We start from the raw sequence: 57671 nt of genomic DNA on the forward strand, positions 1-57671 counted from the left end.
CCGAGATGGTTCAGAATCTGGATTTTGCCCAGACCTTTTTGGATGCTGCTGGAATTCCTGCCCCAGAATCCATGCAAGGCGAAAGTTTGGTTCCATTGCTCACGGGGAATACTGAAAAATGGACTCGGGATGCGGTGTACTACCACTATTATGAATATCCTTCTGTTCACATGGTCAAACGTCATTATGCTGTGGTTACCGAGGAGTTCAAACTCACCCATTATTATTTTGATACCGATGAATGGGAACTGATCGACCGAATCAATGATCCCATGGAGCTCAAAAATGTATATGAAGATCCTGCTTATGCCGCAGTCAGGGAGGAATTGCACGAAAAGCTGGATGGTTTACGCAAGAAATACGGGGATAGTGAGGAGCTTTCCCAACAGTATTTGGATGACTATTTGGACCGGCTCGAAGAAACGCAGCGGTTTGGTGCGGCCAATAAAGAGGTGACAAAGCAAATTTTGGAGGATCGAAAAAAATCAAATTGATTCGATTTTCTTCCAGATTTAACCCCCAATAAGAACGTATGAAGAATATCCTTTCCATTCCCCTCTGGTGTGTCGCAATTGGAGTTCTGTTTTCCTGTCAGCCTCAGGATGAGAAAACCTTTAAACGACCCAACATCATTTTTATCATGTCCGATGACCATGCTTACCAGGCGATTTCGGCTTATGATAATTCCCTGATCGAGACGCCCAATATTGACCGAATTGCAAAAATGGGAATGCTTTTCACCCAAGCCTCGGTCACCAACTCGATTTGTGCACCCAGTCGCGCCACGATCTTGACCGGAAAGCATAGTCATCTCAATGGCAAAGTGGATAATCATTTCCCTTTTGATACGACCAATGTGACCTTTCCCCAGCTTTTCCAAGAAGCCGGCTATCAGACGGCCATGTTTGGAAAGTTGCACTTTGGAAATAATCCCAAAGGCTTTGATCAATTTAAGATACTGCCGGGTCAAGGAGCCTATTACAATCCGGATTTTATCACCAAAAATGAGGGTGAAATTCAAGTGGAGGGCTATGTAACCGACATTATTACTGATATGACCTTGGATTGGTTGCAGAACGAACGGAAAGAAGAAGATCCATTTTTGTTGTTCTATTTACATAAAGCCCCACACCGGGAATGGTTGATGGCAGAGCGACATTTAGAAGAGTTTACTAACCGAACTTTCAAAGAACCGGCCACGCTTTTTGATGACTATAGCGGACGGACTTTTGCAGCAGAGGAGGCAGAGATGAATATTTTTGAGCACATGGCTTGGGCGGGAGATAACAAACTTTTCCCCGAAACCATGGATGAGCTGGGCCTCCAGGAAATTGGTTATGATAAAATCCGCTTTGATTATCAGGTAAGCCGACTTAACGATTCTCAGCGAGAAAACTTTATGAAGGCATATGGCAAAGTCAATGAAGAGTTCAAAAAAGCCTTTCCAACCCTATCCGAGAAAGATATCATGCGCTGGAAATATCAGCGCTACATGCAGGATTATTTAGGAACTATTCAGTCAGTGGATGAAAATATCGGACGGGTCCTAGATTATTTGGAAGAAAATGGCCTAATGGAAAACACCCTTATTGTGTACACTTCGGATCAGGGATTTTATTTGGGAGAGCATGGATGGTACGATAAGCGATTCGTTTATGACGAAAGCTTTAAAACACCACTTTTGGTGGCTTGGCCAGGAAAAGTAGAAGCAGGGAGCACTTCGAATGAGTTGGTTCAGAATTTAGACTTCGCCCAGACTTTTTTGGATGCGGCGGGAATTGATCAACCTTCAGACATGCAAGGGGAAAGCTTTATGCCATTGCTCACTGGAGCGGTTGAAAAATGGGATCGGGATGCGGTGTATTACCATTATTATGAATACCCCGCTGAGCACATGGTTAATCGTCACTATGCTATCGTGACTAAAGAATACAAACTGATTCATTACTATTATGTGGAGGATAGTTGGGAGCTAATCGATCGGATAAAGGATCCAATGGAGCTCAAAAATGTGTATGACGATCCGGCTTATTCAGAAGTTCGGAAGGATTTACATCGTCGGTTAGCGGAGCTGAGAGTGAAATACAACGATAGTTCTGAGCTCAGTCAGGATTACATCAACCGATTTATGGATGATGCAAGAGCTGGGAAAGTCTGGGGGGTAAGCAAAGAAAAAGTGGAAGAAATCGAAAGACGTAGAGGCGAAATCGAATAAAGGAAAAGCTCAAGCCGAAAACTTTTGCTTTTACTTGGGTGATAACATTCGGAACGGAAAAAGCAGGATGTTTCGAATCAAATCAAAGGATAATTCTACTGCAAAACCCAAAAGCCGGAAAGGCAACAGCAATAACCAAATAAATGGATAAAGAATAATCGCTAGGATGGCAATTGGCCAGCAAAGTATGAGCAGAATCAGCCAAAGAAGAAATGTAAGCATGCTGAACTTAGGTCAAGATGTGTACCAGTTGAGTTAAGTGTTTGAAAATTAATTATTTGTTAGAAATTTAATTCCACCTACTGTTCAGTTTTATAACAGAATTGGTGAAAAATGGACAATCTCAAGTCCAGTCATTGTCCCTTTCTTTTCGATAGCTTCAAATCACGACATGGCTTTTGGGAGTTTGTAAAAAGAAATGATTCAAAATGTTACCTTAGCCAAATGAATTAAGAGTTTCTATGATAAAATTAAAATACTGGTTTTTAGGTGTTGTTTTTGGAATGATTTCCTGCCAAACACCATCTGAGAAAGAAAATCAAATTACCGAATCAAAAGAAACGAAAAGTCAGGAGCGCGTTTCTATTGCGGAGATCGAGGAGGGAATCAAGCAGTTTATTGCGGAAAAAACCGCAGAGAATGAAGGAGTATTTCCGGTCAAAGACGAGAATCATGACCTTCGCATGAAGTTGGTCCGCGTGCACACCGAATACCTTTCTAACTTGGGACCTCAGTCACATTTTGCCTGTGTGGATTTGGTGGATGAAAGCGGCGATGTTTATGATGTGGATTTTTTCATGGAAGGAACTCCGGGAGCTATGGACGTTACCCGCACCTCGGTTCACAAATTGAATGGAAAACCTTTTTACAGTTGGAAGCAAAATAAAGAAGATAAAACCTGGTATCGCGTGGCATTAGAAGAATCAAATAATACACTTTTGGGAGTGATTGAAGGGGAAGATTCCTTTGAATTTTACTATACTGCCTCAGTTCCTCCATTAGATGGTCCGGCTAAAATGTGGGTGCCTCTGGCTGAGACGGATGATTTTCAGGAAGTTAAAATTGAATCCATTACTGTTCCCGGCAAACAGCAAAATCTAAAAGACCAGGTTTTCGATAATAAGTTATTATTTATGGAATTAGGACCGGAGGATAGTGGTAAAGAACTTGAAATCGTCTATTCGGTCAAACGAAAGGAAAAAGGACCTTACGAAGCGAGCGCTCCCGACCCTGATGTGTATTTGGCTTCCAATATTTTGATGCCCAAAGGAGGACGATTTGAGGAGATCGCCAAGGAGGCTTTGGGCGAAAAAATCAACGACAGTCATTTGGTCCAGGCACGCGCACTATACGATTACATTATCGATAATATGCGTTACATGAAATTTGGGGATTTTGGGAAAGGAGATTCCAACTATGCTTGTGATTCGAAGACAGGAAATTGTACTGAATTTCACAGCTTCTTTATTTCCCTGGCTCGTTCGGTCGGGATTCCTGCCAAATTTTCCATTGGGGCTTCCATTCCTTCTGACCGAAACGAAGGAGGAATTGATGGATATCATTGCTGGGCGGAGTTTTATGCCGATGGGAAATGGTGGCCGGTAGATATTTCCGAGGCGAATAAATACACAGCTTTAGCCACGTATTATTTTGGACGGCATCCTGCCAATCGGATAGAGTTAAGTAGGGGAAGGGACCTTCAAGTCAGCCCCGGGCCTGCTTCAGGACCGATTAATTTTATTGCGTATCCGTATTTGGAGATCGATGGGGAAGAGGTAAAAGTAAATTCCAGGTTTTCATTTATGAGAAAAGCGAATAGTTAAAGTTGGGTGATTTTCCAATTCTGAAATGTGTTTACCGAATAAAACAAAGGCCGCAAATTTAATTTTGCGGCCTTTAATTTTTAATTAGTTGCTTGGATGCTCTCCACCTTCTGTTGGATGTTCGCTGCTGTCTCCTTCAGTGGGATGTTCTCCTGCTTCTTTAGGGTGCTCAGAAGATTCTTCTGCTGGAGCCTCTGTTGCTTCTTCGGTAGAATCCGCTTTTTTGCCTCCGCAAGAAGAAAGGCCTGTTCCTAAAATGAAGCTAGCCAAAGCAAGCATCATAAAGATTGATTTTAGTTTTTTCATGGTCGATGGTATATTAAATTATCGATGTAAAGATAGAAGATGTTTTACTCAATCAAAACAAGGGGAAATTCAATTGTTTCAAATCAGCTTAATTCTCTGATTTTAAGTTTTTTGGCATTCGGAACTGAATAAGGACTGCTGAAAGCACAGTCAATACCCCGATAAGCGCTATGGCCCAATTAATCCCTAAGGAATCCGCAACTACACCGGAAAGTATTGCCCCTATTGCATAGCCCAAATCTCTCCAAAGTCGAAAGGTGCCGATACTTTCGGCTCGCTGTACAGGACTGGTCGCATCGGCAATGGCCGCCATAAAAGTGGGGTAAACTAGTGCAGTGCCAAGACCAAGTACAACTGAGATTGCAATAAATCCGAAGTTACTTCCTTGAGAAGGAATCAATAAAATCGCGAGTCCCTGCGCCAACATTCCAATGAATAGCAGATTTTTTTTGGAATAGAGATCGGCCATTTTCCCGGTGAATAATTGGCCAAAACCCCATACAGCAGGGTAAATTGCAGTGATGATACCGACCATTTCCAGATTAATTTCTTTACTCATCAAAAGTATGGGCAGTAATCCCCAAATCATCCCGTCGTTGAGGTTATTGATCAACCCGGCTTGAGTGATGGAACTTAAGGTTTTGTTGAAAAACGTGGTCTGCATAAAAACCCCCTTTAATTCGGGCTGTTTGGTGTTTTCTCGTTCTTTTTGGACAAATTTACGTGTGTCCTTGACCCAAAAGATGGAAAGGATCAAACCGATAATTGCGATTCCCAATCCCAACAAAAAAGGATAAGGTCGGAGACCGTAATGACTGGCTAGGTAGGCCGTGAAAAATGCGATTAATCCTACCGACAAATATCCCGCAAACTCATTCAATCCCATTGCCAATCCCCGATTTTTCTCTCCCACAAGGTCAATTTTCATCACTACAGTACTACTCCAGGTCAAACCTTGACTGATTCCAAGCAGGACATTGGCAAAAATGACCAGGTTCCAAGACTGAGTATACAGCAATAGTAAAGGAATGGGCAGCGCAATGATCCATCCCATAATCAAAAGGTTTTTTCTTCCCCATTGATTGGCCAGTTTGCCGGTGAAATAATTACTGATAGCCTTACTGATGCCAAAAGCCGTAATGAAAGATAAGACCGCTGCAGAGGAGGTAATTCCAAAGATTTCCCTGGCAAATTCAGGAAAAATAGACCGCTCCAGACCAACCATTGCTCCAACGAAAGCATTGACGATGATCAGTAAGATGAACTGGTTAAGGTTTTCACGAAGGCCTAGTTTTGCAGAGGACATGTAAGGTGTTCTTTTTTTACAAAGGTCCGTTTCGCAAAAAGTTTATCCTTTTACAAATGTTAAAAAAGGTTGGATTTGGGTTGGAGAAATTAATTTTTCTGACCCCGGATGCGACTCAAACTCACCTGGGTAATTCCTAAATAGGAAGCGATGTGTTTCAATGGAATGCGTTGGATAAACTCGGGGTTTTCTTCCAATAGCCTATGATAGCGTTCCTCGGCAGGGTGAAATTGTATGCTTTCGATTCGATTTAAAGTATTTACATAAGCCAATTCGGTAATTTTGCGAAATAGCCGTTCCAGATCGGGTAAAGTATCAAAAAGACCAAAAAGCAAGTCGGAGGAAATTCCTACAAATTCAGTTTGCTCTACCGCCTGAATGGCCTTTTGGCTGGGCTTGCCCGTGAAAAGACTCTCAGCACGGATAATGAGATCATTTTCAAAAGCAAAATACTCGGTGACGTCAATTCCATCTTTGTAATAGTAGATTCTGGCCAGTCCTTTTTTGACAAAATAAATGGTTTTACAGGTGGCACCAATGGGTTGGAGATCTTGATTTTTTGCAATGGTGACGATCGAGCTAATGGATTCGATCGCCTTTTTGGAATCTGAATTTAAGGGATGGATTTGATTGAAAAACTCAAAAAGATGGTGAAATGGTGAATCTGAGCTCATGATACTAGTAGGAAGGGCTTTCAAAGAACTGCGTCAATCTTTTCATGGCCTCCTTCAAGGTCAGCTCATCAACTCCTGTGATGACCATGCGGAAGAGTCCCTTTTTTTGGTGTCCAAACCCATGAGCTGGAGTCAGTAATATTCCTGTTTCTTGATATATTTTTAGCCAAAGCTCCTGTTCTGATGTTTCAGACTGATCCTTTAAAAATTGGAACAGGTCCATCCATACAAAAAGACTCCCGTAAGAGGCTTGATAGGGAATATTATTTTTTCGAAGGGACTTCACTACGATAAGATAGGACTCGGTTAGCCGTTCTTGGCTTAATTGGATAAAGTACTCCATAAAGGCAACATCTTTGAGTACTTCCTGCATAACCCACTGAGTATAGTTGGAAATGGAATGTCCGAGCCCTACGTTTCGGTAGCCGGTGATTAACTCTTGGTGATAGGAGTGAAGAAGTCCAATGCGAAAACCAGAAATTCCCAAATCCTTGGAAAAAGAATACCAGAGATGAAGCCAAGGACTATTTCGCTTAGCCATCAGTTTACCAAAAGATGTGAATCTGAGGGGCTGAGGGTGATCCTGCTGGAGTTCAGGATGGGAAATGTCAATTTGCGAAAGTCCATAAATTTCATTGACGATAAGATGAACTTCATGTTGCTCACACCAATCTGCAAGCGTTTCCAGTTGAGATTGATCGTAAATCATTCCGGTAGGATTGTCTGGGCTGGTAAGAATCAGCATACGAAAAGTACTTCCACTCGCCTCGATTTCATCTTTTGCTTTTTGAAGCAGTTCCGGAGAAATGGAAACACCTGAATTGAGCTCACTCCAGGATTGGTCAGTTTGCAAATCATAGCGCTTCAGACCGGGTAAGGCGCCCAGGTCCCCGGAGTAAACAGGATAGGCTGGGGCAGGAATAACAGCCGTATCTCCGGGATTTCCGAGTAAAAAGGCGGTCATTTCGATCACCGAAGTGGCCCCCCCGGAGAAAGCAAGCGATTCGGCTGGCAAAGGGGATTTAGTCAAAAATTTGGATAAAAATGCAGCGGTAGCTTCTCGAAAACTTGGAGCCCCAGCCGGATCGGTATAGCTCGCAACCCACTCCGGGATATCATTTTCTCGGGTGACGCGTTGGATCCGTTCACGAAGCATATCCCAGGCCATGTGGTTCTCGGCGATATTCATGGCGATTTTTCCTTCTGGATTATTGGTGGGGTGAAATTGATCTTTTTCAGCTTCGTAAAACAACTCCAAGTCTACTCTCATGGGATTTTGGGAAGCTGATTGACCGATTCTAGAAAGAAGATTTGTTTTTGACATAGGACAAGGATTTATTTTTTGAAATTAAGAAAATTCTTAGGAAGGGCTTGAAAAATGGAATTCCACAGGAATTAAATTTTAACCAAAAACATTTTCAGCTATCTTACCCCTATGCAAAATGTCCTAACCAAATTCCTGCTCTCCCTATTCCTATTAATCTTCGCTTTTTTAGGAGCTGCACAGGCCCAGTCCATTAAATGGCATAGTTCCCAAGACAAGTATTTTCAAATTCAATCCAATCAAATTGTTCGAATAGAACTACCTGATCAAGATTCTCAGCTGGTGGTGAGTGCTGCAGACCTAAAAACTGAAGCCAATCAAACGCTGAATATTCGGGATTTTACTTTTTCCGAAGACGGTAAGAAGCTTCTGATTTATACCCATACCAAACGAGTTTGGAGACTTGATACTCAAGGTGATTATTGGGTATTGGATTTGGAAAGTAAAAACCTACAGCAAGTGGGTAAAGGACTCCCAGCAGCTTCCTTGCGTTTTGCAAAATTTTCTCCTGATGCAAGGAAAGTCGCCTTTGTCAGCGAGTTCAATCTTTATGTGGAAGATTTAGCAATGGGTAAAATTACTCAATTGACCTTTGACGGTAACCGGAAATTAATCAACGGAACCTTCGATTGGGCCTATGAGGAGGAGTTTGCCTCAAGGGATGGATTTCAATGGAGTCCGGATGGAAAACGGATTGCCTTTTGGCAGCTTGATGCCAATCAGATTCGGGATTTTTACATGGTCAATAATACCGATTCGGTCTATTCTCAAATCATTCCGGTAGAATATCCTAAAGTTGGAGAATCTCCTTCTCCTGCAAAAATAGGAGTAATTGAATTGGAAAATCAAGACCTTACTTGGCTGAATATTCCAGGAGATCCTGCCCAGCATTATTTGCCTCGAATGGAATGGAATTCCCCGGATTTACTTTTGCTACAGCAGCTCAATCGCAAGCAAAATCAGTCCAAAATTTTTGCTGTAGCTATTTTAAAAAATGAAGCAACAGTCATTTTTGAGGAAGAGGATGAGGCCTGGATTGATGTACTTTCAAGCTGGGAAAATGTGTATGCGTTAACTTTCAGACATGAATTCCAATGGATTAATAATCGAAAGGAATTTTTATGGTTTAGTGAAAAAGGAGGCTGGAGGCAACTGTATCGAATTGGCTTGGATGGGGAAGAAACTCTGATCACTCCAGGAACTTACGATGTGATCAATTTACTTCATGTGGATGAGCAGAACAATCGGATTTATTTTCATGCTTCTCCTGAAAATGCCACACAGAAATACCTGTATGCTGCGCGATTGGACGGGAAGGGGAAAGCCGAAAAAATCACGCCGGATGCTTTGGAAGGCACCCATACTTATCTGGTTTCCCCAAGTGGAAAGTATGCTTTTCATCAATTTCAAAACTCCCATACTCGCCCGTTGGCAGAATGGATCAGCCTTCCTAATCATAAACCTTTAGACGAGGGCCAGAGTATTGCAGCTCATGTTTCGAAAAACCAGGAGGAAAAGAAGGTGGAGTTTTTTAAAATAAAAACCGGTGATGGGACAGAAATGGACGGTTGGATGGTCAAACCGATTGATTTTGATCTAACAAAAAAATATCCGGTAGTCTTCTACGTGTACACTGAACCCTGGGGTGCCAATGTCAAAGACACCTATGGAGTGGGGCGAAACAGACTTTATAATGGTGACATGGCAAGGGATGGCTACCTCTATATTTCGATTGATAATCGGGGAACTCCCGCTCCAAAGGGAAGAGCTTGGCGAAAAAGTATCTATCGGAAAATTGGTCGCTTAAATATTGCTGATCAAGCAGCAGCGGCAAAGCAAATCTTAGCATGGGATTACGTGGACCCAGAGCGCGTGGCTGTTTGGGGTTGGTCTGGTGGGGGCTCGGCTACTTTGAATCTGCTATTTCAGTATCCTGAAATTTATAAAACAGGCATTTCCATTGCTGCTGTAGCCAATCAGTTGACTTATGATAATATCTATCAGGAGCGCTACATGGGTTTGCCAGAGGAGAACTTGGAGGATTTTGTGGCAGGCTCCCCGATCACACATGCGAAGAATTTGGAAGGAAATCTCCTTTATATCCATGGCACTGCCGATGACAATGTGCATTATGCCAATGCGGATATGCTGGTGAATGAACTCATCAAACATGGCAAAATTTTCCAATTTATGCCTTATCCCAACCGATCACATTCCATTTCTGAGGGGGAGGGAACGAATGCCCATTTGAAAAAATTGTACACTGATTATTTGAAAAAGCATTGTCCTCCCGGAGGAAGGTGATTGGTTACTGGCGATGATTAAGGTATGGAATCAAAATTTTAGATCTAAGCAATAAGAAAGCAAACCCTTTGATATTAATATCGATGGGGTTTGCTCAGGGGTTCTACAAACTAGTCATGGGAAAGAATTTGTCTTAATTCCAGAAAAAATGCCCTGAGTTCAGGTCAAAAATTGGTCAACTTGATTTGAGCTCAGATCAACATGTAAAAGCAATTGACTTCTATGAAAAAAACACGAGTTGTACTTTCAATTTTCTTGATAACCCTTTGGGTTGAAATCGGATTTGCCCAAAACCTCCCCACTAGGGCCGATACACTTCGGGGAAGTATCACGCCCGAACGGGAATGGTGGGATTTGAATTATTACCATCTTTCGGTGGAGGTTTTTCCCGAAGAGCAGTCCATCAAAGGAAAAAACCTCGTCCGTTACCGAGTCAAAAAGCCGTCTCAGATCCTTCAGATTGATCTGCAGGAGCCTATGGAGATTACCTCGGTCAAACAAGACGGGATGGAACTTTCCTTTAAGCGGGAAGGAGCAGCACATTTTATTTCTCTACAGAAAAACCAAGAAAAAGGAGCTTTCAATGAGCTTGAGATTTTCTACCAAGGAAAGCCCAAGGTAGCTGTTAGGCCTCCTTGGGATGGAGGAATTACCTGGCAAAAGGATTCCAATGGAAAGCACCTGATTGCCAACTCAAATCAAGGGATTGGTTCCAGTATTTGGTGGCCAAGCAAGGATCATCCCGCTGATGAAGTGGATAGTATGATGATTTCGGTGACCGTACCCAAGGATCTCATGGATGTATCCAATGGCCGTTTGATCGAGATGGAAGAAAATGAAAAGACCAAGACCTACCATTGGTTAGTTTCCAACCCCATTAATGATTACGGTGTCAATATCAGTATTGGGGATTATGTGCATTTTGATGAAGAATATGAAGGTGAAAAAGGGACGCTCACCATGGATTATTATGTCTTGCGGGACAATTTGGAGAAAGCCAAGAAGCAGTTTCAGGATGCTACGCGGATGATGGAAGCCTTTGAGCATTGGTTTGGTCCCTATCCTTTTTACGAAGACGGCTTTAAACTCATTGAAGTGCCTTATTTAGGAATGGAACATCAGAGTGCCGTCACGTATGGCAATGGCTATCAAAATGGGTATTTGGGTCGGGATTTGAGCGGAACGGGTTGGGGGCTGAAATTTGATTTTATCATCATCCATGAGGCGGGGCACGAGTGGTTTGCCAATAATATTACGTATCAGGATGTTGCCGATATGTGGATTCACGAGAGCTTTACCAATTACTCCGAAAGCTTATTTCTGGAGTATTTTTATGGAAAAGAAGCGGGGCAGGAATATGTACGCGGGACGCGAATGAACATTGCCAATCAAAGTCCAATTATTGGAATTTATGGTATTAATCGTCGGGGTTCGGGAGACATGTATTACAAAGGAGGGAATCTGCTCAATACGCTACGAGAAGTGATTGCAGACGATGAAAAATGGCGCAGTATTCTTCGAGGGTTGAATTCGGAATTTTATCATCAAACAGTCACTACAAGACAAGTGGAGGAGTATATGGCTCAACAGGCAGGGATGGATTTGAAGCCCTTTTTTGATCAGTACTTGAGAACGAGTAGGATTCCGGTCTTGGAGTATTATTTCACCGAAGAAAGCAGACTTCATTACCGCTGGAACGGCACTGTCCCAGCTTTTGAAATGCCAGTGGATGTCAGGATTGGGGAGGAGAAAATCAGATTGAAACCCAGCACCGAGTGGCAAGAAATGAAGGTGAGAAATCAAGCTGATTTGGTGGTAGATCCGGATTTCTACCTATCGGTATTGAAGATGCGGTAAGTTACCATTTGAATCCCAAAAAGATAGGAACCCTTAATCAGACCTGGTTATTTGGGTTTCCTTTTTTACCTTATTTCAAATTTTAACACATTGATGATGAATTCAATCAAGAAATATTCCCAGCTGATAAGGGGTGCAGGCTTAATTATATTGATTTCTTGTCAAAATCAGGAAGTGGAAAAGGAGGTCAAGGGATTTCCTTTGGCTGAGGTCGAATGGATTGATTTGAGTTATTCGTTTGATTCGACGACACTTTATTGGCCAAATAATCCGGATGGCTTTCAGTTGCGGGAAGATGCCGCCGGAGTAACCGATTTGGGCTATTATTATTCCTCCTATACCCTTTTAACTCCAGAGCATGGAGGAACGCATTTGGATGCACCCATTCATTTTTACGAAAATGGAGAAACGGTCGATGAGCTTGCGCTATCCAAATTGACTGGCCAAGCGGTTCTGATTGATGTTCGTGTGCAGGCATTTGAAAATCGGGATTACTTGATTGATACGGCAGCCGTTTTGAATTGGGAAAAGAAGTTTGGGCAAATTCCCGACCATGCCATGGTTTTGTTTCGAACGGGTTATGGACAGTTTTATCCTGATCGAGAAGGCTATTTCGGTACTGCAAAAACAGGAGAAGGAGCCATTCCTGAATTACATTTTCCGGGGATAGATCCCGAATTAGCTACTTGGCTTGTCAAAAACCGCAAAATTAAAGCTGTAGGATTGGATACTCCAAGTTTGGATTATGGACAGTCCAAAGATTTTGCCGCACATCAAGCCTTGATGGAAGCACAGATTCCAGGTTTTGAAAATCTCGCCAATCTAGATCAATTACCCGAAAAAGGGATTTATGTAGTGGCCCTTCCCATGAAAATCAAAGGAGGAAGCGGGGGACCACTTCGGGTGATTGCTACGGTTTTGGAATAATTTTTTTAGGTTAGTTTTTGGACTTTCCCAACATGGGAAATAAGCGCTTAATTTCTGCTTCGTTGGGTTGGCTGCCGTATTCGCAGATCTCGAAAGCCTCGGCAAATTGAGCTTTATCCGCGGCTTCGCTTCCATACCATTTTTCCAAAGCGGCTTTGACGGTTGGGTTGGGCGACAAAGCCCGCTTGGATTTGAGCCATTGGATTCGTTCTTCTTTATCGTTGGGGATTTCATCTGGGTCATTTGATATCCATGGAAGCCATTCGTAAAACTGGGATACATGGGCATCCAGCGCATAGATTTTTTGATCAATCACCGAGGTAATGTCGATGGCGATATCCGGTGAAAAGGGATTGGGTTTTTGAAAATGATCCTGATAGTATAAGAAAACCGGGTTTTTGCGAAGGGGAGGGGTATCTGAAGCAATATTGGGGACACCCACCATAAAGGCAGCATCCTGAACCAATACCCCTGTGTAGCGGTGGTCAGGATGATAGTCATTGGTTCGATGAGAGATCACTACATCGGCCTCCCATTCACGGATTTTGCGGATGACAGCTTTGCGGATTTCCAAGGTAGGCATCAGTTCTCCATCGTGATGGTCCATAACTTCATAGGTAATGCCTAGTCTTTGGGCGACTTGCTGAGTTTCTGCCATTCGGCGTACCGCTAGCATCCCACCTCCCATTTCCATGTGTCCGGCATCTCCGTTGGTGAGGGAAAGAAACTTGACTTCATGACCGAGTTGGGAAAAAAGAGCGGCTGTTCCTCCAGATTTGATATCGCAATCGTCGGGATGAGCTCCAATCATAAGAATTCGAAGGGGCTTTTCTTGGGCTATTCCAAATTGGAAAACAAACAGAGAAAGGAAAAGGGTGAAGATTTTGGTTTTCATAGGTTTTTGGGTTTCGATTTTAGAAAATACTTACTTCGAATTAAAATACCAATTTGAATGGGATAAGCGGGAAATCTAGTAGGGAAGAAAAAATAATTTTTCACTGGAAAGAAAAGGGAGGATTTTGAAAAGATTTTATTTACGAGAAGTGAAGTGTAAAAATCAACTTCTTTTTGACCGTTCAAACAAAAGCCTGATTTTGATGCTTTTTAGTTTTTTACCAATGGAAAACGTAATCCAAATAGTATTCACAATTTGCATCATGAAACGATTCCAATTTATTCTTATTATTTTAGTTTATTTCTTTTCAATCTCATTGAAAGGTCAAGGAATTAAAGGGGAAGTGGGAGAGGTAGGAAGTGAAGTTCCCCTTGAGTTTGCTTCGATTGCACTTTTTGATCAAGCTGACAGTAGTTTGGTGGATGGTACTATTACTGATAGGAATGGAGTTTTTGAAATCCTCAACATCAAAGAAGGCCCGTACTTTTTACGAATTACCTTTATTGGGTATAAGACCAAAGAAATTAGTGATCTACAGCTTCATGGTGGCTCATTGCTGGATATTGGGTTTATTTTCTTGGAACCTGATCAAAAAGTACTCGACGGAGTGGAGGTCCAAGGACAGCAAATTACCTCTGATTTTAGGTTGGATAAGCAATCCTATTCAGCCGAAAGCTTTGAATCTGCCAGAGGTGGGACGGCATCAGATCTTCTTCAAAATCTTCCGGGTATTACGATGACTCCTGAGAGTGGATTGACGATTCGTGGAAGTTCAGGGTTTGTCGTGATGATCAATGGAAAGCCAGTTCAGTCAGATCCCCTGATGATTTTAAGTCAGCTCCCCGCCAACAGCATTGAGAAAGTGGAATGGATTTCTTCCCCCTCAGCAAAATATGATTCCGAAGGAAAGGGTGGAATGATTAACATCACAACCAAAAAAGGTGCAACCGACGGTCTTTTCGTCCAGTTTAACGGGCGACTTGGCGTGCCTTCTATTGAGAATTACGATAATAAAGCTCAACCAAAAAGATTCGGAGGAGATTTCAACCTTTACTATGTGGCAGGAAAATGGGATTTCTCGTTGGGAGCAAGTTACCAGCGAAATGATCAATCGGGAAGAAGAGTAGGAGAGGTTTTCACGGTCGATGGAGATACCACGACCTTTTTTCCATCTGAAGGGGAGCGGAGTTTTGATGAAAAAAATTACTCAGGAAGATTTACGGTAGGATTTAATCCAAACGAAGCCAATTCCTTTAGTTTGGGTTTTTATGGGGGAGTAAGAGATCGGCTTCGAACGGCCGATATTGTGTATTTTGATAATCATGCGATAGTAGGAGCTGATCGGATTTATACGATGCAGTATTTCAACGCGAATGATCAAAATAGGCGAGGTGATTTTGCCCTTGGGAGTTTGGACTACACCCGAAACTTTGGAAATGGAGCCAGTTTAACTGCTTCGATTTTATTGGAGTATACACTTTTAGGTGGGCCAACAATCAACTGGAATTTAGGTTTTCCGGATACGGATCTTGTATACCAAAATGAATTGAATACCAATAATAACCCTTTGAATGGTTTTCGGGTCAACATGGATTACCATTTTAAGCCTTCAAAAATTGGGCAGTTTCAAGCGGGTTATCAGCTAAGGAGCCTAGATCATCGAGGGGATTTTGTGTATGAACGACAAAATCTGGAAACGGGGATTTTTGAGTTGTTGCCGGAGTTTTCCAGTGAGGTGAATCTTAACCGAGACATTCATGCGGGATATGTGCAACTGGACGGAAAAAAGCAAAAATGGAATTATGGATTGGGTATTCGAACTGAATTTATGAATCGGAATTTACGCTTGAAAGACAAAGCTGGAACGCTGGATTCCCTTTACCCATATGATTTTATTCGTCCATTTTTAAGTGGAAATCTCGCCTTTCAGATGAATGAAGGACTCCAGATCAAAGCCAATTTTACCCAACGGGTGGAGCGAACCACCACATTCAAAATGAATCCATTTCCCGAACGCGAGCATAGTGAAACTTTGGAACAGGGAGATCCGAATTTATTGCCTGAATTTATCAATCTAGTGGACCTAGGTGTGATCAAAAACTGGGAAGACAATTCCTTTTACTTGACAGCCTATCACAGCCGAATCAAGAATCTGGTTAACCGGGTGAATACCGTTTATACTGATACGATTCTAAATCGCATTTATTCCAATGTAGGAACAGCAAAATCGTTTGGTTTTGATTCAGGATTGGAGATTTATCCAGCTTCGTGGTGGAAGCTTTTTGCCGGATTGAATGCCTACCAATATTCCATTTCGGGAAGCTTTGATAAGCAACCCATCCAAACCAAGACGTGGGTCTTTTCTTCCAATTTTACTTCTACCTTTACCCTACCCAAGAATTGGGTGATTCAAACCAATTTAAATTACCTCTCAGCTCGAGTGACTGCCCAAGGTGAGGATGGTCGCTTTTACAGTCCCAATCTATCAGTAAAAAGATCCTGGATGGAAGGAAAGTTGACTGCCACGGTTCTTTGGCAACATATGGATTTGGGCTTATTAAGATCAAATGAACAGCGAATCACCACATTTAGACCTCAAGATTTCTTTACAACTACAAATTACATTTATGAAGTTGATAGGATCATTCTTAATTTGACCTATTCGATCAATGGAGGTAAAAATCGTGCGAAATTTGTCAAAAGTGAGTTTGGTGAGCAGGAATTTTAAAACGCCGATTTTTTGCTTAATTCGCTAAAGCAGGAATTAATCTCGCTACCATAATTCCGGATTGGCTTCGATTTCCAGCTAAATAATCGTGGAGTGGCTTTTCGGAGATCTCCACTTCTTTATTGGCCGAGCTGGCATGCATGAGGTGAATTCTGCCATTTTGCTCAATGGCAAATCCCACATGGACCATATCTAAATTAGAGATGGAGGTGGTGATAGCTATTAGGTCTCCCGGCTGGAGTTGACTTTCAATTAAGCTAATTTGATCTTTTGGGATGAAATAAAAGTCTCGAATACGAATAGAGGCTTCAATATTTTGCAATTGCTCCATGTTTTCTCGATTGCTGAGCTGGGGGTAAAACTGTGGATTCTCGGTCATAAAGGTGGGCTTATTTGGGTAAATAACTCCACCAATTTCTTTGGTCTTGTCTTGCAAAATTCCCTTTTCCGCATTCATCGCGATCCAATCCGAGAAGTAATGCAATCGCGAGGGATAGCCCTGATTCACTCCTTCTCGATAGCGGATGTATTCCAATTCATTTTCGAAGATCGTGTAATCATTTTCGCCACGCTGAGCCATTCGAGCTAGGGTCACTACAGTTTCCAGATAAGTCGTGCAATCAAGACCTTGAAGATCTATTACCAATTGCTCAGGACCGGGGATTTCCAATGTTTTTTCTACATAAGGGGTACCTTTAAAGCTTTTTCCAATTTCGACGATCAGTTCATTTATGGATTGTGTTTTTGAATCAAAACTGGGTAGTAATTCCAAGGCTTGATCCAATCTAATCCTAGATTCTGGGGTGCAGACAGTTTGTGACCAGCCAAGAAAGGGGAAAAGGGTTAGCATGAGGAAAAAAAGAATAGACTTCATGTTTTGGAAAGTTCTGGTTCTAAACGAAGGTAGGGAATTATGGTGTTTTGTCGTTGAAATGAAATATGGTAATGAAATTAATTATTTGACAATTACTGTCAATCATATTTTTTTATAGGCTCCTTTATTTTTACTACTTAATTTTAACCAATCATTTCATACTACCTAGTCATGGCATTTTTAACCCCAAATCAAAGTCAGCTTCTCAATCGATTGATCAGTAAGTATCCCAATATTTTAATGGAAAGGGGAGAAAATATTTATTTTAGAGGTCAAGTCGATTTGCTTGAAGAAGAGGAGGATGAATATCCCTATGAGGATTTTGGCTTTCTAGTGGAGGGGAGCTCAGGAAATGAATACAGCGTTGATCTTACACTAGATCTAGACAATCCCCGAAAAACTCCGAGTTTTTACGAAGACACCTTTTGTGATTGCCCTTATTTTGGGGATCATGCTAAGTGTAAACATGTGGCAGCGGCCATGATTTATCTCTTCAATATGGAAGTCAATGACCCCCAGTTGGGTTTTTGGGGATCCACAGAATTTAAAGCTAAGCCAAAAGGAAAAGAAATAGCTGTATACCCTACCGAGTTCAATGTTGAAAAGAATGAACTTTCAAAAATAGCAGAGCTATTACCTTCATTTGAAAAAGAGGCGAATCACAGAATTTACCAAATTCAGTTTAGGCCGGATGGAATCAGGTATGCTTTAGAATCGCAGTTTTATCCTGTGGAGGTTGTAGTTCAGTATGATGAAAGAATCGGAGTATTAAAATTAACTTTTACGGAAAGGTATTCTCAGGTTATACCGGCTATTTATGTCTTTTTGAAAGAACGCTTTGGAGAAACTTATCAAGATTATCGGTTTTTGACAGAGTCCTTAAGAAAAGATGCTAGAAAAGATAAACTAAAGTCATTAGGGTTCGATTCGCCGACAAACGAGGACTTGGAACAAGTTGATTTTATCTTCAGGGATAATAAAATTGATTATAATTTTTCAGGATCACTTTCTGGATTGAGGAGTGCAGAAAGTATTTTGGCAAAATTAAAAGCATTCAATCAAGATCCGCTGTCAGCTTACCCTACTACAATAGAGGAGACACCTATCACCAAGGAGGTTGGACTTTACAATCTTGGGATAGTTTTTCAGCTGGGATTTCAGTCAGAATTTGCCGGTGTAATTCCAATTATCGGAAAACCCAAAAAGTATGACCCAACTGGAATCGAAACTCGGCTGGATGTCCTTAGAGATCCATTTGATCCCAGATTGAAATCTCAAGAAGGGGTAGAGTCTTTACTGTTACTGGTGGATTCAATCAATTCTAGGATTGATGGAGATAAAGAAGCCCTTTGGAAATCACTCACCTCCCTAGTGGATCGCATTCATGGAAAGGTTTCTGTTTTTCGGCATTTGACTTATGAGCTACGCAAAAATTTTTCCAAACGGGACTTGGAAGGCCCCTTAGAAATCGAAGAAGTGAATGCAGCAATGAAGCTGACTCAAAAAGGGAAACTTTATGAACTCAAACTCATCATGAGTACGGAGGAGAAAGAATTTGATTTAAGTCAAAGTGACCCTCCATTCAAATTCGGAAATGGAATTGGTCTAGTGGATAATAAAAAGCTGCTTTTTTTAAGAAATTATTCCCATCTAAAAGGAATGGAGATACTCCGTCCTTTGATTCCCCTACGGTTTGTTGAAGAAGATCTTCCTTTGATATTTAAGAAAGTGATCCATCCGTTGAGTCGTCACTTGCCATTTCAGGACGAGTCAGCCTTTGTGAATTTTGAGGTTGGGGAGTTGAAAATTGAAGAACAACTCTACTTTTCTCAAGCAGGTGGACTCATAGCTTTGAAACCCATTATTCGATATGGTGAAGACTTTTGGGTCAACCCATTAAGTTCTGAGTTGATGCTCGATCAGGAGACGGGTTTTGTGATGGAGCGAAATCAGGATGCAGAAAATGATTTCTTAGACTTTATCCAGGGTTTACATCCCCATTTTTTGGGGAGTAGACCACTTCACAGTTTCACGATTAAAGGGGTAGATTTCGCTTCAGGAACTTGGTTTTTGGAAGCTTTTGGCCAGCTTTCTGAGCGGGGAGTGAAAGTTTTTGGTACAGAGAATTTAAATATTAAGCGTTATTCTCCTTTTGAGGCCACTGTTTCTATGCAGGTCAGTTCGGGTCAAGATTGGTTTGATACTCAGATTGACGTGAATTATGGAAAGGAGAAAGTTCCATTTAAAAAACTGAAAAGAGCTTGGCAGGACGGGGTATCGTATATCCAGCTGGAAGATGGTAGCCTAGGAAAGGTTCCCCAAGAATGGATGAAAAAGGTCTTTAGACTTCTCCGCGCTGGAGAAGAGACGGAACAGGGAGTGAAGCTTTCTAAAATCCATTTTATGCTGCTGGAGGACTTTGAAGAAAGCGAAGGGTTTGCAGAGGTAATGGCAGAAATTGAGTCCAAGAAGAATAAAATGAAAGAATTTACGGGCTTGCCTAAGATTCAAGTTCCCGATAAATTACAAGCAGAGCTCCGAGCTTACCAAAAATCTGGTTTGGAATGGTTTAATTTTCTTAGAGAATTTGGCTGGGGTGGCATCTTGGCCGATGATATGGGATTGGGCAAAACGCTACAAGTGATTGCTTTATTGACCCAACTTGCCGATGAAAATACCAGTTTTCGCGGATTGATTGTCGTTCCGACCACGCTGATTTTTAATTGGAAAAAAGAGCTTGATCGGTTTGCCCCTCACCTAGATTATTTTATTCACCATGGAGAACGCTACGATACCGTGGAGGAACTTTCCAAACACCAATTGGTGATTACCAGTTATGGATTGGTCATCAATGATTTGGAAATATTGAGCCAACTGGAGCTCGACTTAATCGTCGCAGATGAGTCACAAGCGATCAAAAATACTTCTTCACTTCGGTACAAAGCCTTGCTGAAGCTGAAAGGAAAGCAGCGTTTGGCTTTGACCGGTACGCCCATTGAAAACGGAATTCATGAACTTTTTGCCCAAATGAATTTCACCAATCCGGGTTTTTTCAAAACCTTTGGGCACTTTAAGGAAAATTATCTGCTGCCGATAAAAAAAGGAGAGCAGGAAGTTACTCAAGCCTTAAAGAAGCAAATTATTCCTTTTGTATTGAGAAGGACCAAGAAGGAAGTCCTAACCGAGCTCCCAGAAAAAATGGAGGAATTTCTTTTTTGTGAAATGGGTGCAGAGCAGCGCAAAATATATGAAGCATATAAGGCGCGTTATCGGGAGTTTCTATTAAAAAAATTTGATGAAGAAGGGGAAAATCAGTCTAAAATGTTTGTATTGGAGGGCTTGACTAAACTCCGTCAGATTTGTGATTCTCCCAGGTTAATCGGTGAATCTAATCATCTTTCCAGTTCAAAAATTGAGGTGCTCAAAGAGCATATTTTGGAAAAGACTGGGAATCATAAAATATTAGTGTTTAGTCAGTTTGTAAAAATGCTAGGTTTAATTCAAAATGAACTTCAACAATCTGGGATTTCATATGCGTATCTGGATGGCAAGACTTCACTAAAAGAACGAGAAAAGGAGGTATCCAAGTTTCAATCAGATGATGAGATTCGGGTTTTCTTAATTAGTCTCAAAGCGGGTGGTACTGGGCTCAATCTGACTGCTGCTGACTATGTTTATATCGTGGATCCTTGGTGGAATCCAGCAGTAGAGAATCAAGCCATCGATCGCTGCTATCGAATGGGACAGGAAAAACATGTCATGGCGTATCGAATGGTCTGTCAGGAAAGTATTGAGGAGAAAATCATTGCCCTGAAAGCTACCAAAACTCAATTGGCAGACGAAGTCATTGCTGAAGGGGAGGGGCTTTTGGCAGGAATGGATCGGGAAACCATGCTGAATTTATTTTCCTAATTGGCTTTCGAGGGCAAATTCATTCGATTGAAGTTATGGGTAGAATTTCAAATTTGATCTAATCCTCTAAATTTAAAATGGTTAAGGGAAGCTTATAGGCTACTTCTACCAACCAACCCTCTTTTCGGATAGAATTTGAAAAACTGCCGGATTGTGTTTCATCGGTCCATGAATAAGTGATTTTTCTAAGTGAGGTGGGTGCCGAAAAGACATGGCTGGCTTGAAGGGACACTAAAGAAGATTTAAATAGGTGGAGTTCTGAGTGGATTCCTAGTTTATAGAAACTTTTGAAATGGGGTTCGTTTATTTGGAAATCAACAGCAATCCCCTCTGTCTGTGAAGTGCCATAGTATGGGAAAGGTCCGTTTTTACTGGGTCTATTTGTAGTATGGAGGATTAGATTACCCGAGGTGTGGGCACCGATGCGAATATTGTTTTTGGAATTAACAGGAATATCGTAGCGAACTCCTAGTGGTAGAAAAAGGGAATTAAGATTGGCTTTGGTAAGGATGTATCGCTCAAGAGCACCTAATTGGTGAAGAATTTCTGAATTATGCCAACTAAAACCCAATCCGGTTTCCAGGGATACCTTGCCTAACCGATGACCATAGATTGCTTGAATGATTCCATCCATTTCTCCGGAAATCGGAAGATAAATATTATTTCCGTTCGAAGTGAGATGTCTACGAAGTCCCGCTTGAACTCCCATATAGAGACCGTCTTGGCGACTAAGCTCTTGACGGAGTTTTCGTTTTTGGAAGGTAGAAAGTTTTCCTTCGGTATAGACTGCGTGGTCTTTGACTTGGGCGGCAAGTGAACTGCTGATCAGAAGAGAAAAAACAATTGGGATGATTGATTTTAATTGCATAGGTCTTGACATTTACCCATCAACGGAACAAGTATTTAGTTCAGTATGCCCTTTGAACTAGTTTTAATTGAAATTATTTTCCAAATCATTCAACTTTTGGATACACTTTAAATTTTTAGTATTCTTCCAAATTAACCAAAGCCCAAGCCTTTCATTCGATAGGGGATAGAAAGACCTGGGTAAATTGGGGATTATACAACTACGGAGTTATCCAACAAAATCGCATCAAGGTCCTCTCCAGGAAGTGCCATGATTTGCTCGGTGCTCGGGTTCCATTCGATTTTTCGACCTGTTTTGTAAGAAAGCCCTGCCATGTGTGCTGTGATGGCTTCTTCGAAACCCTCTGCGATTCCGCAACTGGGAGCTCCTCCATTTCGGATACAACTCAACCATTCCCGCAGGTGAAGAAAAGTGGAATCCACTCGCTTTCCATCCCGATAGGTCCAGAGCAACCCTTTGTTGGCGAAATATTTAGCAGTGGCCGAGGTAACAGCATCCACTCCATTCGCACTGGGATCGTATTGGTAGATAGGAACTGATGGGTCGATTTTTCCTTCGGTGATCATTTCTTTGTATTGAGAGGAGCGTGGATCTGCATAAATGGTGAGTGTATTGCCTAGCTCCATGCTTGCATCGTGGCCCATTAATACCGTCCCTCGGTCAAATTGATTTCCCAAAGTGGCACTGTAAACCAAACTCATTCCTTTTTCTTTTCCGTTTTCCTGGCTGGATCCTGTGCTGAAATCAGGGAAATCCATATTGACTTGCATGACATCTGGTACATTTCTACCATCTCTATGGGTATAGACTCCACCGGAAGCGGTGACATATTTTGGGATTCCCATGTTTAGCACACAATTGATCCGGTCGTAATCATGGGTGAGTAAATCCCCTGATAAACCAGAACCGTAGGCCCACCACTTTCTCCATCTAAAGAAATGCTCTGGGTTGAACTCCACCAAGGGAGCATTTCCTAAAAAGGCATTCCAGTCGATAGTTTCCGGAGAGGCATCCGGGTGAATTGGATATTGCCATGCGCCATTGTCGTCGTTTCGGTTCGTATTAGTGACCACTAGGGACACATGTCCAAGGGTATTTTTCGCAATTGCATCTTGAGCGGTAAGGAAGCTTAGGGTTTGTCTATGCTGATGACCAACCGCAAAGACAGATTTTGGATTTCGCCGTACAGCATCACGAAGGGTATAAGTTTCTGCTATGCTATGCGTCATCGGTTTTTCGACATAGGCATGAACTCCAGCTTCGATCGCAGCAATGGACATCGGCGCATGCCAATGGTCTGGTGTAGCGATGATGATGGCATCCACCTGGCCACTGTTGATTAGGTCTTGGTAAGTTTTATATCGGGTACAGGAATTTCCATTTCGATTGAATGCTTGGACCGCTTTTTCTGCACGAACATCAAAAATGTCGCAGATGGCGGTCAGTTTTACATTAAGGTTCTCCTGAGCTTGAAAATCAGCCAAACGGGTATCATTTGGATCTTTTTCGCTAGCCTTGGCCATTTCCTCCATCCATTCCGGGGTAGCAAATCCCAAGGCCCGCATCAGTTGCTCCCCTCTAATCCCAAATCCAATTAAACCCACTCGAAGCGGCTCCCCACTCATCGGTCCAGAGGGAGGAGGAGGGCTGGCTTTGATGTTGAGTTTTTCGAGCAAATAGTGCTTTTCCAGTTGAGTTTGATTGACCGTGTTTAGTCCAGCGGCCCAAACTGTCCCAAGGATAGGGAGACCTGCTAGGCTTTTGAGTACATCCCTTCGGGAAAATCCGGAGAATAGTCTTTTGTCAGTTGCCATGATTTAGAGGGGTTGAGTGGGTACGGTTGATTTCACAAAGAGTCTTTCCAAACCGAAAATTTTGGAAGTTGGAAATAGAAAGACGATCAGAAGCGCAGCCGCTTCAATTAGATTTTTATTAATTATCCAATAGCTTCCTTCGGTGATTCCTTGCGGATAGTTTGGAAAAGGAGGGTGAGCAAAGTAATAGAGTAAGAGTAAACCGATGCCCACCATACTGGCAAAGCGAGTTTTGAATCCGAGAATCAATGCTATTCCAACCCAAAGAAGTGCGGTGATATTTAGCGTATCGACTATGAAAATCATGGATTCACTGGCAAGCCAAGTAAAGAAGGATTCTAGGTAGGTGGCACTGAGTAAGTAGCCTTTGGAAGTCCAAGATGGACTGTGAAATTTGATGACGCCTTCATAAAGAAAATGCCATCCTACAAACAGACGCAGTAATACTAAGGCGACCGTTTGGGCGGTGGAAAGTGGAGTAGATGGGGACATGATTTTCTTTTGTTTGATTAATGCTACGATGATAGCTCCTTTTCCAAAAGAAAAATATGATGAAAATCACTCGCTTAGCTGATGTTAAGGTAGGCTTGTTTTCTTGAAATTGAGTTTGATACTTGAACTCTGAATTTTTTTTTGTGGAAAGGATTTGAATCAAAAACTAAATCGCTAACCTGACGTAGTTTAAGTTAATTCACTTTCCTAGGAACCTATTGATGCTAAAAATTCTGCCCTTTGTTTTGTCTTTACTGATTTCTGCGGTTCATTTTTCTCAGGCCCAATCGGTGGATGGGGTTGCCTTGGCTGATATCGAGTCCACTTATATTGAACTTACCGGAAGGGGTAAAATCTTTACACGTGATATTCGAATCGAGGTGGATTTTGGCCAAGATAGGTCGAAAGGAAGAATCAGCGATTCCCAACTTATTGATGAGCAGGGAAATGTGATTCTCTTTCACTCCATGATCGATGCGCTTAACTTTTTTGATGCGCTTGGCTATGAGTATATTGATAGAGGAGATATTGTGGAAGATCAGCCTATTACGTATTTATTGAGAAAAAAAAAGAAAGAATTTGATCTGGCAAATAGTCCGGCTAGGGAGTAGGGCAATTCAGAAAATCCGTAATAATTTTTCCCCTCGCTCAAAGACTTCCGCTTCTTGTTTAAGGATGATTTCTTTGCGTTTTTCTGGAGATTTGGCCTCAAGTAGGAGTTCGGAAACTTCCCAAACATCGGTACGCCAAGAACTGATCAGTCTTGATAGAATCCATTCATCGATCGGCCCAAGAATGTTATCAATAATAGCTAAGGAAGGTGAAATAGGTTTGATGATAGTTTCCTGAACCTCATCGATGGAAGCAGAAATAATCTGATTGACCAGTTGGTGATCCTCTTTTCTGAGTATTTTTTTCGGCCTATCGCAGTTGGGCCATTCGGTTTCTAGGCAATCATAAAGCGCCAAGGGAAGATCATAATTAATGTGTGCATTGATTCCTAACAGAAGGTTTTGAAGCACATGGGTTTCAGGGTTTTTGGTAGCGTCATGGGCTTGCTTCCATACTTGGGGAACCTCAGGATGCTCCGCCTGATAAAGGTCTAGGGCATCAAAGTAATATTCGGAAAAACGAACCAATAAATTACTGACCCATTGGGGATCTTTAAAATGTTTTGTGCCGATAGCCGAATACATATTCTGGCTCATCAGGGTATAGCATTGTAGAAAAATATGTCTTCGATCACCAATAGTTTCCCATTGGATAGATTCCTGCGTCATCCGATGAAGTAGGCTGGTGATGGAATTCATATGGTTAAACTAGAGCTTAGACTTCAATAATGGAGGGTACTGGTTTCGTTTGAACTAGAGATAGGCTAAACTAGCAAATTTTTTAAAAGAATATCCTTCCAGAATTAAACTATAGGAATATTCTCACTCCGGTTGATAAAGGAAAAGTTGCTCGATGGGGAGTTTGAAAAGTTGGGACATTTTGAAAGCTGTGGTCAAACTGGGATCGAATTTTTCTTTCTCAATGGCATTGATGGATTGCCGGGAAACCCCTAGGATTTCTGCCAATTCCTCTTGAGTCAATTTACGCTCTACTCGAAGTTCTCTGATACGGTTTTTCATTGAAATCGTTTGAGATTGATAATCGTGCTAATCAAGTAGGTAATGCCGATAAACATCACCAAAAAAGAGATTTCTGCATCTCCCGAAATAAGATTAGTGGTATCCAAAAGGGAATAGGTCAAACCTATGACAACACTGAGCCCTAAAGTAAGTGCCATCGCTTCGAGATGGATTTTTCGTTCAAACTCGTCAAAGTGGTTGAACAAATCTCGATTGGCTGAAATCATCAGAATTCCATTGATCAGATTGACGGTGATGGCAAATGTGGTCAGGAAAATGTGATCATCCCAGATAAACTTTGGTCCGAAGGTAGCCATTGCCAAAGTTGCTACCCAAGTCCAAGTCCAGACGGCTAGTCTAATGATTCTTTTTTTACGTTCCAGCTTCATAGTTTTCATCCTGATTTTGTAAGGTTTACTTTACAAATGTAAATAAGATTTTACAAAAGTCAAGTTTTATTTACTTTTTTTTTACAAGTAAATGATATAGAGTTCAAATGAAAAACTAGTTTCCCTTGCGAAAAAAGATATTGAAAATTGATCAAGTTTAATGAGTTAAAAATGAATTGATTGAATCAAGTTTGCCCGCAATTTCAGTCTTCTGTCTTGTATCAAAATTTATATGGGTTGGGAGAGGGGTAGGTTTTTATCTAGTGGTTTTTAGGTATTTGATCTTTGAAGCGTACCTAAACCTAGTTTGATCAAACATCTCTTTTCTTGAGGGCCTCAATACATAGTAAGGCTAAAACAGGATTTATACCTAAAATTAATAGTTAATTAAACCTGTTCTTGTAGCAAATCAAGAAGGATTGAATGATCAATTATGGTGTGGGGTTTATTCCTTAATTTTTTATCTGGTTTAATTATAAATTACTGTTTTTCTTATTCTTATAAAAACATTTGTCCATCTCTAAGCCGTTAATATTTCGTAACCAAAATAATAAAATGATGGAAAAAGTTTGTTCAAATTGTAATTATTGGCAGCCAGAAGCACCTGTAGTTGCCCAGAAGGAAAATTATGGAGAATGTAATAAACTGAGTCATTTGGAATCAAAAATGGATCCGGACTACATTATTCCAGTACTTAATAATGGAAAGCCCGTAGGTCCTGACACCAAATCGATTGAGTTTATCACTGGATCAAATTTTGGATGTAATCAGTTTGCCAGTGCTTAAATTGACATACTAACTACTAGCGTAAATTTGCCTGTCGGAATTTTTATTCGGCAGGTTTATTTTTTTCTAAATCAAAAAAAGCAGGCTTCAAGGAAAGCCTGCTTTTACTATAGTTGTGGTAGTCAAATTTTTTGAAACAGAGGATTACATCATCGCAAAAAACATATCCAAATCAGGGATCAACACAATGCGGGTTCTTCGATTTCGAGCCATATTTTCAGGGGTGTCATTGTCTACGAGTGGCATGTAGCTGGCACGACCTGCGGCAATCATTTTTTCCGGGGCTACTTGGTATTTTTCCTGAAGTTCCCGAACAATGGAAGTTGCTCTTTTGACCGATAAGTCCCAGTTATCCTGGACCACCGCGTTGGAGATGGATCGTGGATCAGTGTGTCCTTCAATCATCACTTGCAAGCTGGGTTCGGAATTGATTACTTCTGCTAGTTTTTCTAAGAGAGGACTCGCTTTTTGGTTAATTCGGTAGCTTGCAGTGTTAAAGAGCAACTTGTCAGAAACCGAGATCATCACTACGGTGTTTTCGATGCTGATATCGATATCATCTTCCTCATCACTTTCCGATGCAATGGACTGCTTGATATTGTGCTCTATTGCGAGATTGACCGAGTCTTCCATTGTTTTGGCTTCGGCCAAAAGTTCCGGATCTACGTTTTGAAGGGTTTGATCAAGTTTGGCTCTTTGATTTTTGGAAATCGGAACTGTTCCGTCAAAGCTCAGCATGGAATTATTGCTTTCTTCCAGCTGAGTGTTGGTGTCCCTTAAGCTATTGATACGGGCATTGTATTCTGCTACTCTACGCTCGATAGCGGCCATTTTTTCTTCCAGCTCAGCTTTTTCTTGATTGGTCTCTGCCAGTTCGGACTGAGTTTTAAATAGGTTGCCTTCCAGTTCGGTGTACTTTTTTTTCGATACACAGGAAAAGGTTAGCGTGGCACCCACTAGAGTTACTAGGACTATTGATTTTTTCATAGTAGTAAAAGTTTTGTTGGTTTGACTTGGATTTTGCAAATCTGTTGCCAAACTCAGGAAAGTAATGGCTTCATCTATTAAAATGCGGTTTTTCGATCAATTTGGGCCTGTTTTAAATTTAAAATCAAATCCAAAGAGCTTAATCTAAGCTAATATTTAAAACAAGAGTAAGGGGGATTCGGGTGTATTTTAGCTAGATATTTTGTCAAAAAACTTGTTTTTTTATAGAATTAGTTTCTATTTGGATAGTAGTAATTTTAATGATCAAATGATGAAAATGCGTTTTTTAATTCCCTGTTTAATTTTTCTTGCCTCCTGTAGTGTTGAAGATAAACAATCTGAAGGACCCTCTGATCAAATTTCGGTGACCCTAGATACCGTTTTGGTAGATTCCGGCGATGAATTTCTATTTCTTCAAGACAACCTATTCATGTCAGAACTCTCTTCAGACGAAAGTTATTTGATTAATTTTAATCGAAGTGAGGTGGATGCTGAACGGATTGACTTAAATAATTTGGTTTTGGATCGGGTCATCCCACTAGAAAAAGAAGGTCCCAATGGAATTCCTCCCTATATTTCTTCATTTTTGATCACTCCGGAAGAAAATATCTTCATATGGAATTATCAGTTTTACAAAATTTTTGATCAACAGGGCCAATTAATTGAAAATCTGGAATTGGAGAAGCTGGTCCCTGAGTTTTTGGGAGGGTCTGAAGTATACCCTTCCAGGTTTTATTTAGATCCTAAAAGTCCTGACCGTTTGGTTGGCCACTTCATCAAATGGGAAGATAAAAGCTACTTTATTTTGGATATTGATCTAAAGACAGGGTTATATACTAAAATAGACCTTCCTCTACTCGAAAAAACCCAAATCTATAATACAAATATTATGTATGATGGGAATTGGATGGGTAGTTATGGAACTGGAATTTACCCAAACTCCAATTCAGAAAAAATTATTTTGGCTACTAATGTGTTGAATGAAGTCCAGGTTTTTGACCTGTCTTCGGATAGTTTGTATACCAAAGGCTGGGATACCCCTCTTTTGGGTAGTAAGCGCACTTATCTTCCTCCTAAGGAAGTGGATGGTGAATCTGGTGAAATAGAAGAGATTCGAAAATTAGCCGAGCAAGATATTAGCTACGGTAGTTTGATTTGGGATAAAGAAGATAAGCAGTTTTACCGCTTTTCTTCCCAGAGTTACTTTGGAGAAGAAAAGGATGAATATGGGAGTTATATCCCTACTCGATCGGATGTGTTTCTTAGTGTTTTTGATGAGAATTTAGAGCTCATCGCTGAGGCTTTGATCCCGGAATTAACCCAAAAACCCAAGCGTCATTTTGTCAAGGACGGTAAAATCTGGATGTATGAAAATAGGGATGATGAGTTGGCTTTTGTTCGGATGGAAGTCAATTTTTGATCACCTAAAATTTAAACTAAATACCGTTCGTCTTCCCGGGTCAGATTCGACAGTTAAGCTACCGCGATGCAAATTCATGATTTGGCGGGAAATCGCAAGTCCGATTCCTGATCCTGTTTTTTTGGTGGTATAAAAAGGAACAAAAATCCGCTCCAAAGCCTCAGGAACGATTCCAGGTCCATTGTCTTCGATTTGAATCATACTTCCCAGATCTCCTTGACCGATAGCTCGGATTTTAATTTGCCGGTCGGCTTGATTGGTCAGGGATTCGGAAGAGTTTTTCATCAGATTAATCAGGATCATCGTAATCTGATCAGGATCACAGCCAATTTCCAGATTTTCGGGGTTGATTTCTTTGTGTAAATAAATTTCTTTTGATTTCAAATCTTCCCGGATCAGATTACAAACATTTTCAATCAGACTTTGGACTAAAACCATTTCCTTTTTAGGTTGAGGTATATTGGTATAATCACGATAGGCATTGACAAACCTGACTAGTCCTTTGCTACGATTGGCAATCGTGTCCAGACCTTCCTGTATATCCTGAAAACCTTCCTTTTTAATTAGAAAACCCTCCTGTTGAACATAGCTATCTTCATCCAAAATAGTACGCAGGCTTTCCACTAGGCTGGAAATCGGAGTGATTGAATTCATGATTTCATGGCGGAGAACTTTGGTCAGATTTTGCCAAGCCTCCAGTTCATTGGATTGCAGTTCGGCATTGATATTTTGGAAGGAAAGGAGAGTCCAGCTTTGGCCTTCCATTTTCAGTGAGGTGCATTGAATAATCAGTGTGATTGAGGGGTTAACTTTAAAAGAAAGTCGCTGTCCGGGTTTCATTTCGACTACTTCTTTTAACAGAGAAGTAGAAAGCCTGCCCAAGTCGCTGATATTTCTGAATTGAGGGATTTGAAGTAAATGTTTGGCGGCATTGTTTATCACTCCGATTTTGCCTTCTGAGTTGAATGAAATAATCCCGGTATTAATATGCTGAATGATCACCTGAAGGAAAAGCATCTGCTCCTCTTTTTCGGCGCGAGTTTGCTTGAAAACCTCCATGACTTCATTGAATGCTTTGTTGACTTCTCGAAAAGAATTCCCCATTTTACTGTCTGAAGTGAAGGAGGAAGAAAAATCCGCAAAACGGATAGAATCCAGAAATCGAGCTAGTTTTTGGTTGATCGAATTGACAAAATAAACCATTTCTCCAGCCATCAATAAGACGATTACTCCCAAAATTAACGGTGCCAAAATCATGTCTTGGCTCAGGTAAATCCAAACCGCTAGAAAAAGCAATCCCGTAATGGCTAGAATTCGGAGTGTGATCCCAACGGAAAATTTCCTATAAACCATATTTTTCCAATCTACGATAAAGGGAAGATCTCGTTAAGCCTAATTCCTCTGCAGCTCGGGTGATGTGTCCATTGTGTTTTTGAAGCGCTTTTCGAATTAGAATTCGCTCCACATCCTCGATGTTAAGATGCTCAAGGCTGACATTTTCTTCGGTTTTTTCGGGCTGCCCCATTTTTTGGAGAAAAAGATCTTCCGGTTGTAGGACGTTATGATTGGACATGATGACAGCCCGCTCAATACTGTGTTGCAGTTCGCGTATATTTCCGGGCCAGTGGTACTTACTCATGCGTTTGACCAAGGGTTCGGATGCTTTTCGGATTTCTTTATTGTATTTTTTGGAATAGTAACTGATAAAATGATCGGCCAAAAGTGGAATATCTTCCACCCGATCTCGGAGCGGAGGTAAGGTGATTTCTATAGTATTGATCCGGTAAAGTAAATCTTGCCGGAAGGTATGATCATAAACCATGTTGTATATCGGCATATTGGTTGCAGAGATCAATCGGATATTGACATCTACCGCTCGGTTTGCCCCAACTCGAGTGATTTGACGGTTTTGAAGGGCAGCTAGAAGTTTGGCTTGGAGTGCCAAAGGTAGGTTGCCGATTTCGTCCAGAAAAAGAGTCCCCTTATGTGCTTGCTCAAATCTTCCTGCCCGGTCCTCTTTGGCATCGGTAAAGGATCCTTTTTTATGTCCGAAAAGTTCTGATTCAAATAATGTCGTAGTAATTGATCCCAAATCAACTCCAACAAAAGCTTCTCGGCTTCGTCGGGAGTTTCGGTGAATTGCCCGGGCGATTAGTTCTTTGCCTGTGCCATTTTCACCTAGAATTAATACATTGGCATCAGTAGAGGCCACTCGCTCAATGGTTTCAAATACTTTTTGCATCGCAGGACTTTGCCCGATGATGTCTTTGAATTTATCATCGATATCCTGGTGCAGGGTGGCTTTTTGATCTCTGAGAAGATTGACTTCAAGTTTTTTCTGTCTGAGCTGAAGAGCGGAATTTAAGGTGGCCAATAAGCGTTCATTCTCCCAAGGTTTCAAAACAAAATCGGTCGCCCCTTCTTTGATCGCTTTCACGGCAAGATTGACATCCCCATAAGCAGTGATAAGGACTACGACCGCAGAAGGGTCTAATTCTAAGATTCGATCCAACCAATAAAATCCTTCCTGTCCTGAACTTACATCTTTGGTGAAATTCATGTCGAGTAAAATCACATCGTAGTTTTCGTTATGCGTGAGTATAGGAAGCAAATCAGGATTGGTCTCCGTATCCACCTGGGCGAAATGCCGCTTAAGAAAAATCTTCGCTGCTTTGAGCAAGTCTTCATTGTCATCTACAATTAGGATTTTTCCCATTCGTTGCTCGTTCATGGACTGACAGGTTTAGTTTTTTGTTTTTTTTACTGCCTTGTGTTGTTCCAAAAGTTTGCCGAATTTTTGAAGCCTTTCTTTTTTTTAGAAAAGTGCCATTTTCGGACAAAAATGACGGATTTTGAACAGGCAATCCAAAGATAGGAACTGAACGGCTTATTTCAGTCCTGAGTCACTTTTGTTCGCTGACGGACGAAAATGTTCGAGAATTGCTTTTCTAAAATTCTCCAAATGGGGTATTGAGTGGTTTTTGAGCGAATTTTTGCTGGCACAGCCTTTGGCAATTCCTGACCAAGCCCAAAAGGGCGAATGCATCATGGATAGAAAAATCGAAAAGAAAACATGGACTCCCAAACGAATCGCCGCTGCACTCGGTGGTGCCATTTTGATTGGGGGAATAATTTACCAGTTGGGCTTTGCTGATCATCGTTCTACAATGAATGTAGATAAAGAACGATTGAGTATCGGTACCGTTCAGATGGGGGAGTTTACAGATTACATTTTGGTATCTGGACAGATCGAACCTGCTCGCACAGTTTACCTGGACGCCATTGAAGGGGGAGTGGTCAATCAAGTAATCCGTGAATCGGGAGCATTGGTGAACCGGGGAGATACGATTCTCATTTTGACCAATTCCAATCTTCAATTAGATGTCATGCAGCGTGAAACCATGCTTTACGAGCAGATAAACAACCTGCGTCAGACTCGTCTACTTTTGGATCAAAATGACCTCAATCAACAAGGACAATTGGCAGAAATTGATTATCAGATCAGCTTACTGGAGCCGCAGTATAAGCGATTTAAAGAACTCCACGAAAAAAAGTTGGTTTCCGATCGGGAATTTGAGGAGGTCAAAGAGCAGTATGATTACAATCTTAAACGAAGAAAGCTTACCTATGCCTCCTACCGCAATGATTCGATAGCCCGCTCAATTCAGCTCAACCAACTGCGAATGTCTGAAAATCGGATGCAAGCCTCCCTAACTGGAGTTGGCAATATTCTGGACAACTTGGTTATAACTGCACCCATAGCAGGTCAGTTGGCAACCCCCGAACAGCTGGAAATTGGACAGGCAATCAATCCGGGTCAGCGCTATGGTCAGATCGATGTGTTAGACGAATTCAAGGTGAGGGTACCCGTAGATGAACTTTATTTACCTAGAATTGGACCGGGTCTGAAAGGTAATTTTTCGCTTAGCGGTAGCGAGTACGAGCTTGAAATCACTAAAATCTATCCTACGATCAACAATGGTCGTTTTGAAGTGGACATGGAATTTACTGGTGAAAGGCCTGAAGGTATTCGGCGGGGACAAAGCGTTCGGATTCGTCTTCAGCTCGGACAAAGTGAACAAAGTTTACTGTTACCTACGGGTGGGTTTTTCAAGGATACGGGAGGAAATTGGGTATATGTCTTCAACACTTCTGGGAATGCCGAAAAGCGAAAGATCCGATTAGGCAGAAAAAATCCAGAATTCTATGAAGTCTTAGATGGTTTGGTTGAAGGGGAAAAAGTGATTATTAGTGGGTATGAGAACTTTGGGGAAAATGAAGTGCTGGAGATGAACTAGTGAGGTCTTTGTCGACCGATGGTGGATGAGCTTGAAGCCGAGATAGGATCCCTGAAGTCAATTGAATTGATAAAAATTAAGTGCTAAAAATTAACCGTTTAAAATCATGAGCTGCAAATTTGACAAGAACTATTAAACTGGGATTTGATTTGATGAATGCAACTATTTGAATAAAAAATAATAGGAACTACTGGCTTAAATAGAATTTCATACTTGAATAAATAAAGTTATACCTAATCGAAAAATTACGCAGGATCTTCTAGACCCCTTCGGTCTGAGATCATCAATTTCTACACTATGGAAAATGTCATCAAAACAGTAAATCTTCGGAAACTCTACACCACTGAAGAAGTTGAAACCACCGCCTTGGATGGGATTCAAATTGAAATCAAAAAAGGGGAGTTTGTTGCCATCATGGGACCTTCAGGTTGTGGGAAGTCCACTCTCCTCAATATTATTGGACTGCTGGACAATCCAGATGATGGTCAGTACTTCTTTTTGGATCAAGAAGTGGCCAACTATTCGGAGCGGCAGCGCTCCTCGCTGAGAAAAGGAAACATCGGGTTTGTCTTTCAAAGCTTTAACCTGATTGATGAACTCACGGTATTCGAGAACGTGGAATTGCCTTTACTTTATCTCAAAATACCATCTGAAGAACGAAAAAGGAGAGTAGAGGAGGTGCTGACACGGATGAATATCATGCATCGGCGCAATCATTTTCCTCAACAGCTTTCCGGTGGTCAGCAACAGCGAGTTGCGATTGCCCGAGCGATTGTGGCCAAACCTTCGGTTATTCTTGCCGATGAACCGACGGGTAATTTGGATTCCAAAAATGGGGAAGAAGTAATGCGGCTTTTGGAAGAATTGAATAATGAAGGAACTACCATCGTGATGGTTACCCACTCCCCACATGACGCTAACTATGCCCACCGAATCATCAATCTCTTCGACGGCAAGGTAGTGACTGAGAATATCCGAGAGCAGTTTCACGTGTAAAAGTGGTCAATTGCCGGTCATCGATGTTTGATGAATGGGGTTTACCTCCTTCATCGAACATCCTACACCAGTCTATTTTTTAGGCCGACTCCTAACTCCCTTAACCATCCCTCTATGTTCTCCCACTACCTTCTTCTTGCCCTTCGAAATTTTACCAAATTCAAGTCCATTTTTGCTATTAATCTTTTGGGGTTGACCTTGGGATTGACGACTGTGATTTTGATTTCACTTTGGGTCAAGGATGAACTAAGCATCAAGCGCCATCACGAGCATGCTGACAGAATATATTCTGTCATGACTAATCATGATAATTCGGGAGGTAAAGTAACCTGGAATCTCACTCCTGCAAAGATGCCTGAAGAGCTGAAGGCAGATTTTCCACAGGTCGAATTCGCCTCTGGGATTTCACCATTTATCAAAGGGATGTCCTTCCAACGAGAGAACGAGAAAATCGAAGCAGAAGGGTACTTTGTGGACCAGGATTTTTTGCAAATTTTCAGTCATGAGATGTTGTTGGGTAATCGTTCCAAAGCGCTTTCTGGTATCAATTCCATAGTATTGTCTGAGTCTATGGCCAATGCCCTCTTCGGCTCCGCACAACTTGCTATTGGAAAATCGCTGAAATGGCAAATTTTTGATTTTGGCAATGAGGTCGAAGTAACCGGGGTATATCAAGATTTTGGTCCCTTTGATGTTGAAAAGCCTCAGTTTTTGATGGCATATCCCTTTTTCTTAAAGATGCTTGGTGATGGGGTACATTGGGACAATTACAACACGTCCACCGTTTTATTACTTCGTGAAGGAACGGATATCGATTCATTTAATGCGCAAATAGCCCATTTCATAAAGGACCGAGCAGAGGGGTCTAATGTTACTCCTTTCCTGCAGCTATTTGCCGACACGTATTTGTACGGTAATTATGAAGATGGAGAAGTTGCCGGAGGACGCATCGATTACATCTGGCTTTTTTCCGGAATTGCATTGTTCATTCTTGTTATTGCCTGCATCAACTTTATGAACCTGTCTACGGCCAGATCTGTGGCTAGAGCCAAGGAAATCGGAGTAAAAAAGTCCATGGGCGCTTCCCGGATGGGGATTTTTGGGCAATTTATGGTGGAATCGTTGGTCTTGACATTTTTGGCTCTGATCAGTTCAGTTTTGGTAGTCTACCTCCTCTTGCCTTGGCTAGGTCAACTTACATTGAAGGAATTAAGCCTAGAACTTGACCTAGAAGTAATCCTGATTCTGATGGCCATTTGGGCGGTTACCAGTTTAATTGCTGGGGTCTACCCATCTCTTTATATATCCCGATTCAAGCCTGTTCAAATTTTAAAAAGCAACCTAAAAGGAAGTATAGGTGAGTTGCTAGCCAGAAAAGGATTGGTCGTTTTTCAATTTGGAATATCCATGTTGCTGATTGTTGGAGTAGTGGTAATTGGCAAGCAGATGAATTATATCCAAAATCAGAATCTCGGATATAATCAATCCCATCTAGTGAAAATCCCTTCAGAGTCTATCCCCAAATCTCAGATAACGACTCTTTTGGATCAAATCAAAGCCATTCCCGGAGTAGAGAACGCCTCCAGTTTAACCCATCCTTTGGTTGGATTGGCAAGCTCAACGATAGGCTTGAACTGGGAAGGAAAAAATCCAGATGAGCAGGTGAAGTTTGAAAATATCTCAGTGAATATGGGATTAATTGAGACGATGGGCTTTGAATTGATTTCGGGCAGGTCTTTTTCTGCTGAGTATGGGCAAGAACAGACTAAGTTGATTCTCAATGAGTCAGCAGTCAAAATCATTGGTTTTGAAGAGCCGATTGGTCAATTGGTTAACCTGTGGGGGGAGGATATGGAAATAGTCGGAGTGGTAAAGGATTTTCATTTTGAATCACTAAAAGAAACGGTAAAACCTGCCTTTATCAAGTATGATCCGGATTTCGCCCAAAACATCATGGTTCGAATTCAATCCGAAAATCAGGCAAAAACTCTCGCAGGGATTGCTAATGTCTTTCAGCATCTTCTTGGTCAAAAACCTTCCATTTCCTTTATGGATGAATCCTATCAAACGCTCTATGACCAAGAGCAGCGCGTGGCCTCGCTTGCGGAGTATTTTGGGGTTATGGCCATCTTTTTATCCTGCCTTGGGCTATTTGGCTTAGCTGCCTTCACTGCTGAAAATCGGAAAAAAGAAATTGGAGTACGAAAAGTTTTGGGAGCCTCCATCGGTGGGATTTTAAACCTGATCGCATTTGATTTTATCAAACTGGTTTCGTTGGCGATTCTGCTGGTACTTCCAATAGCCTGGTATCTTGCTCAATCCTGGTTGGAAACCTATGCTTTCCAAACCAACCTGAGCTGGTGGATTTTTGCCGGGTCAGGGCTGCTATTGGTGCTTGTGGCTTTGGTTACTGTAGGTTTTCAAGCATTTAAAGCAGCATCCGCAAATCCAGTTCATTCCCTTCGAAATGAGTAAAAAAGCTAGCTATACCAAAGGTTTATTAGAAACCAACCTTAACTATCCAACATTATGTTCGCTAATTATCTAAAAATCGCACTTAGAGGCTTTGCCAAACACAGACTGACTTTCTTTATTAACACTTTGGGACTTTCACTTGGTCTTTGGGCGGCCATTTTGATTGGCTTATGGATTAAGAGTGAATTTGAAAAGGGGAGAGGCCTTGCTGAGTCTGATCAAGTATTCCGGGTCATGGAACATCAATTCTACGGGGATCAAGTGTTTACTATTCCTTCCACTCCTGGGATTTTGGCTGAAGCCATGAAAGAAAACCTAACTGAAGTCGAGCATGCTGCAACCTATACCTGGAATGAAGAGCATTTATTTGTTCATCGGGAAAATAAAATCAAATTAACGGGTTTGTATGCTGGGCCGGATTATCTAAACATTTTTCAATTTCCTTTACTTGCCGGAAACCGTAATTCGGTACTCACAGATAAGTCCCATATCGTTTTAACCGAGTCTGCGGCGATTAAATTGTTTGGAACCTTAGATGCATTGGGGGAACAAGTGGAATTGGTTTCAAATGAGGGAAAAGAGCTATATCTGGTTGAAGGAATTTTGGCAGACCCAGGAGAAAAGGCGGAGACCAATTTTGAATACATTCTGCCCTATCAGGTAATTTTCGATAAGCCCTATAATGATTGGCTCAAGCACTGGGGAAACAATGGGCCGAGTACCATCCTAAAACTCCGGAAGGGAACGGACCCGGAAAAATTTTCAGCCTCGATCAAAAATTTCATCAAGGATCGAATGGAGGGGGTAAATACGGAATTATTCGTTTTTCCCCAAAGTGACATGTATCTCTACGGTTCATGGAAGGATGGGATTTTACAAGAAGGAAGAATCAAAACGGTCAAGCTTTTTGCCCTGATAGGCTTTTTTATTCTCCTTATTGCTTGCATTAATTTTATGAATCTCTCAACTGCCAAGTCTCAAAAAAGGGCTAAGGAAGTAGGGGTTAGAAAGGTTTCCGGAGCGGACCGGAAGTCATTGATTTATCAATTTTTGAGCGAATCCTTAATAATTACTTTGTTTTCAGGAGTTTTATCTTTACTTCTGGTACAGGCTACGTTACCGGTATTTAATCAGCTAACTGGGAAAACCCTGATGATTCCATTTTTCCAACTTGAATTTTGGCTTCAGCTTTTTGGAATCCTGTTATTCACCGGCTTGGTAGCTGGAAGCTATCCAGCATTTTATCTTTCGGCTACCAAGGTGGTTTCTGTATTTAAAAATCATTTGACAGGAAGCAAGCATGTAGTTTTCGCTAGAAAAGGATTGGTTTTGTTTCAATTTATTTTGGCCACGGGATTGATTCTTTCCACGGTGGTAATCTTTCAGCAGATCAACTATGCGCTCAATCAGGACTTGGGTTATGAAAAAGATCAGTTGATATCGGTATCCCTAGAAGGTCAATTACTTGAAAAGTATGAAATTTTCAAAAGTCGAATCGAATCTATTCCAGAGGTCGGCTCGATGTCGAGAGCTCTGCACAGCATGATGGGGAGAAACAATAATACAGGTGGAGTAGATTGGGAAGGAAAGGATCCAGACTTCAATGCGTTGTTTGAGCGATTTCGGGTAGATTATGATTTTTTGGAAACCATGGGAATGAAGCTGGTCAGCGGAGAAGATTTTTCAAGAGAAAAAGGTTCGGATTCAATTAGTGCAGTTATTTTAAACGAAAAGGCCTTTCAAATTATCACCCAAAATAATCCCGAAAACCGATCAGTGAATATCAACGGAGAGGAGCGGGAAGTAATAGGAGTAGTCAAGGATTTTCACTTCCAAAGTCTGCATGAAGCCATGGAGCCTGCATTTATTGTTCTTGAGCCTCAATATGCTGAAAATGCTTTTATCCGAGTGAAATCAGGCGATATGCAACAGACTTTGGCCTCCATACAACAAGTAGCCGAGGAACTAAACCCCTTGTTTCCATTTAGCTATCAGTTCATGGATGATAATTATGCACGAATGTACCAGGACGATGTTCGTCTTCGAGACTTGGCCCAATACTTTAGCCTGTTAACCATTTTGATTTCCTGCTTAGGATTATTGGGACTTTCGGCTCATGTGGCCGAGCAGAAAACCAAGGAAATTGGCATAAGAAAAGTTCTGGGAGCCTCTACCTGGTCGATTTTGACCGTGATCAATCGTGAGTTTATTTCCATTGTCGTCTTGTCGATAATCATCGGTTCTGCGCTCGCTTTTTGGCTTATGCAGGATTGGTTGAAGGGATATGCCTATCGGATTGAATTTGAGTGGTGGTTTATTCCTTTTGCTGCGGGCGTAATTCTCGGAATTGCTTTGCTGACGGTGGGCATTCAATCTTTTAGGGCTGCTCGCTCCAATCCCGTTCATGCAATCAAATCAGAATAGATTCAATGAATTTAATGATGTTGTCCGAATGCGACCAAAGTTAGCCCATAATGAACAGTTGATAGGAAACGAATCCACTTCAGAGGTGTGGAGAGGTAGGTTTTCGATCGGTATAAAACCTGTATAAAAACTCTTGATTCTGTAGAATTTGTAAATCAAAACGAGGCCATGCTAAAAAACTACTTCAAAATTGTCTTCAGAAATGCCAAGAAGCATCCCATGTATGTGTTAATCAATCTAATTGGATTGGCTATCGGGATGGCGGTGAGTATTGTGATTTTATTATACGTTCAGTTCGAATTGAGCTATGATCGTTTTCATCCGGATGCGGATCGGATTTTTAGGGTATCTCGGGCCTGGTATAATCCTGATGGAGATATCAGTCTTCACCTTGGGCATACCGCTCCGCCATTTGGGCCTTTGATCCAATCGGATTTTCCTGAAGAGGTAGAATACGCCGCCAGGCTATTCAATTTTGATCCCTTGATTAAGTCAGGAGGAAATGCCTTTGAAGAGGAGCGTTTCTTTTTTACAGATCCCGAGGCATTCGATGTGTTTGGCTGGGAAATCATCGAAGGGGAGGGTAAATCTGCTATGGATCAGGCCGATGGCTTGGTGATTACAGAGACTACAGCAAAACGCTATTTTGGAGAGGAGTCTCCTATTGGGAAGGAGCTATTGGCTGATTTAGCAGGTCAAGAAGTCACTTTTCAAGTAAGAGGAGTGATGAGAGATATTCCCGAAAACTCCCATTTTCATGTGGATTTTTTGGCTTCCATGGTTCCGGTGGTTCAATTTTATGGTGGATTGGAAGCTTTTATGTCTAATTATGGATCAAATAATTTTTCCACGTTTATCAAATTAAATCCGGGAGTAGACCATCAAGAATTTGAAGCCAAACTACCCGGATTGATTGACCGTCATATGGGGCCTAATCAGGCTGGGATTCCGGCTTCCAAGGGAACTCAATTGAAGCTTTGGCCCATTACTGATGTTCACCTATATTCAAATCTAGACTCTGAAATCGAACCCAATGGGAATATCGATTATGTTTATACCTACCTAGCGATAGCGTTTTTTATATTGTTGATTGCTTGTATCAATTTTATGAACCTGTCCACAGCACGCTCTTCCTTAAGATCTCTGGAGGTTGGGATTCGAAAAGTTATGGGAGCGGATCGAGGACTTTTAGTCCGGCAGTTTTTGGGTGAATCATTTGTGATGACCCTGCTTGCCATGGTTTTGGCTATTGTACTGACACTGTTGTTTTTACCCTTTTTCGGGGATTTTGTCGAAAGACCCCTTCGATTGGATTTGATTTCAAACCCTGAATACCTATTGGGTTTTATTGGAATAATAATTTTTGTCGGCCTGATTTCAGGGAGTTACCCGGCGTTGTTTTTATCAGGTTTTAGACCAGCCCGAGTCCTGAAGGGTGCGCTGAAAGCGGGTAAAGTCCACGAGCGCTTTCGATCATTTTTGGTAGTGGGTCAGTTTGCGATCTCGGTGATGCTTATTGTGGCGGTTTTGGTTGTGGTCCGGCAACTAGATTACATGCAGAATAAGGACTTGGGATTTGAAAAAGAAGATATTCTAGTCTTACCGAGCAACTCTCAAATCAACGAAAATTATCTCATTATTAAGGATCGACTTGAAAATCACCCGGGAATCCAATCAGTTTCGGTTTCGAGTAGAGTGCCCTCAGGGAGACTTTTGGATTCCCAAGGAGTCAGCGCAGAAGTCAATGACGAACTTTCACAAATTAACCTTAGGATTGCAGACATTCATGTGGGGCATAATTTTTTGGATACTTATGGAATCGACATCGTAGCCGGAAGGTCATTTGACTATCAGCTAGCCTCAGATTCCACGGAAGCTTTTGTACTGAATGAAACAGCCATTCGAGAGGTAGGCTGGTCAAGTCCGGAGGAAGCAATCGGCAAACAGTTTATTTACGGTAATCGAAGAGGCTTTGTCACAGGAGTGATGAAGGATTTTCATTTCGAAAGTCTCCATCAACCCATTGTGCCCATTGTGTTTATGATCTCCCAAGACAGAAATAACCAGATCAGTATCAAAATTGATGCAGCCCAACGAGATCAGGTTTTGGCCTATTTGCAAGGAGAATGGTCCCAATTCAGACCTGACTTTCCTTTTGAGCCACTTTTTGTGGATGAGGGATTCAATCGTCAATATGAATCTGAGTCCAGGGTGAGGACCATTTTCACGTTCTTTTCCGTGTTGGCAATTTTAATTTCCGTTTTGGGACTTTTGGGCTTGGTTACATTTGCTACCGAGCAAAGGACCCGAGAAATCGGCATCCGAAAGGTAATGGGAGCTGAGACGGCCAATATTTTGGTTTTGCTGGGAAAAGATTTTCTTAAACTGGTGGGTATCGGATTTTTGATTGCTATTCCCATTTCCTGGTTTGGGATGAATACCTGGTTGGAGGATTTTGCCTATCGAATCGGGATTCCTTGGACCGTATTCCTTTGGGCGGGACTGGTAGCCGGGTTGATTGCCACAATAACGGTAGCTTCTCAGACCCTCAAAGCCGCTTGGTCTAATCCGGTAAAAAGTATCAAAAGTGAATAGAATTAATAGGGAGTAAGGGCTTGAGATTGAGTCGAGTTTTATTTTTGGTTCAGGTTTTATATTTGACCGAAATCGATCGAAATTGTTCGAAAATCAGGAGACTTGATTTTTCAAGATGCCCCAAATTTAGAAATTGGGGCATTTTTGATTTGGCTTGATTTTGATTTAATCCAAAAGAAGAAATCATATTCAATTTAAGTCATATGTGGATTAATCATCTTAAAGCCGGCCTGAGAAATTTAATGAAAAACCGAGCCTATACCCTAATAAATTTCATCGGACTTTCGGTTGGGGTGGCCGTAGCTACTCTATTGTTTTTTTACATTCAATTTCAAGTCAGTTTTGATTCTTTTCACCCGGAGAAAAATTCACTTTACCGGGTTTTGAGAGTACAAAATGGAGATCAAGGAGAATTTCGATTTCCTTCCTTGCCTTTGGTTTTGGAATCGGTAATTGAGCAAAATCTTTCTGATCGTGTGGATTATACCCATTTTATTCCGAATAATTTTTTGGTCAAAAGGCCGAATGGAGATGGATTTAACCAGTCAACGACAATGGTGAGTACTGATTTTTTTGAAATGTTTGGGTTCAACATGCTCCAAGGAAGTTACCCCCAAACTAGGGAGCAGCGAAACGGAATCGTGGTTTCTGAATCAACAGCCATCCGCTTTTTTGGAACAGAAAATCCAATTGGTCAGGAACTTCAAATCCGCTTGACTGACGAATTGCTAAATTTTGAAGTCATCGGGCTCATTGAGGATGCGCCAGCCAATTCCAGTCTTAGCTATGAACTATTAATGCATGATTCCAATTTGGAATTGCTCTATCCGGAGCGAATGCGGACTCATTGGTACATGTCGTTTGGAGATGGGTTTGCCAAGCTGAAGGGAGGAATGAGTCCGATGGATTTTGAAACCGAAACCAAGGATTTTGTCCGTAGGACTTTTCAAGATCCCCAAGAGGCCGAGAATTATGGGTTTGCTCTTCAGGGGATCACTGACATGCATTTGAATGCGGAAATCCCAACGGGCATAGCTTCAGTCATTAATCCCCGGATTTTGTGGATTCTTGGGGGGATTTCAGTATTAATTATCCTGATCGCTTGTATCAATTTCACCACCATGGCAATTGGGAATTCTGCCAGTAGAGCCAAAGAAGTGGGCGTACGAAAAACAATGGGCGCAGGATCGAGACAGCTTTTTGAGCAGTTTATGTCCGAATCGATTATCCTGACTTCCAGCGCATTGATTTTGGGTTTGATTTTATCCCTGTTGTTTTTACCTGTTTTTAATTCTTTGATGCAGACCCAGTTGGAAATTAATTTTTCATTGGACCAATTCCTTATTATAGGTTTAACAGGAATTGTAATCGCTTTATTGGCGGGTTCCTATCCGGCCCTTTTCTTGGCTTCATTTAGACCTATTCAAGTATTAAAATCTACTGTTGGAATTAAGCTGGGGAAACAAAATTTGCGAATGACCATGCTGGGTTTTCAGTTTTTTATCTCCATGGTGTTGATCACCTGTACCTTAGTCATGGTGAAACAAATGAGAACAGTGGAAGAATATGATTTGGGTGCGGTGCGTTCTGATATTCTCCAAATCACAGTTCCTCCCCCTGCTGCACAGGGGTTGGGAGATGCCATCTCGAAGAGTTTTGAGTATGCACAGCCTTTCAAAAATGAACTTCGAAAACTTCCCGAGGTGACTGGGGTCACGGTGGCTACGGCGATGTATGGGGATAATTCCTGGTTTAGTGCTGGTTTTCGCGAAGATGAAAGTAAACCCGGAATTGATTTTCATCTAAATATTGTAGATGAAGATTTTGTAGAATTTTTTGGATTGAAAGTATTGGAAGGAAGGAATTTCTCTGCGATGACCCCTTCTGATTTGAACAGTGCATTCTTGATGAATGAACAGATGAAAAAGACGTTGGGCTGGGAAGATGTTTTCGGAAAAAGCTTGGTAAGTCTCAATGGGTTTGGGCAAAACAGCGCGATAGGCGTCGTAGAAGATTTTCATTACGAAAGTTTATATCAGCCTGTTGAGCCCGCTATTTTAGTGATGAAGCCGGAAAATTTCTTTAAGGGAATGCGAAATCTGACCATGGAAGATCAGATGACGGGGAAGATTTTTGTCAAGCTGAGCAGTCAGGATAAACAAGCCGTTGTGGCAACTTTAGCCGGAATTTGGAAAGAGCTTTATGGGTCAGACCCCTTTGATTACCAGTACGTAGAGGATCAGATCGCCCAAGAATATGTGCTTGCTAACAGTTTGAGTTCTTTGGTTTCAGTTGCCTCAGTGGTCGCATTAATCATCGCGGGAATGGGACTTTTTGCCATGGCTTCTTTAGCGATTTCGTCTAGGATGAAGGAAATTGGGATTCGTCGAGTGATGGGGGCAACGACCACAGAAATATCCCTACTGTTCAATAAACAGTTTATACGGATTACGCTGATCGGAGTAATCATTTCCATACCGTTCAGCTTTTATTTAATGAGCATCTGGTTGGAGGATTTTGCCGTCAAAACAACTATTGGAGCAGGAGTTTTCTTGGTCGCTTTAATCATAGGAGTAGCATTTTCTGTGGCAATTGTGAGTGTTGAAACTATCAAATCTACATGGGTAAATCCTACCAAACTATTGAGAAGCGAGTAGAAGAAAAGGGGAGAGAGGAAAGCCATCCTCTTTCAATGCAAGCGGACCATTGCTCGCTATCGCACAAAATTGATCGCTAATTCCCATCATCAATTCAAAAATATCCTTTTCTAAGCGATAAGTAGGTCTTAGAATTGGCACCAAAGTGGGAATTCAACTGAAACTATTTAATTCATGACTGATGTGGAAAAACTACGTTAAAATCGCCTGGAGAAATTTAATCAAGCAAAAAGGGGCAACTGCTATTTCTGTTTTTGGCTTGGCATGTGGGGTAGGTTGCTGTTTAGTGGCGTATCTTTTTATGGAGCAGATTTGGTTCAAAGGAATGCTTCAACCGAATAAAAATGAAATCCACCAACTGACCTACACTGTAGAGCAAGAAGAAGGAATAGTGCGGTATGGAACGGTGGCTGATCCCATCCTAGAAATGCTACCTGAGGAATTTCCTCAAATCAAAGCGCAAACACAGGTCAAAACTGGCTTTCCTATTTTGGTTCATCAGATGGAGAGTTTTCACCAGCGAGCAATGTTTGTGCATCCAGATTTTATGGACATGTTCAGCTATAAAATGGAATATGGCCACCCTTTTGCCTTGTCCCAGCCTGAGCAGGTAATTTTGACCAAAGACCTATCAGAAAAGCTATTTGGAGATACCAATCCTATGGATCAAGAAATTGCATTGGTTATCAACAATAAAGAAAAGCTTTACAAAGTTGGTGGGGTGACCGAAAAAATAGGAGATATGGAATTGTTTAATTTTGATCTTCTAGTCAACATCGAATCTACCAAAGACAAGGATAATCCAGCTTCACTAAAAGATACTTGGGACACAGAATCATGGACTTTTATCCATTTGGAAGAAGGAATAGACCCGGGTCAACTCCAAATCGGATTGGATGAGATAAAGCGTAGACAAAATGAAATCAATCCAGAAAGACCCTATCGTAGTTTGGATTTGGTCGCCTACACTGATTTGGTCAAGAGGTCTGAGGAAATTGAAAATGGAGTGGTGAGTTTTCTGGCTATTGGGCCTCAAATTCTTCTCTGGGTCATTGGATTGTTCGTTTTGATTTTGGCTGTATTTAACTACATAAATATTTCCATCCTAATGGCATCTCGTCGGCTTAAGGAAATCGGAGTCCGAAAAGTAATAGGAAGTCGAAGAGCGCAGTTGATTAGTCAGTTTTTGAGCGAAAATTTGTTGGTTTGCCTCTTTTCCATAGTTCTTGGATGCTTATTTGCGGCAATTATTATTTTGCCGGGCTTCAATCAGATTGCTGACAAAAGGCTGACACTAGACCTATTTAATGATCCTTACATTTGGCTATTCCTAGTAGGGTTGACCGTATTTATAACGTTGGCTTCTGGTTGGTATCCCGCGGCTTTTGTGTCTTCTTTTAAACCAGTGAGCCTGTTGAAAGAAAATCAACAATATGGTAGCAAAAGCTGGTTGACAAGCGTTTTGCTTACTTTTCAGTTTACACTGGCTATCATCAGTATGGTCGCGGGCATTGCATTTTTGCAAACCAATTATGTCAATGCAACTAGGGATTGGGGATATGACAATGAGGATAAAATCATAGTCAATGTTCCTGAAGCTAAGGAATACTTTAATTTCAAAGATAAGCTTCAGGCACTTGCAACCGTTGAACAAATCAGTGGCAGCCAAAATTATGTGGGTAATTGGCAACAGAAAAAGGAGCTGATTTTCAAGGATCAGACTTATTCCATTGACTATCTGCAGGCAGAAGGAAATTATCCAGAGATTTTAGGATTGAAGTTAAAGCAAGGTCGATTTTTAGATCCAGATCGGGTTTCTGATCAAGAACAAGCTATCCTAGTGAATGAAAAGTTTATCCAAAAGTTGGGACTTACTTTCCCGACTCAGGATTCCTTTGTTATCGATTCAGTCAATTATCAAATTGTTGGAGTGGTTGAGGATTTTCATTCCTTCGCCTTTGAGGCTCCGATTGGTCCCTTGGTGATTCAATCTGGAAGGGATAGCTTATTCAATTATCTTACCTTAAAAATGAGTCCAGGTACCGCAACGTCTTCCATGGATCAAGTCAAAGCGATATGGAGGCAATTCTTCCCCAGAAGTTTGTTTGAAGGGAAACTTCAAACAGAGGTTTTTGACCAGTCATTCAGGGATGTAAGGGGAGTTCAAAACGTCATTTTGTTTGGAGCCATTCTTTCTGTATTACTTTCTGCCATGGGGTTGTTTGGCCTGGTTTCCCTGAATATGAATTCCAGAATCAAGGATTATTGTGTGAGAAAAATTTTTGGGGCTTCCATTGAGCACTTATCTCAAAAGCTATTTAAGCGTTACCTGATCAGCTGGGTAATAGCTTCGGTTTGTGGAGGAAGTATAGCCTTTCTTGCAGTGAAAAATTTTCTAGATTCTTTCTTTGCCTATCATTCCGGAGTTGGTTTCATTCCCTTAGGGTCTGGATTTGGGGTTTTATTGGCTGTGATTGGCCTTACAGTCGGCTTACAGTTGTGGAAAGTATATAAAGCTAACCCTGCCCAGCTATTAAGAAATGATTAATGGAATACTTCAATTGATTGAAAATCAGTTGAAATTAGAATGCGTAAAAACTAGTTTATTCTTATGATTTAGCTTGCTTCAAACCTGAATTCTCATGTTCCAAAACTACCTAAAAATCGCCTGGAGAAATATAACCCGCAGTAAAGGGTATGCTTTTATCAATGTCATTGGCTTGGCCATTGGTTTGGCAGCATCAATTTTAATTTTCGTGTGGATTCAATTTGAGCGATCTGTAGATAGTTTTTACCAAAAATCGGATCGAATCTATGCGGTTTGGAGAAACGACCACAATCAAGGGCAAATTAACAGTTGGGATTTCACCCCGACACTTTATGCTCCGACCATGAAAGCTCAATTTCCTGAGGTCGAAGAAGTAGCTCGGGTGACCCGCTGGGACCCTCAGCTCCTTGCGGTAGGGAAAAAAAGTTTTTACCAAAAGAGTACGTTTACCGATCCCGGATTTTTTGTTCTTTTCGATTTTGAGGTTTTGGAAGGTGACCCGATTGCAGCCTTGAAAGAGCCGGGAACTATGGTGCTGACACAATCGGTAGCCGAAAAGCTATTTGGAACTGCGTCGGCTATGGGAAAGACCGTTACAGTGGAAGGTCAGCTGGATTTTGAAGTACGTGCGGTTATTGCGGATTTGCCTGAAAACACCAATTTTGATTTTTCGGTATTTCTTCCGTTCAAAACACTGGAAACCCTGGGATGGGCAGATGAATTTTGGGGAAATAATTCCTATCAAACCTTTGCCCTACTCTCCGAAGGTACTGATTTGGAAAAATTTAATCAGAAATTTAAAGATTTTACCAGCCGAAATTCGGATGCTGAGACGGTTACTGATTTTTTGTTTCCGCTATCAGATCTGCATTTGAACTCCAAATTTGAACATGGAAAGTCAGTAGGGGGGCGTATCGATTTGATTCGTATGTTTGGCGGGGTGGCTATGATCGTGTTGTTGATTGCCTGTATCAATTTTATGAACCTGAGTACGGCCCAAAGTAGTAAGCGGGCAAAGGAAGTGGGAGTTCGAAAGATTTCCGGTGCAGCCAGAGGAATGTTGATTCGACAATTCTTAACTGAATCCACCTTAATCGCCTTGGCCGCTTATCTGATCGCCTTGGTAATAGTCTCGGTATCCTTACCTTTTTTTGCTGATCTACTCGACGTTGAGCTACTCAATCCTTTTGCAGAACCTTACTTTTGGCTGCTTTCCCTGGCTTATATTTTAATTACGGGAATTTTGGCTGGAAGCTATCCGGCCTTTCTGTTGAGTTCATTTCAGCCTGCAATTGTTTTTCAATCTAAATTAAACTCCATGCGCTACTGGTTTACTTTCCGTGAGGTTTTGGTAGTTTTTCAGTTTATGGTGGTGGTTATTCTGATTTCCAGTACCTGGATCATTCGTGATCAAATGAGTCACGTTCAAAATCGAGACATTGGAATGGAAAAAGAAAATTTGATTTATCATCCGGTGACTTCTGAGATTCGGAAAAACAAGCAGGCGCTACGAAATGAATTATTGGCTTTGCCTGAAGTCAAATCTGTCAGTTATACTTTTTCACCCCTGACTGAAATTTACAGCAATACCCACTCGATGCAGTGGCAGGGCAAGGATGAGAACTACCGCCCCAATATAAATCGAATGGCCTCAGATGCGAATTTGATCGAAACGGCGGGAATGGAGTTAATCGCGGGTCGGGATATTGACGTGTATACTTTTCCCTCTGATAGTTTGGCTGCCCTGATCAATGAAAAAGCCGCAGAGGTAATGGGGTTTGAAGAGCCTATTGGACAAGTGATTGATGACGATACCAAAAAGTTTACCGTGGTGGGTGTAGTGAAAGATTTTATCATGGATTCTCCTTTTGAAGATCTGAAACCCATCATGATACAAGGTCCAGAACGAAATCTTGATTTCATCCACATTCGATTTCATCAGGGAAATACCCTTACAGCCCTTCAGGAGGTAGAGGTCCTCTTTGCGAAGTTTAATCCTGGTTTTCCCTTTGAATACCGTTTTATGGATCAAGAATTTGAGCGGAAATTTTCAAGCCATAAACAAACCGCTCAACTCACGGCCATATTCACGCTGTTGGCAATTTCGATTTCAAGTATGGGATTGTTTGGCTTGGCAGCATTTATGGCCGAGCAGCGGAGTAAGGAGCTATCGGTGAGGAAGGTTTTTGGGGCTTCGGTCACAGGATTGATTCGTTTGATTTCTTCAGAGTTTACCAAGTTAGTGCTGGTGTCTGTTGTTTTGGCAATTCCGATAACCTGGTACTCGATGAATAATTGGCTGGAGAGTTTTTCTTATCGGATTTCCATCGATTGGAAAGTTTTCTTTTGGACGGCATTGGCCGCTTTGGTCATTGCCTTTGTGACGGTAAGTTCCCAAGCCTTCAAGGCGGCTAGGGTGAACCCCACCAAGCTTTTGCGCAGCGAGTAAATTTGAAAGAGTATGGAGTTAATTTGAAATGTTCGTTGTACCTAGTTCCCGGGAAAAAGTCAGTCCAATTGACAAACGGCGTCAAAAAATCCATTTACTCTTTTAGATTTGTAATTCATCCTTATGATTCAATTTATCGAATAAACCCTAACCTATGAAAACCAAATTTCAATTCATCGATCGTCGTGACTTTTTGAAAAAGTCAGTATTGGGAGCTGCTGGAGTGACCTTGGCTCCTTCACTTTTGGCTCAAGCCAAAGCTGCGGGAAAACTGCGTACTGCGCATATTGGTCTTGGAGCGATGGGTATGGAGGATTTAGCTGCGATATCCTCTCATGAACTGGTGGAGGTTGTGGCCCTTTGTGATGTGGACAGCAATGCCTTGGCTACAGCCACCTCACGCTTTCCAAATGCCAAAACTTTCTCGGATTATCGAGTTTTATTGGAAGAATTAGCCGATGAAATCGATGCGGTGGTTGTTTCCACACCTGACCATACCCATGCCCCAGCTTCTCTGATGGCCATGGAAAAAAACAAGCCAGTTTATTGCCAAAAACCACTTACACACCATGTGACTGAGGCGAGGGAAATGAAAAAAATGGCCGAAGAAAAAAAACTGGTGACCCAAATGGGAATTCAGGTCCATTCCTTTTACGATTATAAATTGGCAACTTTGCTAATTCAGGATGGAATCATCGGAAAAGTCCATACTGTTCGGGCATGGTCACCCAAAAACTGGGGATACGACGGTCCCAAACCCAAAGGGAAGGATCCGATTCCAGAGAACTTGGATTGGAATCTGTGGTTGGGTACAGCCAAAAAGCGAAAATACAAAGAGGGTGTTTATCATCCAGGAAATTGGCGGAAATTACTCGATTACGGTTGTGGAACACTTGGCGATATGGGCGTCCATATTTTTGATACCCCTTACAATGCACTACAGTTAGACGTTCCACGCACCATTGTCAACAATTGTCGAAAGCCGAATGGATTTGGTTTTCCGGAGAATAACGTGGTAACTTATGAATTCCCTGCAACGCCTTACACTGCCGAAACACTCAAGTGGGTATGGTATGATGGCCCTGGAGCACCGGTTGATCATGAAGATCTGAAGTTACCCAATGGGGATGAGTTACCCGATCAAGGGGCGATGTTCTTGGGAGAAAAAGGACGCTTGCTCCTGCCACACTTTCAGCAATTGCCTCGCTTGATCGTAGATGGAAGGTATCAGGAGTTTGATGTGGCCAAATACAATCTGGGGGAACCAGTGAAAGATTATGCAGGAGAAAGCAAGAAACACTACCATCAGTTTGTAGATGCCTGTTTGGGCAAAGATAAATGCAGCGCACCTTTTGAATATTCTGCTCGCCTGACAGAGACCATTTTGTTAGGAGTGATTGCAGGTCGGTTCCCAAATCAAACCCTTCATTGGGATAGTGAAAAGGCCGAATTTGCCGAAAGAAAGGCCAATAAGTTTTTGGGAGGAAAATATCGAAAGTTTTAGAACGAAAAAAAGCTAAAACTTGAACCCAGGATTCATTAAGATTCAAATTCCAGTTTTTAGAAATCTCTTAGTTTGTTCGAATTCGAACAAAAATGTTCGGGATTTCGATTCGGATTAAATCAAAATATAGTCTCTGAAGTCACTTCAGGGACTTTTTTATGGCACAATACTGGGGTGAAGAAGAGCGAGCATTTAACCGGAGAAGGTGATTAGTTTCTAGACTTATCAATTCTACTCAGGTTAAACCTGATGCCTCGTTGCAGGCCTTAGACCTTTGTTTGACTTACGTAATCCTTGTTTTCTATGATCAAAAATTATTTTACCATTGCTTGGAGAAATTTAATTCGAAATAAGCTAAGGACAAGCGTGCATGTGCTAGGCCTTTCCTTGGGAATTTCAATTTGTTTTTTGATTTTCAATGTAGTTTGGCATGCCTATAGTTTCGATCTGTTTCATCCGGATCGGGAACATATTTTCCGAATCAATACACTAACAGAGTATCACACCGGGGAAAAATATCCAAACTCAGGAACTCCAGGTCCATTGGGAGAGGTCGTTGATTCAGAGGTTTCCGGAATTATCGAAAAGGGAAGGTTATACACGCTCCATCAGACTTTAGTGGTGGTGCCTGAAGGGAATAAAGTAATGGGCAGAACCGATAAAGCAACCTTTGCGGATCCGGGATTTTTTGAAATTTTTCCCAGGAAATGGTTGGCAGGTAATCCGCAAACGGCACTTGTTGAGCCCCACTCAGTGGTTATTACTCAAGGTCATTTGGAAAAATATTTTCCAGGGGTGGAAGCCATTGACGCTTTAGGAAAGGAATTGACCTGGATCGAAAAGGATACTATCCGAGCTCAGGTGAAAGGGGTAGTGGAGGATTATACAGAAAATACCGATTTGATTTTTCAAGATTTTATTTCGTATGCTACCATTCAAACAGATCAGCAAAGGGAATGGTATGGATTGCATAGTTGGGGGTCTGTTAATTCCAGTTCACAGCTTTTCATCAAGATCAACTCCTCTACCGACCCTGAAGATTTGGATCTTTCCCTCGATAAATTGGTCGAAAAAAATTATGAAAAAAATAACCTAAATAAAACCAGCTTTTCCACGGAGCCTTTAGCCGATCTTCATTTTGGACAGAACTACGACGACTCTTCAGTTTCGAAGGTTTTTCTTGAAGGGCTTAGTTACATTGGATTGATTATATTGGCGTTAGCGACACTCAATTTTGTAAATCTGGAAACCGCACAGTCCCTAGGACGAGCCAAAGAAGTCGGAATCCGAAAAACTTTAGGAGGAAGACGAGGGGAACTTGTGATGCAGTTTTTAACGGAGACCTATCTTCTCGTACTCATGGCTACTGGTGTGGGGATGATATTGGCAGAGGGTCTTCGTATAGTTTTCCTTTCCTATCTTCCTCAGGGATTTTCAATGGATTACTGGGCAATTCAAAATTTGATATTCTATGCGCTAGTTCCATTAGCCCTTGCTCTTATTGCGGGGATATATCCTTCCTTGATCCTTTCTGGCTATAATCCGCAACGTGCACTAAAGGGGGAAAAGAATTCTTCTCCCGGGTTTTCCATTGGCGTATTTTTAAGAAAAAATCTGACCGTAATTCAATTTTCTTCCTCCATAGCCTTTGTCATTCTTGTTTTAACACTCCAATACCAAATCAACTTCGTTTCCAGTCAACCGCTAGGTTTTGACAAGAGTGCCATTGTGTATGCTAGCTTGCCTTTTATGTCACCGCAAGAAAAAATGGTTCAATTGCAGGAGCGGCTCAATCAAAGTTCAACAGTCAGAGGGGCAAGTTTGAGCGGAGGTTTAGTTTCTTCTACCAGTCTTTGGACTTCAGATGCTTTTATTCCTAAAGATACTACCGAAAAAATGGTTTATGTTCAAGTAATGAACGTGGATTCGGCATTTGTTGGCGTGAATGGGATTCCACTGTTGGCTGGTAAAAGTCACTTAACCCAGGAAGATGAGATCTTGGTGAACAGGAATTTTCTGAAGGAAGCCGAACTTTCCCAACCCGAAGAAATTTTGAATCTGGAGATAGAATTTAATGGCAAGCAATGTAAGGTGGTAGGCGTTATTGAAAATTATCACTCCCGAACCCTGAGAGAAGATATCAGGCCAATGATAATGACCACTAATCCAGCCTATTTTCAGACCCTTACCGTTAAGCTCGAATCAGGTCAAAATTTAGCCTCTGCAAAATTGGAGCTGGAAGAAATTTTCAACAGCATTTATCCCTATGAAACAGCTGAGTTTAATTTTTTGGATGAGGAAATCAATCAATTTTATGAACAAGATTTAAGGATAAGAAATGTGCTTGGTGCGGCCTGTATTTTGGCGATCTTAATTTCAATAATGGGACTGTTTGCCTTATCTTCCCACACGATCGCTCAAAGAACCAAAGAAATCAGCATACGAAAAGTACTGGGAGCTTCACTTGCACAAATCCTTGGGTTGATTTCAAAAGATTATGTCATTTTAGTAGGGATTTCTTTTTTGCTGGCGATTTTTCCGGCTTATTATTTTCTCAGAGACTGGCTAAATGACTTTCAATATCGGGTCGAAATGCCTTATTTTATTTTTGTAGGTTCTGGACTGGGAGTGATGTTGATTTGTTTGGCTATAGTAGGTTTGCACGCATTTTTAGCCGCTCAAACCAACCCGGCTAAAATTCTTCAAGATGAATGATCAAGTTTAGTAGCAGCTGGAGATTCGTCCGCCACCGAACAAAATTGTACGCAAAATTAAATAGGACCTTATTTAAAGAATGGCTCTGGAGGGTATTCAGGGCCTTTTTTTATGGCATAATAGTGGAATTATAAGCCTTGAGTAGTTAGAAGTAATGAAGGATTAAACGAATGCGTCAAGCCATTTCTTTCAATTTTAACAGGCTGCTTATATGCTAACATCTTTGAGCCATGTGGAAAAATTATTTTAAAATCTCGTTTCGAAATCTCCAAAAGCGGAAGCTTTATGCGGGAATCAATCTGCTTGGGCTGACGATAGCTTTGGTCAGCTTTATTTCGATTTCACTATACATCTTCCATGAATGGAGTTATGATCGGATGTATTCGGATGCCGAGAGAATCTACAAAATCAATCAGGAGTTTGTTTCAGCTGGAGAAAGACAGCTAGTAGGGACCTCTCCTTCCATGCTTCCGGTCGTACTCAGGGATGAGTTTACAGAGGTAGAAAAAGCCACGCTGATTTTCGATTTAGGAATATTTTCCACCGTGATGGTGGACGCAGGAATGGGTAATCAGGAGGAGTCTAAATTTGCTTACACCGATGAATACTTCTTTGATGTCTTTGATTTGAAAGTTTTGGCAGGGCAAAAATCTAAGATTCTTCAACATCCTTTTGAAATAATTTTAACCCAAAGTACCGCCCAGAGGCTATTTGGGACTGTAGAAAATGCGGTGGGCAAATCCTTGAAAGTGGATGATAGATCGTTTAAGGTATTGGCAGTAATGGAAGACTTTCCCCAAAATAGCCATCTGGACTTCGATTTTTTAGCTTCATTTCAGACACACCGCCATGGAAAAGACCCCCAATGGTCTCCAAGCAATTACTACAATTACGTGAAACTAAAGGAGGGGGCGAATGTGGCGGATTTTGAGCGGAACCTTGCAGAAATGGTGGATCGTAATTTAGGAAGCGATCAAAAGGAATATGGGTTTGAGACTGATTTTTACACTCAACCTGTAACGGCTATCCATACTGGAGACCCCAGTCTTTCTCCGATTAAACCGGGCGTGAATCTAAAATACCTCTACATTTTTGGTATTGTAGCACTTCTACTCCTTGGGATCGGAATAATTAACTATGTCAATTTAGCTACCGCAGAAGCCACCGAGCGAAATAAAGAAGTGGGTCTAAGGAAGGTTCTAGGAGCTAGCCAGACTCAGCTTTTCGGTCAGTTTGTTTCTGAATCTATGATTTTGACTTTGTTCGCTTTGATGATTAGTATTTTGGTCGTGTATCTTTTGGGTCCAATTCTTTCGAATTGGATTCAGGTTCCCTTACAATTAGGTTTATTGGGAACCCCTTTGGGTTTTTGTTTTTTAGCAAGTGTTTTAGTCTTTGTTGGTTTTTTTTCAGGAACTTATCCTTCCCTGATATTATCTGGGATGAAACCTATAAGTGCCTTAGATAATAAGGTGAAATTGGGCGGAGGGGCTTGGGTTAGAAAATCCCTTGTCGTCTTTCAATTTTTTGTATCAATGGGCTTATTGATTGCAACTTTTGTGGTCAAAAGTCAATTGGATTTCATGCGCGAAGTCAGTTTGGGATATGAGAAGGAACGGCTTATTTCTTTGAGTTACCCTTATCAAGCCCGAGAAAAAATTCCTTTGATCAAAGAAGAGATGAAACGATCTGGGGCAGCAGTATCCATTGCTCAGGCGGCCGATATGCCGATTCATATCAAAGCAGGATATAAAATTTTTCCAGGTGGAGACAATCCGAGAGAATTTATGATCACTGGGTATGCGGTAGATTTGGATTTGATTTCTACCTTGAACATAAACTTTCTGGCTGGAGGAAATTTCTCTCAAGCCGATCTTAGTCGGGACCAACTCAAAGATGGATCAGAGGAGTTTCCCATTTTACTGAATGAATCTGCGGTAAAAGAAATGGGATGGAGCCCTGAGGAGGCGATTGGTAAAAGAGTCAATTTAAGTGACATGAGGAATGCGGTAATCAAAGGTGTGGTGGAGGATTTTTATTTTAATTCCCTACATCAAAAAGTTAGTCCTTTGGTTATTTTCAATAGCCCTAGTGAAGCTAATGTCTTGTTAATCAGAATTCCCGAAGGTGACCCGTCTTCCCATTTGGCACGTTTGGAACAGGTATGGAACCTGCAGGTGCCCGATAGACCTTTCAATCCCCAATTTGTGGATCAGGCTTATGCAAATCTATATTCTTCAGAGCAGAAATCCAGCTTCATCTTTTCGCTTTTCGCGGGGATAGCCGTATTTATTGCTTGCATTGGTCTTTTTGGATTGGTGTCTTATGTTGCCTTGAGAAGAACTCAGGAAATTAGTATTCGAAAAGTTCTTGGTGCAACTGCGTGGGATGTTCTTGGGGTCTTGGCTCTTGATTTTGTTAAACTTCTGGCTGTTTCCTCCCTATTAGCCGTTGGGTTTGGGATTTGGTTTTCCCAAAACTGGTTGGAGGATTTTGCCAATCAAACACAGGTTGGATGGGGACCTTATTTACTTTCTATGGTGACGGTTTTGGCTTTGGCTCTGACTACTATTGGATATCGAACCTGGAAAGTCTACCGCGTCAATCCATCCAAAACATTAAAATCAGAATAAACCTTTTCTAAAAATAATGATCGAACTTCAGCATATTGACAAATACATCGAATCCCGATTTCAACGGATTTTTTTACTTAAGGGAATTAATTTGACCATTTCCCAAGGAGAATTTATCACACTTATGGGTCCATCGGGTGCCGGAAAATCCACCTTACTGAATATTCTTGGCTTGTTGGACGAGGATTTTGAAGGAGAATATCGCTTTGGGGACAAAGACATCCGTAAGATGAAACAGCGTGAACTATCCAATCTGCATAAAAGTGAGTTTGGTTACATTTTTCAGGCCTATCATTTGATTGATGAACTGACCGTCTATGAAAATATCGAAACTCCGCTTTTGTACCGGAATGTGAGTTCTTCAGAGCGGAAAAGTATCATTGCGGACTTGCTGGATCGATTTAAAATGGTCGCAAAGAAAGATCTTTTTCCTGCCCAGTTGAGTGGGGGGCAGCAGCAATTGGTCGGAATAGCCCGAGCAATTGCCGGGAAACCTAGCTTGCTGTTGGCAGATGAGCCTACGGGAAACCTGCATTCGGCACAGGCCAAAGAGATTATGGAAATTTTTCAAGAGCTTCATCGAGAAGGAACAACCATTATTCAAGCTACCCACGCGAGAGAAAATGCCGAATATGGTACTAGACTTATTCAATTAATTGACGGAAGAATAGAAAGTGATGAGAAGATTTAATTGCGCAGTTATTGCTCTTTTCCTTTTTGTAGGGAAGCTTCAAGCTCAGGACACCTTGTCTTTGAATTTTGATCAGGCGGTTGAATATGCTTTAAAAGCAAATTTGGATTTTCAGATTTTGAATAACAATCAGGAAGTGCTGGAGCATGAGCGA

39 protein-coding genes (2 of these 39 cut by a window edge) are annotated in these 57671 nt (G+C 41.5%); 24 read left to right on the forward strand and 15 right to left on the reverse strand.

Features of this window, described 5'->3' with window-relative positions:
- From Q0L00_RS02135 to Q0L00_RS02145, 3 genes are all read left to right on the forward strand, one after another.
- On the forward strand, positions 1-494 hold the final stretch of the coding sequence (locus Q0L00_RS02135; protein ID WP_297335215.1) for a sulfatase. The gene continues 1195 nt to the left of window position 1, outside the view; 494 of the gene's 1689 nt are visible here — the last part of the coding sequence; the start codon falls outside the window, past its left edge; it ends in the stop codon at positions 492-494.
- Positions 495-532: 38 nt separating this feature from the next.
- The gene (locus Q0L00_RS02140) at positions 533-2215 is read left to right on the forward strand and encodes a sulfatase (protein ID WP_297335216.1); all 1683 of its coding nucleotides are present in this window, start codon (positions 533-535) and stop codon (positions 2213-2215) included.
- A gap of 461 nt (positions 2216-2676) precedes the next feature.
- On the forward strand, positions 2677-4038 hold the full coding sequence (locus Q0L00_RS02145) for a transglutaminase-like domain-containing protein (protein WP_297335217.1): 1362 nt from the start codon (positions 2677-2679) through the stop codon (positions 4036-4038).
- A gap of 84 nt (positions 4039-4122) precedes the next feature.
- Here Q0L00_RS02145 and Q0L00_RS02150 read toward each other — a convergent pair whose 3' ends face one another.
- The 4 genes from Q0L00_RS02150 to Q0L00_RS02165 form a co-directional block, all read right to left on the reverse strand.
- On the reverse strand, positions 4123-4344 hold the full coding sequence (locus tag Q0L00_RS02150; RefSeq protein ID WP_297335218.1) for a hypothetical protein: 222 nt from the start codon (positions 4342-4344) through the stop codon (positions 4123-4125).
- A gap of 88 nt (positions 4345-4432) precedes the next feature.
- A complete protein-coding gene (locus tag Q0L00_RS02155) occupies positions 4433-5650 on the reverse strand; it encodes an MFS transporter (protein WP_297335219.1) in 1218 nt (405 codons plus the stop codon).
- An 89-nt stretch (positions 5651-5739) separates the two neighbouring features.
- Complete coding sequence (locus Q0L00_RS02160; RefSeq protein WP_297335220.1) at positions 5740-6324, reverse strand: Crp/Fnr family transcriptional regulator; 585 nt, start codon at positions 6322-6324, stop codon at positions 5740-5742.
- Between the two features lie 4 nt (positions 6325-6328).
- Positions 6329-7648, reverse strand: a complete 1320-nt coding sequence (locus Q0L00_RS02165; RefSeq protein ID WP_297335221.1) for an aminotransferase class I/II-fold pyridoxal phosphate-dependent enzyme — start codon at positions 7646-7648, stop codon at positions 6329-6331.
- A 111-nt stretch (positions 7649-7759) separates the two neighbouring features.
- Between Q0L00_RS02165 and Q0L00_RS02170 the strand changes: the two genes are divergently transcribed.
- From Q0L00_RS02170 to Q0L00_RS02180, 3 genes are all read left to right on the forward strand, one after another.
- The gene (locus tag Q0L00_RS02170; protein ID WP_297335222.1) at positions 7760-9952 is read left to right on the forward strand and encodes a DPP IV N-terminal domain-containing protein; all 2193 of its coding nucleotides are present in this window, start codon (positions 7760-7762) and stop codon (positions 9950-9952) included.
- A 222-nt stretch (positions 9953-10174) separates the two neighbouring features.
- Positions 10175-11809, forward strand: a complete 1635-nt coding sequence (locus tag Q0L00_RS02175) for a M1 family metallopeptidase (protein WP_297335223.1) — start codon at positions 10175-10177, stop codon at positions 11807-11809.
- 93 nt (positions 11810-11902) lie between these two features.
- Positions 11903-12736, forward strand: a complete 834-nt coding sequence (locus Q0L00_RS02180; RefSeq protein ID WP_297335224.1) for a cyclase family protein — start codon at positions 11903-11905, stop codon at positions 12734-12736.
- 10 nt (positions 12737-12746) lie between these two features.
- Here Q0L00_RS02180 and Q0L00_RS02185 read toward each other — a convergent pair whose 3' ends face one another.
- Positions 12747-13631, reverse strand: a complete 885-nt coding sequence (locus Q0L00_RS02185) for a PIG-L family deacetylase (RefSeq protein WP_297335225.1) — start codon at positions 13629-13631, stop codon at positions 12747-12749.
- A gap of 262 nt (positions 13632-13893) precedes the next feature.
- On the opposite strand from Q0L00_RS02185, the gene Q0L00_RS02190 reads away from it, so the two are divergent.
- Positions 13894-16359: a TonB-dependent receptor gene (locus Q0L00_RS02190; RefSeq protein WP_297335226.1), complete on the forward strand. Its 2466-nt coding sequence runs from the start codon at positions 13894-13896 to the stop codon at positions 16357-16359.
- Positions 16360-16375: 16 nt separating this feature from the next.
- Here Q0L00_RS02190 and Q0L00_RS02195 read toward each other — a convergent pair whose 3' ends face one another.
- Complete coding sequence (locus tag Q0L00_RS02195) at positions 16376-17233, reverse strand: N-acetylmuramoyl-L-alanine amidase-like domain-containing protein (protein ID WP_297335227.1); 858 nt, start codon at positions 17231-17233, stop codon at positions 16376-16378.
- A gap of 171 nt (positions 17234-17404) precedes the next feature.
- Between Q0L00_RS02195 and Q0L00_RS02200 the strand changes: the two genes are divergently transcribed.
- The gene (locus Q0L00_RS02200) at positions 17405-21145 is read left to right on the forward strand and encodes an SNF2-related protein (RefSeq protein ID WP_297335228.1); all 3741 of its coding nucleotides are present in this window, start codon (positions 17405-17407) and stop codon (positions 21143-21145) included.
- Positions 21146-21203: 58 nt separating this feature from the next.
- Here the strand turns inward: Q0L00_RS02200 and Q0L00_RS02205 are convergent, their stop codons facing one another.
- The 3 genes from Q0L00_RS02205 to Q0L00_RS02215 all read right to left on the reverse strand — a co-directional run bounded on the left by Q0L00_RS02205 (position 21204) and on the right by Q0L00_RS02215 (position 24319).
- On the reverse strand, positions 21204-22013 hold the full coding sequence (locus Q0L00_RS02205) for a hypothetical protein (RefSeq protein ID WP_297335229.1): 810 nt from the start codon (positions 22011-22013) through the stop codon (positions 21204-21206).
- Positions 22014-22204: 191 nt separating this feature from the next.
- Positions 22205-23827, reverse strand: coding sequence for a Gfo/Idh/MocA family oxidoreductase (locus tag Q0L00_RS02210; protein ID WP_297335230.1), 1623 nt, complete (start codon positions 23825-23827; stop codon positions 22205-22207).
- A gap of 3 nt (positions 23828-23830) precedes the next feature.
- Entirely contained in the window at positions 23831-24319 is a 489-nt protein-coding gene (locus Q0L00_RS02215) for a DoxX family protein (RefSeq protein ID WP_297335231.1), read from the reverse strand.
- A gap of 221 nt (positions 24320-24540) precedes the next feature.
- On the opposite strand from Q0L00_RS02215, the gene Q0L00_RS02220 reads away from it, so the two are divergent.
- Positions 24541-24930 carry a hypothetical protein gene (locus Q0L00_RS02220; RefSeq protein WP_297335232.1) on the forward strand — a complete coding sequence of 130 codons (390 nt, stop codon included), beginning with the start codon at positions 24541-24543 and terminating at the stop codon, positions 24928-24930.
- Positions 24931-24936: 6 nt separating this feature from the next.
- On the opposite strand, the gene Q0L00_RS02225 is transcribed toward Q0L00_RS02220, so the two are convergent.
- The 3 genes from Q0L00_RS02225 to Q0L00_RS02235 form a co-directional block, all read right to left on the reverse strand.
- On the reverse strand, positions 24937-25629 hold the full coding sequence (locus Q0L00_RS02225) for a DUF5995 family protein (protein ID WP_297335233.1): 693 nt from the start codon (positions 25627-25629) through the stop codon (positions 24937-24939).
- Positions 25630-25752: 123 nt separating this feature from the next.
- Complete coding sequence (locus Q0L00_RS02230; RefSeq protein WP_297335234.1) at positions 25753-25950, reverse strand: helix-turn-helix transcriptional regulator; 198 nt, start codon at positions 25948-25950, stop codon at positions 25753-25755.
- Positions 25947-26348 carry a hypothetical protein gene (locus tag Q0L00_RS02235; RefSeq protein WP_297335235.1) on the reverse strand — a complete coding sequence of 134 codons (402 nt, stop codon included), beginning with the start codon at positions 26346-26348 and terminating at the stop codon, positions 25947-25949. The genes Q0L00_RS02230 and Q0L00_RS02235 overlap by 4 nt, the downstream gene beginning before the upstream one ends.
- 546 nt (positions 26349-26894) lie before the next feature.
- Here Q0L00_RS02235 and Q0L00_RS02240 point away from each other — a divergent pair.
- On the forward strand, positions 26895-27125 hold the full coding sequence (locus Q0L00_RS02240; protein ID WP_297335236.1) for a hypothetical protein: 231 nt from the start codon (positions 26895-26897) through the stop codon (positions 27123-27125).
- 144 nt (positions 27126-27269) lie between these two features.
- Here Q0L00_RS02240 and Q0L00_RS02245 read toward each other — a convergent pair whose 3' ends face one another.
- Positions 27270-28112, reverse strand: a complete 843-nt coding sequence (locus Q0L00_RS02245) for an OmpA family protein (RefSeq protein ID WP_297335237.1) — start codon at positions 28110-28112, stop codon at positions 27270-27272.
- A gap of 277 nt (positions 28113-28389) precedes the next feature.
- Here Q0L00_RS02245 and Q0L00_RS02250 point away from each other — a divergent pair, with 277 nt between their 5' ends.
- The gene (locus tag Q0L00_RS02250; protein ID WP_297335238.1) at positions 28390-29532 is read left to right on the forward strand and encodes a DUF4221 family protein; all 1143 of its coding nucleotides are present in this window, start codon (positions 28390-28392) and stop codon (positions 29530-29532) included.
- Here Q0L00_RS02250 and Q0L00_RS02255 read toward each other — a convergent pair whose 3' ends face one another.
- Entirely contained in the window at positions 29533-30885 is a 1353-nt protein-coding gene (locus tag Q0L00_RS02255; RefSeq protein ID WP_297335239.1) for an ATP-binding protein, read from the reverse strand.
- Positions 30875-32263 carry a sigma-54 dependent transcriptional regulator gene (locus Q0L00_RS02260; protein ID WP_297335240.1) on the reverse strand — a complete coding sequence of 463 codons (1389 nt, stop codon included), beginning with the start codon at positions 32261-32263 and terminating at the stop codon, positions 30875-30877. Before Q0L00_RS02260 ends, Q0L00_RS02255 begins: the two co-directional genes overlap by 11 nt.
- Before the next feature lie 316 nt (positions 32264-32579).
- On the opposite strand from Q0L00_RS02260, the gene Q0L00_RS02265 reads away from it, so the two are divergent.
- The 13 genes from Q0L00_RS02265 to Q0L00_RS02325 all read left to right on the forward strand — a co-directional run.
- Complete coding sequence (locus Q0L00_RS02265; protein ID WP_297335241.1) at positions 32580-33830, forward strand: HlyD family efflux transporter periplasmic adaptor subunit; 1251 nt, start codon at positions 32580-32582, stop codon at positions 33828-33830.
- A gap of 297 nt (positions 33831-34127) precedes the next feature.
- Positions 34128-34826, forward strand: coding sequence for an ABC transporter ATP-binding protein (locus Q0L00_RS02270; protein WP_297335242.1), 699 nt, complete (start codon positions 34128-34130; stop codon positions 34824-34826).
- A gap of 114 nt (positions 34827-34940) precedes the next feature.
- Positions 34941-37301 (forward strand): ABC transporter permease, encoded by a 2361-nt coding sequence (locus Q0L00_RS02275; RefSeq protein ID WP_297335243.1) that lies wholly within the window; start codon positions 34941-34943, stop codon positions 37299-37301.
- A gap of 54 nt (positions 37302-37355) precedes the next feature.
- Positions 37356-39725 (forward strand): ABC transporter permease, encoded by a 2370-nt coding sequence (locus tag Q0L00_RS02280; protein WP_297335244.1) that lies wholly within the window; start codon positions 37356-37358, stop codon positions 39723-39725.
- A gap of 168 nt (positions 39726-39893) precedes the next feature.
- Positions 39894-42320: an ABC transporter permease gene (locus Q0L00_RS02285; protein ID WP_297335245.1), complete on the forward strand. Its 2427-nt coding sequence runs from the start codon at positions 39894-39896 to the stop codon at positions 42318-42320.
- A gap of 242 nt (positions 42321-42562) precedes the next feature.
- Positions 42563-44977 carry an ABC transporter permease gene (locus Q0L00_RS02290; protein ID WP_297335246.1) on the forward strand — a complete coding sequence of 805 codons (2415 nt, stop codon included), beginning with the start codon at positions 42563-42565 and terminating at the stop codon, positions 44975-44977.
- Positions 44978-45158: 181 nt separating this feature from the next.
- Positions 45159-47525, forward strand: a complete 2367-nt coding sequence (locus tag Q0L00_RS02295; RefSeq protein ID WP_297335247.1) for an FtsX-like permease family protein — start codon at positions 45159-45161, stop codon at positions 47523-47525.
- A gap of 94 nt (positions 47526-47619) precedes the next feature.
- Positions 47620-49974, forward strand: a complete 2355-nt coding sequence (locus Q0L00_RS02300; protein WP_297335248.1) for an ABC transporter permease — start codon at positions 47620-47622, stop codon at positions 49972-49974.
- 154 nt (positions 49975-50128) lie between these two features.
- Entirely contained in the window at positions 50129-51478 is a 1350-nt protein-coding gene (locus Q0L00_RS02305; RefSeq protein ID WP_297335249.1) for a Gfo/Idh/MocA family oxidoreductase, read from the forward strand.
- 303 nt (positions 51479-51781) lie between these two features.
- The gene (locus Q0L00_RS02310) at positions 51782-54193 is read left to right on the forward strand and encodes an ABC transporter permease (protein WP_297335250.1); all 2412 of its coding nucleotides are present in this window, start codon (positions 51782-51784) and stop codon (positions 54191-54193) included.
- Between the two features lie 230 nt (positions 54194-54423).
- Entirely contained in the window at positions 54424-56826 is a 2403-nt protein-coding gene (locus tag Q0L00_RS02315; RefSeq protein ID WP_297335251.1) for an FtsX-like permease family protein, read from the forward strand.
- Positions 56827-56842: 16 nt separating this feature from the next.
- On the forward strand, positions 56843-57517 hold the full coding sequence (locus tag Q0L00_RS02320) for an ABC transporter ATP-binding protein (RefSeq protein WP_297335252.1): 675 nt from the start codon (positions 56843-56845) through the stop codon (positions 57515-57517).
- Positions 57504-57671, forward strand: partial view of a TolC family protein gene (locus Q0L00_RS02325; protein WP_297335253.1) — the 5' end (the start) only. It continues 1161 nt past the right edge of the window; only the first 168 of its 1329 coding nucleotides appear in the window; the start codon lies at positions 57504-57506; the stop codon falls past the right edge of the window. The genes Q0L00_RS02320 and Q0L00_RS02325 overlap by 14 nt, the downstream gene beginning before the upstream one ends.

This window comes from Algoriphagus sp. (genome assembly GCF_024305035.1).
GTDB lineage: Bacteria > Bacteroidota > Bacteroidia > Cytophagales > Cyclobacteriaceae > Algoriphagus.

Excerpts from the sequence above, each read along its gene's own strand:
- Q0L00_RS02140 (WP_297335216.1), top strand. The coding sequence starts at position 533 with ATGAAGAATATCCTTTCCATTCCCCTCTGGTGTGTCGCAATTGGAGTT.
- Q0L00_RS02145 (WP_297335217.1), top strand. The coding sequence starts at position 2,677 with ATGATAAAATTAAAATACTGGTTTTTAGGTGTTGTTTTTGGAATGATT.
- Q0L00_RS02150 (WP_297335218.1), bottom strand. The coding sequence starts at position 4,344 with ATGAAAAAACTAAAATCAATCTTTATGATGCTTGCTTTGGCTAGCTTC.
- Q0L00_RS02155 (WP_297335219.1), bottom strand. The coding sequence starts at position 5,650 with ATGTCCTCTGCAAAACTAGGCCTTCGTGAAAACCTTAACCAGTTCATC.
- Q0L00_RS02160 (WP_297335220.1), bottom strand. The coding sequence starts at position 6,324 with ATGAGCTCAGATTCACCATTTCACCATCTTTTTGAGTTTTTCAATCAA.
- Q0L00_RS02165 (WP_297335221.1), bottom strand. The coding sequence starts at position 7,648 with ATGTCAAAAACAAATCTTCTTTCTAGAATCGGTCAATCAGCTTCCCAA.
- Q0L00_RS02170 (WP_297335222.1), top strand. The coding sequence starts at position 7,760 with ATGCAAAATGTCCTAACCAAATTCCTGCTCTCCCTATTCCTATTAATC.
- Q0L00_RS02175 (WP_297335223.1), top strand. The coding sequence starts at position 10,175 with ATGAAAAAAACACGAGTTGTACTTTCAATTTTCTTGATAACCCTTTGG.
- Q0L00_RS02180 (WP_297335224.1), top strand. The coding sequence starts at position 11,903 with ATGATGAATTCAATCAAGAAATATTCCCAGCTGATAAGGGGTGCAGGC.
- Q0L00_RS02185 (WP_297335225.1), bottom strand. The coding sequence starts at position 13,631 with ATGAAAACCAAAATCTTCACCCTTTTCCTTTCTCTGTTTGTTTTCCAA.
- Q0L00_RS02190 (WP_297335226.1), top strand. The coding sequence starts at position 13,894 with ATGAAACGATTCCAATTTATTCTTATTATTTTAGTTTATTTCTTTTCA.
- Q0L00_RS02195 (WP_297335227.1), bottom strand. The coding sequence starts at position 17,233 with ATGAAGTCTATTCTTTTTTTCCTCATGCTAACCCTTTTCCCCTTTCTT.
- Q0L00_RS02200 (WP_297335228.1), top strand. The coding sequence starts at position 17,405 with ATGGCATTTTTAACCCCAAATCAAAGTCAGCTTCTCAATCGATTGATC.
- Q0L00_RS02205 (WP_297335229.1), bottom strand. The coding sequence starts at position 22,013 with ATGCAATTAAAATCAATCATCCCAATTGTTTTTTCTCTTCTGATCAGC.
- Q0L00_RS02210 (WP_297335230.1), bottom strand. The coding sequence starts at position 23,827 with ATGGCAACTGACAAAAGACTATTCTCCGGATTTTCCCGAAGGGATGTA.
- Q0L00_RS02215 (WP_297335231.1), bottom strand. The coding sequence starts at position 24,319 with ATGTCCCCATCTACTCCACTTTCCACCGCCCAAACGGTCGCCTTAGTA.
- Q0L00_RS02220 (WP_297335232.1), top strand. The coding sequence starts at position 24,541 with ATGCTAAAAATTCTGCCCTTTGTTTTGTCTTTACTGATTTCTGCGGTT.
- Q0L00_RS02225 (WP_297335233.1), bottom strand. The coding sequence starts at position 25,629 with ATGAATTCCATCACCAGCCTACTTCATCGGATGACGCAGGAATCTATC.
- Q0L00_RS02230 (WP_297335234.1), bottom strand. The coding sequence starts at position 25,950 with ATGAAAAACCGTATCAGAGAACTTCGAGTAGAGCGTAAATTGACTCAA.
- Q0L00_RS02235 (WP_297335235.1), bottom strand. The coding sequence starts at position 26,348 with ATGAAAACTATGAAGCTGGAACGTAAAAAAAGAATCATTAGACTAGCC.
- Q0L00_RS02240 (WP_297335236.1), top strand. The coding sequence starts at position 26,895 with ATGATGGAAAAAGTTTGTTCAAATTGTAATTATTGGCAGCCAGAAGCA.
- Q0L00_RS02245 (WP_297335237.1), bottom strand. The coding sequence starts at position 28,112 with ATGAAAAAATCAATAGTCCTAGTAACTCTAGTGGGTGCCACGCTAACC.
- Q0L00_RS02250 (WP_297335238.1), top strand. The coding sequence starts at position 28,390 with ATGCGTTTTTTAATTCCCTGTTTAATTTTTCTTGCCTCCTGTAGTGTT.
- Q0L00_RS02255 (WP_297335239.1), bottom strand. The coding sequence starts at position 30,885 with ATGGTTTATAGGAAATTTTCCGTTGGGATCACACTCCGAATTCTAGCC.
- Q0L00_RS02260 (WP_297335240.1), bottom strand. The coding sequence starts at position 32,263 with ATGAACGAGCAACGAATGGGAAAAATCCTAATTGTAGATGACAATGAA.
- Q0L00_RS02265 (WP_297335241.1), top strand. The coding sequence starts at position 32,580 with ATGGATAGAAAAATCGAAAAGAAAACATGGACTCCCAAACGAATCGCC.
- Q0L00_RS02270 (WP_297335242.1), top strand. The coding sequence starts at position 34,128 with ATGGAAAATGTCATCAAAACAGTAAATCTTCGGAAACTCTACACCACT.
- Q0L00_RS02275 (WP_297335243.1), top strand. The coding sequence starts at position 34,941 with ATGTTCTCCCACTACCTTCTTCTTGCCCTTCGAAATTTTACCAAATTC.
- Q0L00_RS02280 (WP_297335244.1), top strand. The coding sequence starts at position 37,356 with ATGTTCGCTAATTATCTAAAAATCGCACTTAGAGGCTTTGCCAAACAC.
- Q0L00_RS02285 (WP_297335245.1), top strand. The coding sequence starts at position 39,894 with ATGCTAAAAAACTACTTCAAAATTGTCTTCAGAAATGCCAAGAAGCAT.
- Q0L00_RS02290 (WP_297335246.1), top strand. The coding sequence starts at position 42,563 with ATGAAAAACCGAGCCTATACCCTAATAAATTTCATCGGACTTTCGGTT.
- Q0L00_RS02295 (WP_297335247.1), top strand. The coding sequence starts at position 45,159 with ATGTGGAAAAACTACGTTAAAATCGCCTGGAGAAATTTAATCAAGCAA.
- Q0L00_RS02300 (WP_297335248.1), top strand. The coding sequence starts at position 47,620 with ATGTTCCAAAACTACCTAAAAATCGCCTGGAGAAATATAACCCGCAGT.
- Q0L00_RS02305 (WP_297335249.1), top strand. The coding sequence starts at position 50,129 with ATGAAAACCAAATTTCAATTCATCGATCGTCGTGACTTTTTGAAAAAG.
- Q0L00_RS02310 (WP_297335250.1), top strand. The coding sequence starts at position 51,782 with ATGATCAAAAATTATTTTACCATTGCTTGGAGAAATTTAATTCGAAAT.
- Q0L00_RS02315 (WP_297335251.1), top strand. The coding sequence starts at position 54,424 with ATGTGGAAAAATTATTTTAAAATCTCGTTTCGAAATCTCCAAAAGCGG.
- Q0L00_RS02320 (WP_297335252.1), top strand. The coding sequence starts at position 56,843 with ATGATCGAACTTCAGCATATTGACAAATACATCGAATCCCGATTTCAA.